Source organism: Falseniella ignava (genome assembly GCF_002847645.1).
Taxonomy (GTDB): Bacteria; Bacillota; Bacilli; order Lactobacillales; family Aerococcaceae; genus Falseniella; species Falseniella ignava.
On record NZ_PKHE01000003.1, the window covers coordinates 57,672 to 115,342 of the forward strand.

At 40.5% G+C, this 57,671-nt stretch carries 55 protein-coding genes and 1 riboswitch (2 of these 56 cut by a window edge); of the genes, 52 read left to right on the plus strand and 3 right to left on the minus strand.

Annotation, left to right across the window (positions count from 1 at the left end; all coding sequences use genetic code 11):
• The 35 genes from pknB to frr all read left to right on the plus strand — a co-directional run.
• Positions 1–1,576 carry the 3' portion of a Stk1 family PASTA domain-containing Ser/Thr kinase gene (gene pknB, locus CYJ57_RS01880; RefSeq protein WP_006701137.1) on the plus strand. 431 nt of this gene lie to the left of the window's left edge, so the window shows 1,576 of its 2,007 coding nt (coding positions 432–2,007); its start codon lies beyond the left edge, outside the window; its stop codon occupies positions 1,574–1,576.
• 23 nt (positions 1,577–1,599) lie between these two features.
• Entirely contained in the window at positions 1,600–2,523 is a 924-nt protein-coding gene (gene rsgA, locus CYJ57_RS01885; protein ID WP_101953850.1) for a ribosome small subunit-dependent GTPase A, read from the plus strand.
• Positions 2,524–2,539: 16 nt separating this feature from the next.
• Positions 2,540–3,178 (plus strand): ribulose-phosphate 3-epimerase, encoded by a 639-nt coding sequence (gene rpe, locus CYJ57_RS01890; protein WP_101953851.1) that lies wholly within the window; start codon positions 2,540–2,542, stop codon positions 3,176–3,178.
• A 10-nt stretch (positions 3,179–3,188) separates the two neighbouring features.
• On the plus strand, positions 3,189–3,869 hold the full coding sequence (locus CYJ57_RS01895; RefSeq protein ID WP_101953852.1) for a thiamine diphosphokinase: 681 nt from the start codon (positions 3,189–3,191) through the stop codon (positions 3,867–3,869).
• A gap of 86 nt (positions 3,870–3,955) precedes the next feature.
• A complete protein-coding gene (gene rpmB / locus CYJ57_RS01900) occupies positions 3,956–4,144 on the plus strand; it encodes a 50S ribosomal protein L28 (protein WP_101953853.1) in 189 nt (62 codons plus the stop codon).
• 114 nt (positions 4,145–4,258) lie between these two features.
• Positions 4,259–4,615 carry an Asp23/Gls24 family envelope stress response protein gene (locus tag CYJ57_RS01905; RefSeq protein WP_006701143.1) on the plus strand — a complete coding sequence of 119 codons (357 nt, stop codon included), beginning with the start codon at positions 4,259–4,261 and terminating at the stop codon, positions 4,613–4,615.
• Between the two features lie 29 nt (positions 4,616–4,644).
• On the plus strand, positions 4,645–6,345 hold the full coding sequence (locus CYJ57_RS01910; RefSeq protein ID WP_101953854.1) for a DAK2 domain-containing protein: 1,701 nt from the start codon (positions 4,645–4,647) through the stop codon (positions 6,343–6,345).
• Between the two features lie 65 nt (positions 6,346–6,410).
• Entirely contained in the window at positions 6,411–8,432 is a 2,022-nt protein-coding gene (recG, locus tag CYJ57_RS01915) for an ATP-dependent DNA helicase RecG (RefSeq protein WP_244896568.1), read from the plus strand.
• 13 nt (positions 8,433–8,445) lie between these two features.
• The gene (gene plsX, locus CYJ57_RS01920; RefSeq protein ID WP_101953856.1) at positions 8,446–9,441 is read left to right on the plus strand and encodes a phosphate acyltransferase PlsX; all 996 of its coding nucleotides are present in this window, start codon (positions 8,446–8,448) and stop codon (positions 9,439–9,441) included.
• A 153-nt stretch (positions 9,442–9,594) separates the two neighbouring features.
• Entirely contained in the window at positions 9,595–9,840 is a 246-nt protein-coding gene (acpP, locus tag CYJ57_RS01925) for an acyl carrier protein (protein WP_101953857.1), read from the plus strand.
• A gap of 39 nt (positions 9,841–9,879) precedes the next feature.
• On the plus strand, positions 9,880–10,887 hold the full coding sequence (locus CYJ57_RS01930; protein ID WP_006701148.1) for an ABC transporter ATP-binding protein: 1,008 nt from the start codon (positions 9,880–9,882) through the stop codon (positions 10,885–10,887).
• Between the two features lie 3 nt (positions 10,888–10,890).
• The gene (locus tag CYJ57_RS01935; RefSeq protein ID WP_101953858.1) at positions 10,891–11,850 is read left to right on the plus strand and encodes an ATP-binding cassette domain-containing protein; all 960 of its coding nucleotides are present in this window, start codon (positions 10,891–10,893) and stop codon (positions 11,848–11,850) included.
• A gap of 3 nt (positions 11,851–11,853) precedes the next feature.
• Positions 11,854–12,816 carry an oligopeptide ABC transporter permease gene (gene opp4B / locus CYJ57_RS01940; RefSeq protein ID WP_101953859.1) on the plus strand — a complete coding sequence of 321 codons (963 nt, stop codon included), beginning with the start codon at positions 11,854–11,856 and terminating at the stop codon, positions 12,814–12,816.
• A 16-nt stretch (positions 12,817–12,832) separates the two neighbouring features.
• Complete coding sequence (locus tag CYJ57_RS01945) at positions 12,833–13,762, plus strand: ABC transporter permease (protein WP_101953860.1); 930 nt, start codon at positions 12,833–12,835, stop codon at positions 13,760–13,762.
• 174 nt (positions 13,763–13,936) lie between these two features.
• Positions 13,937–15,700: an oligopeptide ABC transporter substrate-binding protein gene (locus CYJ57_RS01950; RefSeq protein ID WP_101953861.1), complete on the plus strand. Its 1,764-nt coding sequence runs from the start codon at positions 13,937–13,939 to the stop codon at positions 15,698–15,700.
• A 318-nt stretch (positions 15,701–16,018) separates the two neighbouring features.
• Positions 16,019–17,794: an oligopeptide ABC transporter substrate-binding protein gene (locus CYJ57_RS01955; RefSeq protein ID WP_101953862.1), complete on the plus strand. Its 1,776-nt coding sequence runs from the start codon at positions 16,019–16,021 to the stop codon at positions 17,792–17,794.
• Positions 17,795–17,915: 121 nt separating this feature from the next.
• Positions 17,916–18,602 (plus strand): ribonuclease III, encoded by a 687-nt coding sequence (rnc, locus tag CYJ57_RS01960; RefSeq protein ID WP_101953863.1) that lies wholly within the window; start codon positions 17,916–17,918, stop codon positions 18,600–18,602.
• A 16-nt stretch (positions 18,603–18,618) separates the two neighbouring features.
• The gene (smc, locus tag CYJ57_RS01965; RefSeq protein WP_101953864.1) at positions 18,619–22,179 is read left to right on the plus strand and encodes a chromosome segregation protein SMC; all 3,561 of its coding nucleotides are present in this window, start codon (positions 18,619–18,621) and stop codon (positions 22,177–22,179) included.
• 196 nt (positions 22,180–22,375) lie between these two features.
• On the plus strand, positions 22,376–23,185 hold the full coding sequence (locus CYJ57_RS01970; protein ID WP_101953865.1) for a Cof-type HAD-IIB family hydrolase: 810 nt from the start codon (positions 22,376–22,378) through the stop codon (positions 23,183–23,185).
• A 12-nt stretch (positions 23,186–23,197) separates the two neighbouring features.
• Positions 23,198–24,223 (plus strand): signal recognition particle-docking protein FtsY, encoded by a 1,026-nt coding sequence (gene ftsY, locus CYJ57_RS01975; protein ID WP_101953866.1) that lies wholly within the window; start codon positions 23,198–23,200, stop codon positions 24,221–24,223.
• A 21-nt stretch (positions 24,224–24,244) separates the two neighbouring features.
• Positions 24,245–24,568 carry a YlxM family DNA-binding protein gene (gene ylxM / locus CYJ57_RS01980; RefSeq protein ID WP_101953867.1) on the plus strand — a complete coding sequence of 108 codons (324 nt, stop codon included), beginning with the start codon at positions 24,245–24,247 and terminating at the stop codon, positions 24,566–24,568.
• Between the two features lie 15 nt (positions 24,569–24,583).
• A complete protein-coding gene (gene ffh, locus CYJ57_RS01985) occupies positions 24,584–26,074 on the plus strand; it encodes a signal recognition particle protein (protein WP_101953868.1) in 1,491 nt (496 codons plus the stop codon).
• A gap of 88 nt (positions 26,075–26,162) precedes the next feature.
• Positions 26,163–26,435 carry a 30S ribosomal protein S16 gene (gene rpsP / locus CYJ57_RS01990; RefSeq protein WP_006701160.1) on the plus strand — a complete coding sequence of 91 codons (273 nt, stop codon included), beginning with the start codon at positions 26,163–26,165 and terminating at the stop codon, positions 26,433–26,435.
• A 25-nt stretch (positions 26,436–26,460) separates the two neighbouring features.
• Complete coding sequence (locus CYJ57_RS01995) at positions 26,461–26,727, plus strand: KH domain-containing protein (RefSeq protein ID WP_101953869.1); 267 nt, start codon at positions 26,461–26,463, stop codon at positions 26,725–26,727.
• A 57-nt stretch (positions 26,728–26,784) separates the two neighbouring features.
• On the plus strand, positions 26,785–27,309 hold the full coding sequence (rimM, locus tag CYJ57_RS02000; protein WP_006701162.1) for a ribosome maturation factor RimM: 525 nt from the start codon (positions 26,785–26,787) through the stop codon (positions 27,307–27,309).
• Positions 27,299–28,018, plus strand: a complete 720-nt coding sequence (trmD, locus tag CYJ57_RS02005) for a tRNA (guanosine(37)-N1)-methyltransferase TrmD (RefSeq protein ID WP_101953870.1) — start codon at positions 27,299–27,301, stop codon at positions 28,016–28,018. The genes rimM and trmD overlap by 11 nt, the downstream gene beginning before the upstream one ends.
• Positions 28,019–28,148: 130 nt before the next feature.
• Positions 28,149–28,499 (plus strand): 50S ribosomal protein L19, encoded by a 351-nt coding sequence (gene rplS, locus CYJ57_RS02010; RefSeq protein ID WP_006701164.1) that lies wholly within the window; start codon positions 28,149–28,151, stop codon positions 28,497–28,499.
• 132 nt (positions 28,500–28,631) lie between these two features.
• Positions 28,632–29,078 (plus strand): hypothetical protein, encoded by a 447-nt coding sequence (locus CYJ57_RS02015; RefSeq protein WP_101953871.1) that lies wholly within the window; start codon positions 28,632–28,634, stop codon positions 29,076–29,078.
• A 20-nt stretch (positions 29,079–29,098) separates the two neighbouring features.
• Positions 29,099–30,055 carry a YitT family protein gene (locus CYJ57_RS02020; RefSeq protein WP_101953872.1) on the plus strand — a complete coding sequence of 319 codons (957 nt, stop codon included), beginning with the start codon at positions 29,099–29,101 and terminating at the stop codon, positions 30,053–30,055.
• A 149-nt stretch (positions 30,056–30,204) separates the two neighbouring features.
• Positions 30,205–32,796, plus strand: coding sequence for an ATP-dependent chaperone ClpB (gene clpB / locus CYJ57_RS02025; RefSeq protein ID WP_101953873.1), 2,592 nt, complete (start codon positions 30,205–30,207; stop codon positions 32,794–32,796).
• A 108-nt stretch (positions 32,797–32,904) separates the two neighbouring features.
• Entirely contained in the window at positions 32,905–34,134 is a 1,230-nt protein-coding gene (locus tag CYJ57_RS02030; protein ID WP_101953874.1) for an AI-2E family transporter, read from the plus strand.
• Positions 34,135–34,301: 167 nt separating this feature from the next.
• Positions 34,302–35,102, plus strand: a complete 801-nt coding sequence (rpsB, locus tag CYJ57_RS02035) for a 30S ribosomal protein S2 (RefSeq protein ID WP_101953875.1) — start codon at positions 34,302–34,304, stop codon at positions 35,100–35,102.
• A gap of 111 nt (positions 35,103–35,213) precedes the next feature.
• On the plus strand, positions 35,214–36,095 hold the full coding sequence (tsf, locus tag CYJ57_RS02040) for a translation elongation factor Ts (protein WP_006701170.1): 882 nt from the start codon (positions 35,214–35,216) through the stop codon (positions 36,093–36,095).
• A gap of 61 nt (positions 36,096–36,156) precedes the next feature.
• The gene (gene pyrH, locus CYJ57_RS02045; protein WP_006701171.1) at positions 36,157–36,885 is read left to right on the plus strand and encodes a UMP kinase; all 729 of its coding nucleotides are present in this window, start codon (positions 36,157–36,159) and stop codon (positions 36,883–36,885) included.
• A 37-nt stretch (positions 36,886–36,922) separates the two neighbouring features.
• Positions 36,923–37,483, plus strand: a complete 561-nt coding sequence (frr, locus tag CYJ57_RS02050; protein ID WP_101953876.1) for a ribosome recycling factor — start codon at positions 36,923–36,925, stop codon at positions 37,481–37,483.
• A gap of 62 nt (positions 37,484–37,545) precedes the next feature.
• On the opposite strand, the gene CYJ57_RS02055 is transcribed toward frr, so the two are convergent.
• Positions 37,546–38,055: a hypothetical protein gene (locus CYJ57_RS02055; RefSeq protein ID WP_244896566.1), complete on the minus strand. Its 510-nt coding sequence runs from the start codon at positions 38,053–38,055 to the stop codon at positions 37,546–37,548.
• Positions 38,056–38,412: 357 nt separating this feature from the next.
• Positions 38,413–38,507: riboswitch (THF riboswitch) on the plus strand.
• A 75-nt stretch (positions 38,508–38,582) separates the two neighbouring features.
• On the opposite strand from CYJ57_RS02055, the gene folP reads away from it, so the two are divergent.
• The 10 genes from folP to CYJ57_RS02105 all read left to right on the plus strand — a co-directional run bounded on the left by folP (position 38,583) and on the right by CYJ57_RS02105 (position 50,150).
• On the plus strand, positions 38,583–39,572 hold the full coding sequence (gene folP, locus CYJ57_RS02060; protein WP_101953878.1) for a dihydropteroate synthase: 990 nt from the start codon (positions 38,583–38,585) through the stop codon (positions 39,570–39,572).
• A gap of 9 nt (positions 39,573–39,581) precedes the next feature.
• Entirely contained in the window at positions 39,582–39,932 is a 351-nt protein-coding gene (folB, locus tag CYJ57_RS02065; RefSeq protein WP_101953879.1) for a dihydroneopterin aldolase, read from the plus strand.
• Between the two features lie 3 nt (positions 39,933–39,935).
• Positions 39,936–40,421, plus strand: coding sequence for a 2-amino-4-hydroxy-6-hydroxymethyldihydropteridine diphosphokinase (folK, locus tag CYJ57_RS08085; protein ID WP_101953880.1), 486 nt, complete (start codon positions 39,936–39,938; stop codon positions 40,419–40,421).
• Positions 40,422–41,003 (plus strand): GTP cyclohydrolase I FolE, encoded by a 582-nt coding sequence (gene folE / locus CYJ57_RS08090; protein ID WP_101953881.1) that lies wholly within the window; start codon positions 40,422–40,424, stop codon positions 41,001–41,003. It begins immediately after the preceding gene.
• A complete protein-coding gene (locus CYJ57_RS02080) occupies positions 41,003–42,280 on the plus strand; it encodes a bifunctional folylpolyglutamate synthase/dihydrofolate synthase (protein WP_180764353.1) in 1,278 nt (425 codons plus the stop codon). Before folE ends, CYJ57_RS02080 begins: the two co-directional genes overlap by 1 nt.
• The gene (locus CYJ57_RS02085) at positions 42,270–42,806 is read left to right on the plus strand and encodes an NUDIX hydrolase (protein WP_101953883.1); all 537 of its coding nucleotides are present in this window, start codon (positions 42,270–42,272) and stop codon (positions 42,804–42,806) included. The genes CYJ57_RS02080 and CYJ57_RS02085 overlap by 11 nt, the downstream gene beginning before the upstream one ends.
• Before the next feature lie 146 nt (positions 42,807–42,952).
• On the plus strand, positions 42,953–43,672 hold the full coding sequence (locus CYJ57_RS02090) for an undecaprenyl pyrophosphate synthase (RefSeq protein WP_280522412.1): 720 nt from the start codon (positions 42,953–42,955) through the stop codon (positions 43,670–43,672).
• A 21-nt stretch (positions 43,673–43,693) separates the two neighbouring features.
• Positions 43,694–44,488, plus strand: coding sequence for a phosphatidate cytidylyltransferase (locus tag CYJ57_RS02095; protein ID WP_101953885.1), 795 nt, complete (start codon positions 43,694–43,696; stop codon positions 44,486–44,488).
• Positions 44,489–44,511: 23 nt separating this feature from the next.
• The gene (rseP, locus tag CYJ57_RS02100) at positions 44,512–45,768 is read left to right on the plus strand and encodes an RIP metalloprotease RseP (RefSeq protein WP_101953902.1); all 1,257 of its coding nucleotides are present in this window, start codon (positions 44,512–44,514) and stop codon (positions 45,766–45,768) included.
• A gap of 74 nt (positions 45,769–45,842) precedes the next feature.
• Entirely contained in the window at positions 45,843–50,150 is a 4,308-nt protein-coding gene (locus CYJ57_RS02105; protein WP_101953886.1) for a PolC-type DNA polymerase III, read from the plus strand.
• A 171-nt stretch (positions 50,151–50,321) separates the two neighbouring features.
• Here the strand turns inward: CYJ57_RS02105 and CYJ57_RS07740 are convergent, their stop codons facing one another.
• Positions 50,322–50,552, minus strand: coding sequence for a hypothetical protein (locus tag CYJ57_RS07740; RefSeq protein ID WP_143826734.1), 231 nt, complete (start codon positions 50,550–50,552; stop codon positions 50,322–50,324).
• Entirely contained in the window at positions 50,549–50,905 is a 357-nt protein-coding gene (locus tag CYJ57_RS02110) for a hypothetical protein (protein ID WP_101953887.1), read from the minus strand. Before CYJ57_RS02110 ends, CYJ57_RS07740 begins: the two co-directional genes overlap by 4 nt.
• A 126-nt stretch (positions 50,906–51,031) precedes the next feature.
• Here CYJ57_RS02110 and CYJ57_RS02115 point away from each other — a divergent pair, with 126 nt between their 5' ends.
• The 7 genes from CYJ57_RS02115 to rbfA form a co-directional block, all read left to right on the plus strand.
• Positions 51,032–51,967 carry an NERD domain-containing protein gene (locus CYJ57_RS02115; protein WP_101953888.1) on the plus strand — a complete coding sequence of 312 codons (936 nt, stop codon included), beginning with the start codon at positions 51,032–51,034 and terminating at the stop codon, positions 51,965–51,967.
• Positions 51,968–52,846: 879 nt separating this feature from the next.
• Positions 52,847–53,320 (plus strand): ribosome maturation factor RimP, encoded by a 474-nt coding sequence (gene rimP, locus CYJ57_RS02120; RefSeq protein WP_101953889.1) that lies wholly within the window; start codon positions 52,847–52,849, stop codon positions 53,318–53,320.
• A gap of 15 nt (positions 53,321–53,335) precedes the next feature.
• Complete coding sequence (gene nusA, locus CYJ57_RS02125; RefSeq protein WP_101953890.1) at positions 53,336–54,658, plus strand: transcription termination factor NusA; 1,323 nt, start codon at positions 53,336–53,338, stop codon at positions 54,656–54,658.
• Positions 54,659–54,705: 47 nt separating this feature from the next.
• Positions 54,706–55,005: an RNase P modulator RnpM gene (gene rnpM, locus CYJ57_RS02130; RefSeq protein ID WP_006701189.1), complete on the plus strand. Its 300-nt coding sequence runs from the start codon at positions 54,706–54,708 to the stop codon at positions 55,003–55,005.
• The gene (locus CYJ57_RS02135; protein ID WP_101953891.1) at positions 55,005–55,328 is read left to right on the plus strand and encodes a L7Ae/L30e/S12e/Gadd45 family ribosomal protein; all 324 of its coding nucleotides are present in this window, start codon (positions 55,005–55,007) and stop codon (positions 55,326–55,328) included. The genes rnpM and CYJ57_RS02135 overlap by 1 nt, the downstream gene beginning before the upstream one ends.
• Before the next feature lie 16 nt (positions 55,329–55,344).
• Entirely contained in the window at positions 55,345–57,624 is a 2,280-nt protein-coding gene (gene infB / locus CYJ57_RS02140) for a translation initiation factor IF-2 (protein ID WP_101953892.1), read from the plus strand.
• 32 nt (positions 57,625–57,656) lie between these two features.
• Positions 57,657–57,671, plus strand: partial view of a 30S ribosome-binding factor RbfA gene (rbfA, locus tag CYJ57_RS02145; RefSeq protein WP_101953893.1) — the 5' end (the start) only. The gene runs 342 nt beyond the window's last position; only the first 15 of its 357 coding nucleotides appear in the window; it begins with the start codon at positions 57,657–57,659; its stop codon lies off the right edge, out of view.

Below are 57,671 nucleotides of genomic sequence, written 5' to 3' on the forward strand. Positions count from 1 at the left end.
AGATGATAACGAAGTGAAGATTACTGACTTTGGTATTGCAATCGCGTTATCGGACACATCATTAACTCAAACAAATACCTTGCTAGGCTCTGTTCATTACTTATCACCAGAACAAGCTCGCGGCAGCTCTGCGACGGTAAAATCTGATATTTATGCCATCGGTGCTGTCTTGTATGAATTAATTACAGGAGAAGTTCCTTTTGATGGCGAGTCAGCAGTGTCAATTGCATTGAAACATTTCCAAGAGGATTTCCCAAGAATTCGAGACAAGATGGACTATGTGCCGCAAAGTTTAGAAAATGTCATCCTGCGAGCAACTGCGAAAGATCCAGCTAAACGCTATAACTCGGTTCATGAAATGTTAATGGATTTAAGTACGAGTTTGAGTGTGATTCGCATGAATGAGTCGCCATTTGACCCCGACCGTAATTTGGCTGATCCGGAGTCGTTAGTAATTACACCGATCCGACCCGTACGCGATGCAGAGATGGCGTTGAATCAGGCTGAAAAGGAAAAAGAAGTGGTGCCGGAAGAAGAGTCTATTGTTAATTACGATGAGATTCCTGAACCGAAGCCGCCAAAATTCCGTCGTTGGATGATTCGGTTTGCATCCGTCGTTTTGGCACTTGTCGTACTCTTTGGACTATATACGGTTGTTAGCAGCCAACTGGGGTCGACGACCGTCCCGAATCTAGCAGAATTATCGCTTGAAGAAGCAAAAGATAAGTTAGCTAAGGAAAATTTAATGTTGGGTGAAGTCAAACAAGACTGGGACCACGAAATTCCTTCAGGTTATGTTATCGGAACAGATCCAAAGGCCAAAACTTCGGTGAAGAAAAATACAGCGATTGACTTAATTGTTAGTAGCGGTCGTGAGCAAGTAGAATTAGGCGACTATATTGGCCAAAACTATGAACAAGTTCGTCAAAAATTAATTCAGGCAGGCTTTATTGTCGAACGTCATGATTTATATACAAATAATCAAGAGGAAGCGGATGTAATCCTAGCGCAAAGTATCCAAGCTGGTAGCCGCGTTGTACCAGAAGCTACATCCATTACGCTAACTGTCGGAAGTTATTCCCAATCGAGTGTGATGCAAGAATTTTATAACTTATCATTGAAAATGGTTGAAAACTTCGCAGACAATTATGGATTAAATGTTGAAGTTGATTATCAATACCATGATTTCATACCAAAAGATCAAGTAATTCGTCAAAGTCCTAATAGTGGTACGCCTTTACAACCTGGTGATACCATTTCGGTCGTCGTTTCGTTAGGACAAGAAGAAACAGAAATTGTTCCCGTTCGGATTCCAATTTCAATCGAGTACGTTCCAAGATATTCTGAGAGTGACCTAAATCAATCTCACCCATTGGCAAATGTGATCGAAGTCTTTATAGGGGATTCAAAAAATAATATTAATCAAGTAGCTGAAAAATTCGAAATTAAAGAATCCAAAGAAATTCAAATTACGCTTTATATTCCGTCAAATGGTGTAGGGCAATATCGGATTATGCGTGACGGGGATGTTGTTGAGGAAAGTCCGGAAGTATATCCTCAAGAACCTAGCGAGTAGTTAGCGTAGGAAAAGGAGGCTGTATGCGAACACAAACAGGTATAATATTCCAAGCGAAAAGTGGTTTCTATTCGATTTGGTCGAATGGCGAGACATATATTTCGAAGCCGAAAGGTCTATTCCGTCATCATCAACAATCTCCATTAGTAGGGGATATCGTCACGTTTGAATACGATGAGAAACATCCTGAATCTGAAAGTCGTTTAATTGAGATTAAAGAGCGAGCGAATGAATTTATTCGTCCGAGTATTGCAAATGTGGACGAAGCATTGATTGTCATGTCACTTGTTGAACCTGATTTTAGTGAAATTTTATTAGATTACTATCTCGTTAATGCGGAGCAATATGGTGTGAAGTGTCAAATTATTTTAAGTAAATACGATTTATTAATCGATCGAGTTGGCCAGTTGGCTGCACAGGCACAAGTTGAACACATTCAATCAGTATATACACAAATCGGTTATCCAGTCGAAGTGTTCGATAACAGTCAACAAACCGCACAGCGAATTCGAGCAAATATTCACGAAGGTCTTTATGTTGTGATGGGACAATCAGGTGTTGGGAAATCAACGTTATTGAATGCTTTAATTCCAACAGCACAAATTGATACCCGACCGATTAGTGATGCCTTGAATCGTGGACGGCATACGACACGAGAAGTTACCTTATATCCGATTAACCAGGGATTAATTGCTGACACACCAGGATTTAGTGCAATTGATTTTGATCAAATTGAGGTAGAATCGTTAGCCCATTACTTCCCAGAGATTGATGAAGCCGCATTGCATTGTAAGTTTCGCAGTTGTCTTCATCTCAAAGAACCTGGTTGTTATGTAAAAGAACAAGTTGAAAATCAGAAAATATCGAAATCAAGATATGAAAGTTATTTAAGTATCGCGCAACGTATTATGCAACGTAAACCAAAATATTTAAGAAAAAACAAATAAGTTAGGAGAATTGAAGATGATCATCGCGCCTTCTATTTTAAGTGCAGATTTTAGTCGATTGGGTGATTCGTTAAAAGAAACGGTCGATGCTGGAGCAGATTGGTTACATATTGATATGATGGACGGCACATTTGTCCCGAATATTTCATTTGGACCAATGGTTATGGCTGCGGTTCGCCCTCTAGTCGATTGTGTGTTTGATTGTCATTTGATGATTGACCAACCTGAACGGTATATTCAAGCGGTCGTGGATGCGGGTGCAGATTATGTTACGTTTCATGTTGAAGCTACAGCACATCCACATCGGGCAATTCAAATGATTAAACAGGCGGGTGTAAAAGCTGGCGTCGTCATAAATCCCGGGACACCAGTAAGTGCCATTGAACCTTTGTTAGCGGACTGTGATTTAGTCTTAGTAATGTCTGTAAATCCAGGGTTTGGCGGACAAAAATTCATTCCGAACGCTGTAGATAAAGTGGCACAGTTAGCTCACATACGTCAAGAAAAAGGCTATGATTACTTAATTGAAGTCGATGGTGGCATAAATGAGCAGACGGGTGCACAATGTAAAGTCGCTGGAGCAGATGTACTCGTAGCAGGTTCATACGTATATAAACACGCTAATATGCGCCAAGCGATTGACTCGTTAAGATAGGATTGTCAACATGGGAGTCACAGTTATTATTTGTGCTGGCGCACCGCATCCTGCACTTGAGTTGATTCCAACTTATTTAGATTCTGCTGATCAAGTCTACTTTATCGGGGTAGACCGTGGGGCTTATCACTTGATGCAGCAAGGCTATCCGGTTGATTGGGCGATGGGTGATTTTGATTCAGTTACTGCTTCAGAATATGAAGAATTACAAGCGTATTGCCAGCAAATTGAACGCGTGTCTTCCCATAAAGATGATACAGATTTGGAATTGGCTCTCGCATACGTCAGTCAGATGCCTAATATGACAGCTTGTTATATCTTTGGAGCGCTAGGTTCTTCAGGTGGACGCTTAGATCATTTAATCTTAAATCTATGGCTCGCACACCAACCACGTTTTTCGTCGTTAATTCCGCGCTGTTTGATGATTGAATCGGATACGGTAGTACAATTTTTCAACCCTGGTGTTTATCAAATTCAACCGGGAACCAATCCTCAATATTTATCAATTATTACAATGTCACCGGTTAAAGGGCTTAGCATCCAACAAGCAGAATATGATTTGTCACCGACGGATTTCGATTATCCTAAAGCGTATATTAGTAATGAATTTATTGACACTTCCACTCCGATTCAACTTGAATTTCACTCAGGGATGGTCTGTGTGATGTGGGTGAAAGAGTGCGAAAAATAGCTTGCTAAATGCATTTAAATATGATATCTTATTCGAGTACGCATAATAGAAATCAAACATCTGTGATAAAAAGGAGGTAATGAACGATGGCAAAAGAATGTTTTTACACAGGTAGAAGAACTCGCACAGGACATAAACGTTCACACGCATTAAACGCATCGAAACGTACATTCAAACCTAACTTACAAAAAGTTCGTGTATTAGTAGATGGTGAGCCGAAGAAAGTATGGGTTTCAACTCGTGCTTTAAAATCAGGTTTAGTTGAACGTGCCTAATACGATATAAAAGTCAATTTGTATCTTACAAATTGACTTTTTTTATTTTTATTATTATCTTATATCCAAATGTGGTAAAATGAAGAGGAATAAATGAAAGAAAGGATCAATACAATGGCAGTTCAAATTTCAACAAAAGATGGCCAAGTCTCCATTAACTTGAATGCAATCGCCACCGTCATTGGAGCTTCAGTAACGGATAACTATGGCGTAGTCGGAATGGTGAGCAAAAATCTGATTCGAGATAATTTCATTGAAGTCTTAAAAAATGAAAATTACGCAAAAGGGATTGTTTTAAAACAAAATGGTAATTTGATTTCAGTGGATGTCTATATATTAGTATCCTACGGAACAAAGATTTCAGTTATTTGTCGTAATATTCAAGAAACAGTAAAATACAATGTTGAACGTTTGCTTGGTTTTTCACTAGATTATGTAAATGTTCATGTACAAGGAGTAAAGGTTGATTAATTCAACTGATATGAGGAGGACATGTCATCGTGGAAATTAAGCAATTTTCAGCGAAAGATTTTCGTAAAATGATTCAAAGTGGCGCGAATAATTTAACGCGTAATAAAGATTTAGTCGATTCGTTAAATGTATTCCCTGTTCCAGATGGGGATACTGGAACGAACATGAATATGACGTTCACGTCTGGAAATGAAAAGTTAACCCAAACAGTGAGCGATCATGTGGGTGAGTTAGCTCAATCTCTAGCAAAAGGGCTTCTAATGGGAGCGCGTGGTAACTCTGGGGTAATTCTATCACAAATTTTCCGTGGGTTTAGTAAAGCAATTGAGCATCTTGAAACATTAGATGCTGAAGGTTTTGTGAGTGCCTTCTCGGGAGGGGTAGAGTCAGCGTATAAAGCGGTGATGAAACCTGTAGAGGGAACAATTTTAACGGTTGCCCGTGAATCAGCTATGGCTGGAGAGCATGCGGTACAATCTACCGATAATATTGTTGAGATTATGGAAGCGATTGTTGAAGGAGCACGCCGTTCTTTAGACAACACGCCGAATCTATTGCCTGTTCTAAAACAAGTTGGTGTGGTTGATAGTGGTGGGAAAGGTTTATTATGTATTTATGAAGGCTTCCTAGAGAGCTTGACTGGTGAGTCACTCCAAGATGAATCAGAGGAAGCTCATGAAACGGTAGCATCTCAACATACGCATGCAATTTTTAATAATGAGGAAGAGCATCCACTTTCGATGGATGATATTACCTATGGATTCTGTACGGAGATTATGGTACGCATTGACCCAGATTTTGCTACTACGGATCAAACATTTGATACGGAACAGTTTCGTGAAACATTAAATACTCGTGGAGATTCGTTATTAGTCGTTGCGGATGATGAGATTATTAAAGTCCATATTCATACTGAGAATCCTGGAGAAATTATGCAACTCGGACAGCAGTTCGGTGAGTTAATTAAAATTAAAGTGGACAATATGCGTGAGCAAGTCCGAGAGATTGATCGTCAGCACCAAGCAAGTCGTCCAGACCAACCGACCGTAGATGATCAAGCGATGATTTTAAGTAAATCAACGGCAGTAATTACGGTAGCGGCTGGTGAAGGAATGCATCAATTATTTGAGTCGATTGGAGCGGACGTCGTCTTATCTGGAGGACAGACCATGAATCCTTCGACGGAAGATTTTGTTAAGGCGATTGAGACGGTGAAAGCCGATAAATATATTATTTTGCCAAACAATAAAAATATCATTATGGCAGCCGAGCAAGTCTCAGAGTTGATTGATCAACCTGTTGTGGTCATTCCAACACGTAGTATTCCTCAAGCAGTCAGTGCCATGTTAGTTTATAACGAAGAAGCAACCTTAGAAGATAATCAGGAAATGATGCTTGAAATGATGGGGCAAGTGAAGACCGGTCAGATTACTTATTCGATTCGTGACACGCAAATTAATGATATTGATATTCATAAAGACGATTATATGGGCTTAATTGATGATCAAATTGAGTTGGTTGATCAGGACTTAACGGAAGCACTCTATCATACGTTAGATCAAATGATCGATACATTTAGTTCGATTGTGACGATTTACATTGGTGAAGAGGGCGATGAAAACGAAGTTAATGATGTAATTCAACGCTTAAGCCAACAATACTCAGATATTGAATTTGAAGTAGTTGAAGGCAATCAGCCAGTTTATAATTATATTATGTCAGTAGAGTAGTCATTTTATGAGGGGCCTCGCGCCCCTTTTTTTCATAGGATAAGGAGGATGATAGTGTGGATTGGATGGACTCCATTGAGCAACTTAAAGGGATCGGCCCTGCGTCTTTGGCACGGTTTAAACAATTAAATATTGAATCGATTCAAGACCTACTATTCCATTTTCCATTTCGTTATGAAAATATTCAAGAGCGAGATATCGAGACGATTCTCGACCAAGAGAAAGTAGTTCTTAAAGGAAAGATTATTTCTGATCCTGTTGTAAGCTACTATGGACGTCGCAAAAGTCGTCTATCATGTAGGTTAGCCGTTGACTCACAAACCTTAATTACGGTTGTGTTCTTTAATCAACCTTATTTAGTGAAACAACTTGAAGTGGGGAATCAAGTGGCCATTCTAGGGAAGTGGCAACAAAGCCGTCAGACTTTAATGGGAATGAAAATCATTCAACGCAGCCATACGAACGATTTAGAACCGATATATTCAACGGTCAAAGGATTAAGCCAGTCTTTAATTTCAAAGTCAGTCTATCAAGCGTTCGAGCTGTATGGTAAAGATATTCCAGAAATATTACCGGAATCTTTAAATCTTGCTTATCGCCTAATGCCACTGAATCAAGCGCTATATCGAATGCATTTTCCTAAGAGTGCTGAGCATTATCATCAAGCGGAACGCAAGATCATCTATCAAGAATTCTTCTTGTATCAATGGCGTTTGATGAATCAGGCTGAACAATGGGAGAAATATCCAAGTGTTCAATATTTAGATCGAACAGATCGTAGGCACCAAATTCAAGCATCCTTACCTTTCGAACTAACTTCATCTCAGCAGCAAGCTTTGGATGAAATTATGCATGATTTGTATCAACCTTATCCAATGCGTCGAATGCTGCAAGGGGATGTAGGTAGTGGAAAGACGATTGTTGCATTCTTGGCGATGATTGAGACCTTATCGAATGACTTACAAGCGGCTTTGATGGTTCCTACAGAAATTTTAGCGCGTCAACATGTGGAAAGCTTTAATCAATTATTCCAATCCTTTGGATTTCAGGCAAAACTTCTTGTGAGCTCGATGGAACGTTCAGAAAAAGAACGCGTAATACAAGCGATAGCTTCAGGAGAGTGTCAAATTGTTATAGGGACCCATGCATTAATTCAAGATAGTGTTCAATTTAAACGACTTGGGTTAGCAATAATCGATGAGCAACACCGTTTTGGCGTTAATCAACGTCATGCACTGATGGCTAAAGGACCTGAAGAAGTGACGATCAATATTTTACAGATGACGGCTACACCCATACCACGAACGTTAGCTCAAGCTATCTATCAAGGGATGGCGGTGTCTACGATTGATCAAATGCCACATGGTCGCTTACCCATTCAGACTGAATGGATTCAAGAAAACCAAATTAATCGTGTTTATCAGCGAATTCATGAACAGTTATCTAAAGGGCACCAAGTCTATTATGTACTGCCGCTAATTAATCCCTCTGATGCGTTAGAAGAGGTGGAGAGCGTTCAGTCCGTTGCACAACGGTTGGCTGACCAATATCCTCAATATCGAATCGGCTATTTACATGGGCAATTAGATAAGGAAAGCCAGCGGGAAACAATGGAAGGTTTTGTAAGTCATCACATAGATATCCTCATTGCAACGACAATGGTAGAAGTCGGTGTGAGTGTAAGTAATGCTACTGTGATGGTCGTTCAATCTGCTGAGCGATTTGGTCTCAGTCAGTTACACCAGTTAAGGGGAAGGGTCGGCCGAGGGCAATGGCAAAGTTATTGTTATCTGATTGCCAACCCTAAGACAGACGCTGGTAAACAACGAATGCAAATTATGGCAGAACAATCTGATGGATTTTTGATCAGTGAAGCGGATATGGCTTTACGAGGGATGGGAGATGTCCTCGGAATATCCCAAAGTGGGTTACCAGATTTTCACTATGCTAACTTAATTGAAGACCAACATATCTACCGAGTAGCGAAAGAAGATGTTGAACAAATTTTATCCGGTCAACAACCAATCACTCCACAGGCAAGAGGGCGATTAGATCGGTTAGTTGAAGCAAATGAAATGAAATTATAGAAAGGAAGATACGATGATAACAATTGCAATTGATGCGATGGGTGGAGACCATGCGCCACAAGTTCCAATTCAAGCAGTAAACCAAGCCATCGATAAATATCCACAAGTACAATTTAAAGTGTATGGAGATCAAACAAAGATCACACCGCTCATTCGAACGGATCAACGAATCGAGGTAATTCACTGCGATGGAATAATTGATAACGAAGATGATCCTGTACGGGCAGTACGAACGAAAAAAGAATCCTCAATGGTTAAAGCAGCCCGTGCGGTAAAAGATGGCGAAGCGGATGTATTACTGTCTGCTGGCAGTACAGGAGCGCTATTGACTGCCGGATTACTAATTGTAGGTCGTATTCCGGGAATTGATCGTCCTGGTTTGATGCCGGTCATTCCAACGATCAGTTCGGAGCATCCTCACCTAATCTTAATGGATGCGGGAGCCAATGCAGATACAAAACCAATTAATATTCAACAATTTGCAGTGATGGCAAATGTTTATGCACGCCGAGTGTTAAATATAGAACGTCCACGTGTAGGGCTTATTAACAATGGAACGGAAGCATCAAAAGGGAGTCAATTATCAAAAGAAGCCTATACATTACTGAGTGAACTCGATTCGATCCACTTTGTTGGCAATATCGAAGCTAAAAACTTATTAAGCGGCGAAATTGATATTGCTGTAACTGACGGTTTTACGGGTAATGCCATTCTCAAAACTTTAGAAGGGACGGTCAAATCACTTGTTTCATTGTTGAAAAGCACTTTCAAATCCGGGAATTTATCGACAAAAATCGGCGCTTTTTTAATTAAAAATCCATTAAAAAATACTCTTGAAAACTTAGATGATTCTAAGCAAGGAGGAGCCGTTCTCTTAGGAGTAAAAGCACCCGTTATAAAAGCACATGGATCCGCCGACGAAGAAGCATACATTAACGCAATTCGTCAATCTATTCATGTCATTGAAAGCCAAGCTGTGGTGCAAATTACGAATTATTTCTCAGATTAAATAAAGATTAGAAAAAATAGGAGCATTGAGCATAACGTGTGAAACGCTTTCTGAACGGGAAACTTGCCCAAATTTGTTATAGACAAATGAGAGATTAATTTGTATTATATAAGATACATGTTGCAAAATAATTCAATAAACGGAGGTGAGCAAGTGAACGAAAATTCAGAAACCTATACGGTTGTTCGGGATATAATCGTTGAGCGTTTTGGTGTCGAAGAGAAAAAAGTCGCTCCGTCAATGACATTTGATGATTTAGGCGCAGACTCTTTGGATGTCGTTGAACTTGTGATGGATATTGAAGATCGATTTGACATTCAGTTTGATGATGATCGAATTGGGGAGTTGAACAATATCGCAGATGCCATTGATTATATTGAAGAGCTCAAAGGAGCATAGTGCAAACGGAAAACTCTAAATGACATCGGAGGCTAAAAAATGGAGAAAAAGGATATTCTATTAGAAGTGAAAGACCTACATACAGGTTTCCGTATTAAAGATAGTTACTTTAATGCGGTCGATGGTGTTTCCTTCGAATTACGTCGGAATGAAAAGCTAGCAATTGTTGGGGAGTCTGGGTGCGGCAAGAGTACTTTAGCAACGTCAATTGTGGGCTTACACGACCCTAAAAATACACGTCAATCGGGCGAAATTATTTATAAAGGACAAAATCTTTTAGACTTTACTGAGCAAGATTTCCTTAAGATTCGTGGGGATGAAATTGGAATGATCTTCCAAGACCCATTGGCATCATTAAACCCGTTAATGACAATTGAAGACCAAATTGCTGAGCCTATGATTTATCATACAAAATTAAATGCTCAACAACGTTCACAACGCGTATTGGAATTGTTAGACCAAGTAGGGATTGCGAATCCAAAACGAATGGCAAAACAATACCCACATGAGTTGTCTGGAGGGATGAGACAACGTGTTATTATTGCGATTGCCCTAGCATGTAAACCTGATATTATTATTGCTGATGAGCCGACTACGGCTTTAGACGTAACGATTCAAGCTCAAATTCTTGACTTATTAAATGAAATTCAAGAAGAAACAGAATCTGGTATTATTTTAATTACACATGACCTTGGGGTAGTTGCTGAAACTGCAGACCGTGTTGGAGTAATGTATGCAGGCCAATTCGTTGAAATTGCACCCGTACACGAACTGTTTAATAATCCAAAACACCCATACACGCGCTCACTCTTAAGATCAATTCCACAATCAAATGACTTAGTGGATGAAAAAGGTCACTTGCACGTAATTCAAGGGGTAGTTCCTTCAATTACGAACTTACCAAGAGAAGGATGTCGTTTCGCACATCGTATTCCTTGGATTCCAGCAGAAGCGCATGAAGCTAATCCAGTACTTCATCAAGTTGGAGAAGATCATTGGGTACGTTGTACATGTCATGAGCATTTCTACTTCCCAGAGGAGGCATAATAAATGAGTGGATTAATAGAAGTAAAAGATTTAAAAGTTCACTATCCAATCCGTAGTGGATTCTTCAACCGCATTACAGACTACGTCTATGCGGTGGATGGGGTGAGCATGAGTTTTGAACGTGGTAAGACCTATGGGCTTGTTGGTGAGTCTGGTTCTGGTAAATCAACCATCGGTAAAGCAATTATTGGTTTAGAGAAAATAACGGACGGTCAAATTTTCTATAACGGAAAAGATGTATCGAAAGAAGCACGTCAACGTCGTTCAGATTACCGTAAAAACGTTCAAATGATTTTCCAAGATGCGATGTCAAGTTTTAACCCTAAAAAACGTATCTTGGACGTGATGGCAGAGCCTTTACGTAACTTTACCAATATGACACCTGAGGAAGAACGTCGTAAGATTGTTGAGTTGCTTGAGATTGTAGGATTAACTGAAGATGTTCTGTTAAAATATCCACACCAATTCTCTGGGGGACAACGTCAACGGATTGGGGTTGCTCGAGCAGTAGCCTTAAACCCAGAACTAGTGATTGCCGATGAGCCGGTATCAGCGCTAGACTTATCCGTACAAGCTCAAGTATTGAACTTTATGAAGACGATTCAAGAAGAATATAACATCAGTTATTTATTCATCTCGCATGACTTAGGGGTCGTTAAACATATGTGTGACGATATCGCCATTATGTATCGTGGCCGCTTCACTGAGTTAGGTAAAGCAGATGAGATTTACAAAAACCCTCAACACATTTACACGAAACGCTTGCTTTCAGCAATTCCACAGATGGATCCAAACCATCGTGAAGAGCACAAAATTGAGCGGATTCGCGTTGAAAAAGAATACCAACAAAATAACGCGAAGTATTTCGATGAAAATGGCCGAGTGTTCGATCTTAAGCCAATTAACGATCATCACTCCGTAGCGTTGAGAGATGTCTCTCAAATAGTAGAAGGAGGGTTATAATCCATGTGGAAAACAATTCTTAGACGTTTAGTTTTAATGATTCCCCAAATTGTTATTTTAAGTATTTTAGTATTCTTACTTGCAGACTTAATGCCAGGGGATGCGCTGACAGGGTTGATTGACCCAACGATTTCAGCAGAACAGATTGAAGCCATGCGTGAGAAATTAGGTTTGAATAAACCAGTTCACGAGCGCTACCTAGACTGGGCAGGTAAAATTTTACACGGAGATTTCGGTCGAAGCTGGAACCATAAAATGCCAGTTACTCAAATCATTGGGATTCGTATTTGGCCAACACTTTGGTTATCACTATTAACCGTTATTATCTCATACTCAATTGCCTTACCAATGGGGTTATATGCTGGGCGTTACCAAAATACCGCATTTGACCGCTTTGTAAACTTATATAACTTTATTACATATTCAGTGCCTGTATTCGTTTTAGGTCTATTATTCTTATGGGCATTTGGATACTCATTAGGTTGGTTCCCAACTCGAGGAACAATTTCTGCGGGTGTTACACCAGGTACGTTCGAAGCAGCCTTATCGAGATTCTACCATATGATTCTTCCGGCCTTCACGATGGGGGTACTAAGTACAACGGGTACCGTTCAATATCTACGTACATCGGTTATTGATGCGAAGACACAAGACTATGTTCGTACAGCCCGTTCTAAAGGGGTACCAATGGATAAGATTTATTCCCGTCATATTTTCCGTAACTCAATCTTACCGATTGCACAAGGAATGGGATATACCATTACTGGATTGATTTCTGGTTCAGTTATTACTGAGACCATCTTTACTTATCAAGGAATGGGACAATTATTCATCACATCAATTAATACGCGTGACTTTACCGTTATGACAGCGTTAGTTCTATTATTTGGTACAATGACCTTATTAGGGACTCTATTGTCAGACATTATTATGATCTTCGTAGACCCACGAATTAGAATTAACTAGAAGGAGGAGATAGATCATGGCAGAAATTAATCAAGGATTACCAACTGAAGAAAAAGTTCTAGAACAAGTTGACAAAGAAGCTATTCCTCCGATGGGGTTTGAGGTCATTAAACGTGAATTTGCGAAAGATAAAGTCGCAATTACTGCTTTAATTGTCTTTATTACGGTCTTGCTCGTTGCGTTTGTAGGTGCCCTCGTGGTAGACCATGATGCAGCAACTCGAGTGGATGTGTTCGAACGTTTTACACCACCAGGACAAAATGGCTATATTTTAGGGGCTGATGATGGTGGTCGTGATATTTTATCACTACTAATTATCGGAACCCGTAACTCAGTATTTATTGGTTTCTCAGTAACCATTATTACAACAACCATTTCGATTATTTTAGGAATTATGGCTGGTTACTATGGTGGCTGGGTAGAAGATATTATGATGCGTATTGTTGACTTCATCATTATCTTACCGCCAATTATTTTAATCATTGTTATTACTCAAATTATTCGTCGATTTGACGCAATTTCATTAATTTTAATCTTGTCTTCCATTTATTGGGCAGGCGGGGTGCGTCTCTTCCGTACCGTTACCTTAAGTGAAGCCTCATTAGATTACGTAAGTGCTTCTAAAACAATGGGAACTCCGGACTGGAAGATTATGTTTGGTGAAGTGATGCCTAACTTAAGTTCGATTATTATTACAAACTTAGTGTTAGGTTTATCAGGGAATATCGGGATTGAGACAGGACTTTCTTTCTTAGGATTCGGTCTTCCAGCAGCAACACCATCATTAGGTACGTTGATCGCAGCTGCAAACAACCCAGACGTTATTCAAAATAAAACATGGGTATGGTTACCAGCAGTATTAGTTATCTTAGTTCTAATGTTAAGTATTAACTATATGGGACAAGCATTCCAACGTGCAGCTGACTCACGTCAACGTCGTGGATAATTGATTTTAACAAGAGGCAGAAATGTCTCTTGATTTTTTATTCTATGCGATTCATTATTTTTTATAGTATTTGAAAAAATGTAGACTAAAGTATGAAAAAATGTAAAGAAAAGGCTTGCAATTTCTACTGATAACGATTACAATGAATGTATCATAAATAAATGGAGGAAGAATATGAAGAAATCATTGAAGAAAGCTTTATCAATGTTCACAGTTGGTTTTGCGATTTCAGCTGCAATCGGTGGGACGGTAGCACAAGTTGCTAACGCTCAGACTGTTGAATTCCCACAAGTTATCGAAAATGAAGGAGAGCCAATCGAAGGCGGTACGCTTAAATTTGCGTTCGTATCTGATACTCCTTGGGCTGGTTTACTTAATAATATGTTATGGACCAACTCTTCAGACGCGGCGGTTGTAGACTTTATCAACCCAGGTCTTTACGGATTCGATGAGAACTATACGATTGACAACTCTGGTTTTGCGGATGTAGAGTTCAACCAAGAAGAGAAGACTGTTAAGATCACAATTCCTGAAGGTCACGTATGGCATGATGGTGAGCCGATTACGATTGATGATGCAATCTTCCCTTACTATGTTATCGGTCATCCTGATTATACAGGTATTCGTTATGGAGATTACTTCACAAACGTTATTGGTATGGAAGAGTATCACAATGGCGATGCAGAAGAGATTGAAGGTCTTGAGCGTGTCGATGATTACACGATGGTCATCCACTATAAAGAGTTCAGTAACTCAATGCTTCAAGCAGGTGGGGCAGTATGTAACTATATTGAACCAAAACATATCTTAGAAGATATTCCTGTTGCTGACCTTGAAGACTCAGATGCAGTTCGTCAAAATCCAGTTGGATTTGGCCCATTCAAAGTTAAATCAATCACTCCTGGTGAAGCGGTAGTATACGAAGCATTCGATGAGTATTACCGTGGACGTCCAGCAATCGATGAGATTCTTCTTGAGCGTGTGAGCCCAACTAACGTGGTTGCAGAACTTAAAGCAGGTAATTACGATATCGCGTCATTACCAGCTAACCAATGGGAACAATACCAAGATCCTACAAACTTCCAAATTGCTGGTAGTGTAGACAACTGGTATTCATACACTGGTTTCCAAATGGGTACTTGGAATGCAGAAACATCTGAAGTAGAATATGATGAAACACGTGTTGTATCGAATAAAGCAATTCGTCAAGCGATGGCTTATGCGATTGATAACGTAGCAGTATCTGAACGATTCTTCTATGGATTACGTCAACCAGCGAACTCACATATTCCACCATTCTTCAAGGATTATCATAACTTCGATCAAGAAGGATACTCTTATAACCCAGAGAAAGCTAAAGAAATCTTAGCTGAAGCTGGATTTGAAGATAAAGATGGTGACGGATTTGTTGAGGACTTAGATGGAAATCCATTCACATTAAAATATGCCTTCATGTCTGGTGGGGAAATTGCTGAGCCATTATCTCAATACCACTTACAATGCTGGGCAGATGTGGGTATCCATGTTGAGTTAGTTGATGGTCAATTATTAGACATGAATAACTTCTACGATCGTCTTGAAGCTGACGACCCAGATATTGACGTCTTCGCAGCGAGCTGGATTACAGGTGGGGATCCAAACCCAACTCAATTCTATGGTCCAAATGCTGGATTCAATATGTATCGCTGGAGAACGGAAGAGCATGATCAGCTGTTAGCAGCAATCAACTCTCCAGATGCTTTCGATCCAGAAGTTCGTCAAAAAGCTTTCTATGACTGGCAAGCATATATGATTGAAGAAATCCCTTGCTTCCCAACATTCTATAGCTACAGCTTGACTGCTGTTAATAACCGCGTAAGTAACTGGGATACTACAGTTGGTAACGACTTAGAATGGTCAGAAATTAAACTATTAGCTGACTCCCCAGTAGCTGAATAATCACTTCATTTAACACCCTCATATCGAGGGTGTTTTTGTATACCTCTTTTTAAATACTGAATATAATAAAATGTTAGCGAAATGGCGATACGATGAATAAAATGAATGGTATTTGAAATTAAAGTGAGATTTTTAAGATTAAAATTAAAAAATGAGGTTGATTTCTAATTTTTAAGATGTTACAATGGCTATAACGTTTAAGAGATAGGATAATCACGCGCATTCGCGATTGATTATGTCTCATAAACTGTTAATAAATGTTGGTTGAGTAAAAGATATTGTCTTATTTCATACCAAAATAAAAATGGAGGTTATCTAATGAGAAAGTCATTTAAAAAAGTATTTGGTTTAGCAAGTACAGCAGCTGTATTATCTACGGTATTCGCACAACCTGTTGCGCACGTTGTTACAGCAGAGGAGACTGAAGAGGGAGTATTAAGCTTCGAGAGTGAAGTGATCCGTGAAGGAGAGCCAATCGAAGGTGGCGAATTAAAAGTTGCAATGGTAGGGACACCATTCGAAGGTGTGTTAAATAACATGCTTTATTCAAACAACTCTGATGCTTCCTTAATTAGTTACTTTAACCCAGGAATTTTAGGTTATGATGAAAACTTCACCATCGATAACTCAGGTTTTGCAGACGTTGAGTTTGACCCAGAAGCAAAAACTGTAAAATTAACGATTCCTGAAGGACAAACATGGCATGACGGTGAGCCAATTACCATTGATGACGTTATCTTCCCATACTATGTCATTGGACACCCAGATTATACAGGCGTTCGTTACGGTGAAGACTATATGAACGTTGTCGGTATGGAAGAGTACCATGCAGGAGATGCAGAGGAAATTTCTGGTCTTGAGCGTGTTGATGACTATACATTAATTGTTCACTATAAGAGTGTATCAAACTCAATGTTACAAGCTGGTGGTGGAATCTCAGGTTATATGGAGCCTGAACATATTTTAGGTGAAATTCCTGTCGGCGAATTAGAAGATAGTGAATATGTACGTAGCACACCGGTTGGTTTCGGTCCATTCAAAGTTGACCGTGTAGTGCCTGGTGAAGCGGTAACTTATTCTGCATTTGATGACTGGTATGAAGGTCGTCCAAACATTGATAACCTTACGGTTGAAGTTGTAGCTGCAACGAACGTTATTCAAGAAATTAAAGCAGGTAACTACGATATCGCGTCACTTCCTGCAGATCAATATGAAACTTATAAAGACGCAACCAACATCGATATTTTAGGTACCATTGATAACGCATTTACCTATATCGGATTCAAGCAAGGTACTTGGGATGATGAAGCGGGTGAAGTGAAGTACGACGAAACACTTCCACTTTCTAACAAAGCAATCCGTCAAGCAATGGCTCACGCAATTGACAACAACGCAATTGCTACACGTTTCTACCATGGCTTACGTCAAGCTGCTAACTCATTCATTACACCAAACTTCACGGCTTACTGGAATCAAGATATTGAAGTGCCAGAATATAATCCTGAATTAGCGAAACAAATCTTAGAAGAAGCCGGATTCGTTGACGTAGATGGTGACGGATTCGTTGAGACGCCAGAAGGAGAACCATTAAAATTAACCTTCGCTTCGATGTCTGGAGCTGAAGTTTCAGAACCAATCGCAACATACTATATCCAATCATGGAGAGATATCGGTATTGATATCGAGTTGCTTGATGGTCAATTACACGATATGAACGCATTCTATGATCGTGTAGAAAGTGATGATCCTGAAATTATGGTGTATCAAGCAGCATTTGGTATAGGTGGAGACCCTAACCCAGCTGGATTATGGGGACGTAAAGCAAAATTCAATATGCTACGTTGGGCAACGGAAGAGAACGACAAATTATTAGCAGATATTGCTTCTGATAAGTCATTCGACGAAGAATTCCGTACTGAAGCATTCCATAACTGGCAAGAATATATGATGGAAGAGTTACCAGCAATTCCAACATTATTCCGTTATAACTTAACAGCTGTTAACAAACGTGTATCTCATTGGGATGTTCAAATCGGTAGTGATTTGAAGTGGAGTGAAATCTACTTACTATCTGATGAGCGTGTAGCTGAATAATTTAATCTCCATTTTTTATGACAGGCTCGAAAGAGCCTGTTTTTTGTGCTGTTTTTTAAAGTGAAATTCTAGGAAATATCCGCATCTATGCTATAATGATGAGACGGAAAGGAGGGATAGAATGAATCCATTAATTAACAATCTTAACTCAAAATTAGCAATAACCATTCGTCAAGCGAAACTGTTTGATCAAGCGATGCAACATACGTCATTTGTTAATGAACATCGTAGTAGGAAGTTAGCTTCCAATGAGCGATTGGAGTTTTTAGGCGATGCAGTGCTTGAAATTATTGTCAGTGAGTTCTTATATCAACAATACCCTAATTTGGCTGAGGGAGAGTTATCTAGAATGCGAGCCCAACTCGTTCGAGAACCGAGTTTAGCACGACTGGCTCGTCAACTCAATTTACCAGATTATTTAAAGTTAGGGCGCGGAGAACTCAAAAGTGGTGGCTTGGAGCGCGATTCGATACTATCGGATGCCTTAGAAGCATTATTAGGTGCACTCTACCTAGATCAAGGGTTAGAGGTCGTTCGTGATTTTTTGCATCGAGAATTATTGAAAGACCATGTAAATTGGCTGAAGCTGATCAATAAAGATTATAAGACATTGCTGCAAGAGCGTTTGCAACAACAAGGAACTGTCTTAATCGAATATCGTGAGTTAGCTAAGTCTGGTCCAGCACATCATCAACAATTTACGATGGGACTGTATATTAATCAAGAATTAGTAGCCGAAGGTACCGGTCTTAGCAAGAAAAAAGCAGAAATGGCAGCGGCTCAAGCTGCACTGGCCAAGTTAGATTAAAATAAGGAGGTGAATTATGTATTTAAGTCGAGTTGAAATGACAGGATTCAAGTCTTTTGCAGATAAAACCATTATTGAATTTGATCAAGGATTAACTGCGGTCGTCGGCCCGAATGGAAGTGGAAAAAGTAACTTTACGGAAGCTGTTCGCTGGGTTCTTGGGGAACAATCGATTAAAAGTTTACGCGGGAATCGAATGGAAGATGTTATTTTCAATGGTACTGCTGATCGAAAGCCCGTTAATATTGCAAAAGTAACTGTAGTTTTAAATAATGAAGATCGTTATTTGGATTATGATTTTAGTGAGATTAGTTTAACGCGAAGTTATAATCGAAATGGAGATAGTTTCTATTATATTAATCAAGAACGGGTACGATTAAAAGATATTGTCGATTTGTTACTTGATTCAGGACTTGGGAAAAACAGCTTTTCTATTATTTCCCAGGGACAAGTCGAACAAATCTTCTTAAGTAAACCCGAAGAACGACGCGTTATCTTTGAAGAAGCGGCTGGCGTCCAAAAATATCAATATCGAAAGCAAGAAGCAGAGCGTAAATTAGTAAAGTCCGAGGATAACTTAAGTCGATTGAAAGACATTATCCATGAGATTGAACAGCAACTTGTGCCACTGGAATCTCAGCGCAAAAATGCGTTAAAATACCTTGCAACGGCAGAACAATTAAAACAATGGGAAGTCACCTTACTTACTCAACAAATTGAACAGAGTGAGCAGCGCTCTGAAGAATTAACGAAACGATTAGTAGAAATCCAACATGAAATTGACAACCATTCGCAAAAAGATGAGTCACTGTTATCATCAATTCAAGGCATCAAACAACAAATGAACGAAGATGAAACAGCGGTAGATGCAATCAATCTGACTCAGCGACGTCATTGGCAAGAGATGGAACAATATCGCTCAGACGAACGATTATTGCAACGTGATTTATCGTATTCGATCGAGCAATTGGAACTTAATCTATCGTCCGTTCAACAAAATCAAACCAACTTGGAAGTATTAGCGGAACAATTAAAAGAAGCTAAAGCTGAAAAAGAAACAAAGCAACAACAATGCCAAGAAGTACAAGCTCAATTGGATCAAGTGACAGAGCGATTAGAACAATTCCAATCGTTAAGTCAACATCAAAGTGAAGATATTCGTGAAGAAATATTAGCGCTTTTTCAAGATCAAGCACAAGCTAAAAATATTGTGAATCAAAATCAATTGACAATTGAACGCTTGACACAACGTCTACCACAAGTAATAGATCAAATTGACGCAATCCAACTTGAAATTGACAAGATCAATTCGCAAAAGAAAGATTACGAATCAGATGCAAAGCGTATCGAGCAGCAACAATCTGAGATTCAATCGAACCAGACAGATATCGATCAACAAGTGACGAAATTACATTGGCAACAAGAGCAATTAACCAAGCAGCTGCAAGAAGCGGAAAATCTTCGTTATCGCAAAGAACAACAGTATCAACATGCACTCGATCAACAGCACAATTATGCTGGGTATTACGGAGGCGTTCGCGCTGTGATGAATGAGCGCCATGTACTTACTGGGATCGAGGGGACGGTTGCGGACTTAATACGAGTAGCTGAGCAATTTGACCTGGCTATTTCGACAGCATTGGGAAGTAGTATGCAAAGTATTGTCGTGCAAGACAATCGTGCTGCACGGAAAGCGATTCAATATTTAACCCAACAAAAAGCCGGACGCGCAACGTTCTTGCCGCGTACAAATATTAAGCCCAAATACGTCTCTAAATCACATTTGGCTCAAATTGAAAACCAACCAGGTTATATCGGCATTGCTAGTGAGCTAATTCATGTAGAGCCTGCAAATCGAATCATTGCAGAGCATCTACTTGGTGGGACGGTGATTGCTAACTCACTTAAAGAAGCGCAAAAATTAGCGCAATCGACCCGTCATCAAGTAAAAATAGTGACCTTAGACGGAGATGTACTGATGCCGGGTGGTTCGGTAACAGGAGGGAAATCTCAACGTCAGAGTGAATCGATGTTATCGCGGCAAAACCAAATTGACAAGCTAGCTAAAGAATTAGCGGGACTTGAAGAGAATGTGGTGAAGTTAAATCAACAGAAGCACACACTCTCCAAGAAGTATCAGCAATCGATGACGCAACAATCAGAGTATCAATTGAAGAATCGACAGATTGTGGAACAATCTAATGAAGTTCACAGATTGATTAAGGAACAAGAAACAATGTTACTTCAAAAACAAAATCAATTGGCGATTCAACAAGATTTACGTCAAGATATTGAAGAAGAATTAGTGACCTATCAAGAAGAAGTTACAAAAGCACAAGGACAATTAGAACAAGTCGAACAAACATTGGAATCACAGCAAGCATTGTTAAAGCAACTTCAATTCGATGAAGGTGAAAAACAAGCGCACCTTAAACAACTGAATCAACAGAGTCAATCGTTACATACAAAATTAGCTGTCTTAGAAGTTGAAGTAAAGCAGTTAGTAGAACGTATTAAAACAATGCAATTGCAACAGGCAGAAGGACATGCAAATAAAGAAGCGAGTGTCAAACAGCAACAAGTACACCGCAATCAGCAATCGGATTATGCCGAACAGATTGAACAACTGCAAACAAAAATTCAGCAACTGGATGCACTACTTAAAGAAGATGAGCAACAACTTGAAAAATATAAGCAACAAAAAGTGGATCAACAAGCACAATTAGAAACCCTAGAAGTGGAACGGGAAGAGGTTGTAAAAATACAACAAAAAATGTTCCAAAAGCAAGTTCAAGTTGAAACTCAAATTGAACAGCATCAAACGACCATCGATCAACACTTAAATCATTTGAATGAAGAATACCAATTAACCTATGAAATGGCGAAAGAGCTTATTGAGGAACAAGTTGTGAATATTCCAGAAGATTTAAGTGATCAAGTGAAACGATTACGTCAACAAATTCATCGTTTAGGCCCGATTAATTTGCAAGCAATTGATGATTGGGATGAATTAAGTGCTCGTTATAATAATTTAACGCATCAACGTGATGACTTATTAATGGCGATGGAGCAATTGACCCAAACGATGCAAGAAATGGACCATGAGGTCGTGACGCGTTTTGCTCAATCTTTTGAAGAGATAGATCGACAATTTCAAAAGACGTTCCAAAAGCTATTCGCAGGTGGGCATGCTTCACTTCAATTGACACAACCAGATGATTTACTCACCACGGGTGTCGATATTATTGCCCAGCCCCCTGGTAAGAAGAAACAAAGTTTAGCTTTACTTTCAGGTGGGGAACGCGCATTAACCGCGATTGCTTTGTTATTTGCAATCTTAGAAGTAAAACCTGTGCCATTTGTTATTTTAGATGAGGTGGAGGCTGCTTTAGATGATGCGAACGTCGTACGTTACGGAAGCTATATTCGTGAATTTACTCACGATACACAATTTATTGTCGTTACGCATCGACAAGGAACGATGGAAAGTGCCGACCGACTCTATGGTGTTACGATGGAAAAATCCGGTGTCTCCAAGTTAGCAACGGTTACCTTAGATCATCGAGATAGTGAATAATCATATTCATCGTCAAAATTTAATCATTAGCGGCTTGGCGGGAGACTGCCAAGCTTTTTTATTTCACCAGAATGAAATAACTCACTGAAATACCATTGTTTATGAATGCTTTGAAAAGCAAGTGCGTTGTTATAAGATGGAAGAAAGAGCAAACATTTGTTATAATAAATTCATTGCAAAAGATAGGATTGAAAAAATGATTAGACTAATCGCAATTGATATTGATGGAACTTTAGTGAATGATTACGGGCATATTCCCGAGGAAAATTTAAAAGCTATCCAATGGGCGCAAAGTCAAGGTGTACAAATCGTTATTTGTACAGGACGGCCGTATCAATCCGCCCGGACGATTATCGAGCAACTTCCGATTCAATCGAATGATGTGATGATTAATTTTAATGGTGGACAGATTCGCAATGCTCAATCGGGCCAATTACTTTATGATTACCCCTTGAGTTATGATGATGTTCAACGTTGGATTGTTGAAGGAGAGCGTCTCGCTTTACCAGTCAATCTTATCGATAACGAGTGGGTTTATGAACCTTTAAAATATCCGGACGGTTATCCGAGTTGGTATACTACCAAAGTAACGACGGCACCGGTTACGACATTGGATTACGAGAAGATTTTACCGGATCATCAATTTAACAAAGTGGTTATTGCGACTGATGAAGCCCACTTAGCACGTCAGCTGAAACAACTTGATCCGCAACTTGCTCGAGATTACCAAATTATTCAAGGATACCCTTTTCAAATAGAAATTATTCTCAAAGGGATAAATAAAGGGTCAGCGCTTCAAGTATTAAGTAAAGATTTAAATATACCTCAAACTGCGATGATGGGCATCGGTGACCAACTTAACGATGTGCCGATGTTTGAATCGTGTGGTGTGCGTATCGCAATGGAAAATGCTGTTCCCGCGGTGAAAGAGATGAGCACCTGGGTAACAACCAATAATAATGCCAGCGGTGTCGCGCACGCAATTTACCGCTATATCAAAAAATAAGGAGATGAGCTTATGTCATTATTCGATCGAATTCGTCGTGCATTTACCGGTGAAGATAAAGTTGTTCGCGAACAAGCTGAAACAAAAGAGCAACAAATTGTATTTGACACGTATGATAAAGGGCTTGAAGCAACCCGTAAAAATTTTACGCAACGTTTAACGGAATTATTTACTAGTTTTGACGGGGTTGACGATGAGTTTTATGATCAGTTAGAAGAAGCCTTTATTAGTGCGGATGTTGGTTTTAATATGACAATTGCTTTAACGGATGCGATCCGAGATCGAATTGAATCACAACAATTATCAAATCTTGAAGATGTGAAGCAAGCGATTGTCAGTGAAATGGTACGCATCTATGAGAAAGATGATACGCAAACGGTCTTATTAAATGAGAACTCCGATGGTCCGACAGTGATTCTTTTTGTCGGCGTAAATGGAGTGGGCAAGACAACTTCGGTAGGAAAGATTGGCTATCAATTACAACAACAAGGCCACAAAGTGTTGATGGCTGCTGGTGACACTTTCCGTGCAGGAGCAGTCGAGCAGCTCAATGTTTGGGGAGAACGTTTAAATATTCCAGTAATTCAAGGGGTTGCGCAAGCTGATCCGGCTTCCGTCGTCTATGAAGCGGTGCAAGCAGCAAAAGAAGGACAATATGATTATCTCTTAGTTGATACTGCTGGAAGACTTCAAACAAAGGCGAATTTGATGGAAGAGTTAGCAAAGATGAAGCGAATTATTGAACGCGAAAATCCAAATGGCGTTCAAGAAGTCTTATTAGTTCTAGATGCGACAACCGGTCAAAATGCATTGACCCAAGCCAAACAATTCAATGAAGCAACCGAGATTACTGGACTGGTTCTAACGAAATTAGACGGAACCGCTAAAGGAGGAGTCATTTTATCAATTCGTTATGAATTAGATATTCCAGTGAAATATGTCGGATTGGGAGAACAAGCAAAAGACCTACAAGTCTTCGATCCAGAACAATATATGTATAGCTTAATTAGTGATGTCTTAATGACATTATCAGATTAACCTTTCAGTGAGGAGTAGGCAATGTTTCTAGAAAATATGGTCTTAATGGGGCAATTATTTCCCATTTATAAGCAGTTACTTACAGACAGGCAGCGAGATGTGATGGCCATGTATTATGAAGAAGACTTCTCTTTAGCTGAAATTGCTGAACAACTCAATATTACACGCCAAGGAGTGCGCGATAATTTAAAGCGAGCTGAAAATGCATTGCTTCATTATGAAGAGACTTTAAAAGTTAATCAAAAACGCTTAAAACGACTCGATTATTATCGAGAATTATTACCCTACGTTACTGACTCCGATGGGCGTGAATTGATTCAACGATTAATACAACAAGAAGAATAATTTAGGAGGAAATCCATGGCATTTGAAGGATTATCAGAACGACTCCAAGGCGCAGTGAGTTCGCTAGGAGCCGGTGGAAAGATTACGGAAGCTGACTTAAAACAGATGATGCGTGAAATTCGTCTCGCTTTACTGGAAGCAGACGTAAACTTCCAAGTCGTCAAAACCTTTGTGAAGCGAGTTAATGAACGTGCTTTAGGATCGGATGTTTTAGAGTCACTTTCCCCGGCACAACAAGTCGTTAAAATTGTTAACGAAGAATTGACGGATTTAATGGGAGGCGAACAAGCGCCTTTAAATATTTCCAAGCAACCGCCAACGGTTATTATGATGGCGGGGCTTCAAGGGGCAGGTAAGACGACAACAGTTGGGAAGTTAACGAATTATTTATCGAAGCATCACCAACTTAAACGTCCGCTCTTAGTTGCTGCAGACGTCTATCGTCCGGCAGCGATTGACCAACTTCAGACGATTGGTCAACAGATTGGTGCGGAAGTCTTTGCACAAGGGACGGATGTCAATCCGGTTCAACTCGCAACAGATGCATTAGCTCATGCTAAATTACAAGGAAACGATGTAGTCATCATTGACACGGCAGGACGACTGCATGTTAATGAAGAGTTAATGAATGAATTACGCAATATTAAATCCGCCGTTCATCCTGATGAAATCTTACTAACGGTTGATGCGATGACCGGACAAGATGCGACGAATGTGGCTGAAGCATTTAATGATGCCTTAGATATTACAGGGGTTATTATAACTAAGCTCGATGGGGACACGCGTGGAGGAGCTGCGCTATCAATTCGAGCGATTACAGAGAAGCCAATTAAGTTTACCGGTCAAGGTGAGCAACTGGATGCCTTAGAACCGTTCCACCCGGATCGAATGGCTGGGCGTATTCTCGGAATGGGGGATATGCTCACCCTGATTGAGAAAGCCCAACAAGACTTTGATGAAGCCGAAGCCGAACGTATGGCAGAAAAAATTAAAGATGCCAGCTTTGACTTCAATGATTTTATCCAACAAATGGATCAAGTGACCAAGATGGGACCCCTTAAAGATCTGATGAAATTAATCCCACGTGTTAATAAAATTCCAGGATTCGATCAATTTGATGTTTCAGATAAAGATATGGCCCGTCTTAAAGGAATCGTGATGTCGATGACGCCGGAAGAACGAGAAAATCCGGATATTATTTCTCAAAGTCGTCGCCGTCGGATCGCGCGTGGATCTGGTCGTGAATTGAATGAAGTGAATCAACTTATTAAACAATTCAATCAGACACGAAAAATGATGAGTCAAATGTCCCAAGGTAAGAATGGTTCCATGCGTAAAATGATGAAACAAATGAAAAATCTTCCGAAAGGACAAGGAATGCCGGATATGGGAGATTTATCAAACTTGATGGGAGGTGCAGGTGAACCTCTATCACCAGAAGCTCTAGAAGCTCAACGTAAACAAAAAATGATCCAACGTAAACTTCGAAAAATGAAACGAAAATAAAATTTACCCTGTAAAGTAAAAAGACTTTACAGGGGTAAAATAATCTGTTATATTATTCCTTGTGATATTGATTTGAGGAGGTGACGACATGGCAGTAAAAATTCGTATGAAACGTTTAGGTTCTAAAAGAAACCCATTCTACCGTATTGTAGTGGCAGACTCACGTTCACCACGTGATGGTCGAATTATCGAGCAAATTGGTTTTTATAACCCAGTTTCTGAACCAAAAGAATTGAAAATCGACGAAGAATTAGCATTGAAATGGTTAGGTAATGGTGCGCAACCATCCGATACTGTTCGTAATTTATTCTCTAAAGAAGGAATTATGCAAAAATTCCACGATTCTAAAACAAAAAAATAATCTGACTCATAAAGGGTGATAAAACATGTTAGATATTAAAGCCTTAATTCAAACGATGATTGAACCATTGATTGAGTTTCCAGAGGATTTTGAAATTAAAGTAGTTGAAGGTGAAGAATTTACCGAGTATCATTTACACTTAAATCCAGAAGATATTGGGCGTGTTATTGGGCGTCGCGGACGAGTTATTCGTTCGATTCGTACGATTGTTTATAGCATTCGTCAACGCGGGCAAAAACGCTCCAAAATTATCGTTCAAGATGATGCAACCGACCAACTAGAAGATGAATAATATTACGACTGCCGAGGCTTTTGTTTTGGCAGTTTTTTGATGAAAAAGGAGCTGGAAATGACATATTATAAAATTGGACGCCTAGTGAATACCTTTGGTATTCGAGGAGAAGTTAAAGTCATCGTTGACAGTGATTTTCCAGAGGAGCGCTTAGCTCAAGGCGCAACACTTTATATTTTAAAAGATGATCAACCGATTGCTGTCACGGTTCAGTCAGCCCGGCAACATAAAGGCAGTTATATCGTTGCTTTTGAAGAATACCAAGATATTAATCAAGTCGAGTGCTATAAGGGGAGTTGGTTAGCGATCGAAGCCTCTCAACAGCAGGCCCTTGAAGAGGATCACTACTATTATCACCAAATTGAAGGCTTGAAAGTCTATACAGTCGGTGGTGAACATTTAGGTCAAATTAAAGAGATTCTTGCCTTAGGATCGAATGATGTCTGGGTAGTTAAACCGGCTCAAGCTGGCCGGCGTGATATTCTCTTACCTTATATCGGAGATGTAGTGAAAGAAGTTGACTTAACCAATCAGCGGGTAACAGTAGAATTGATGGAAGGACTTATTGACGATGCGAATTGATGTTCTCACACTTTTTCCAGAGATGTTTGCACCGTTAGAGCATTCAATGATGAAACTTGCACGTGAACGTGAGATTTTAGATTTTCATTTACATAATTTTAGAGAGTATGCAGTCAATAAGCACGGTCATGTGGATGATTATCCTTATGGCGGCGGGGCAGGAATGTTACTCCGGGTAGAACCGATTGTGCAGGCACTCGAACAGATTGAAAATTACTCACATGCTCGGGTGATCCTGACGGATCCAGCGGGAGAGCCTTTTAATCAAGCCAAGGCTCAAGCATGGTCAAAAGAAGACCACTTAATCTTTATTTGCGGGCACTATGAAGGATTTGATCACCGCATTCGAGATTATATTACCGATGAAGTGTCTATGGGAGATTATGTGTTAACCAATGGGGAAATACCCACTATGGCAATGATTGATGCCACGGTCCGATTGATTCCAGAAGCCATTGGCAATCATCAGTCCATTCAAGAGGAATCCCATCAATCTTCTTTATTAGAGTATCCGCAGTACACTCGTCCAGCTAATTTTAGAGGCAAAGAAGTGCCAGAAGTCTTATTAAGTGGACACCACCAGCGGATTGAAGCATGGCGTCGTCAAGAAGCCTTACGTCGAACCTATTTGAATCGACCTGATTTACTCGAAACGGCCAAATTAACGGAAGAAGAGAAAAAATGGCTAGAAAGTCTGTCTGCTCACTAATTTACCCTTTACATTAAAAGAAAATTCTGTATAATAAACTAAGTAGTCTAAAGGACTATGCTATCACGATAATCCGCTAAATTATGATTGAATTAATTTATGATTGTTTGTCGGAAGGAGAAGAAAATATATGAGTATCAATCCAATTATTGCTAAAATCTCTGAAGGACAATTACGTTCTGATATTCCAGAATTCCGTCCTGGAGATAACGTGCGTGTTCACGCATTAATCGTTGAAGGTGAGCGCGAGCGTGTGCAAATCTTCGAAGGTTTAGTCATTAAACGTCGTGGACATGGTATTAGTGAAACTTACACTGTTCGTAAGATTTCTAACGGTGTAGGTGTTGAACGTACTTTCCCAGTACATACACCACGCGTTGCAAAGATTGAAGTAACACGTCGTGGTAAAGTACGTCGTGCTAAGTTATACTACATTCGTAACTTATCAGGTCGTTCTGCACGTATTGCTGAGCGTCGTTAATCAAATCAATCAACATCCCAGGAAACTGGGATGTTTTTTGTTGTTGGATTCTCATCTGTTTGTTATGAAATGGATACACTTGCTTTGAATTTAATGGTATACTGAAATCACTATTATTATTGGAGGCTGAATATGTCTATAATTCATGAGCATTTCGAAGAAAAATTAAATGAGCTTGATATTCCTTTTAATTCGATGGAAATTGAAGAAGGGCATCGACTATATCGGGTGACCTATCGACTGACAAAAGAACGTGTACTTGTCGCAGAAATTATTATTCAACAGGCAGACATGCCATACGTTGATAGTCAAATTATTTTCCGCCATGTTCACTTACTCACAGAACGTAGTAAGGAAGCGACCGCACTCACCACAATTAATCAATTAAATGAAATGAAAACAGGTTATTATGCACTACATTTAGCAGGTGATGGGGAAATCTTCTTGCGTACGTTGATGCGAGTGGGAGAAGATATTGAACCATTATACCAAACTTTAGTAATGGGATCGCAAATTGCGAAAGGATTGCAAAAAGATTTAATCGCGAACCTGGGCGAATCAGGTTCAATTACAAATTAGAGTAGAGGATTAAAAGACAAATGTTAGGAAGAATTACGAATAAGTATCCATTCGTGGAAAATATTGTCGCATTACTGGTCGTGTTGTTTTCTTCAATCGTTTATTCAATTGCCATGAATAAATTTCTATTACCAGGGCATATTTATTCCGGAGGATTAATGGGGTTTGCCCAAATTTTAAGTTATTTTATTAATCATTACACGCCTTGGGCGAATATGATTTTACCTGGTCAATTGAACTTAATACTGAACATTCCAATTATTACCTTAGCGTTTATAAAATTAGGTAAACGATTCACCTTTTTAACGCTTTGTGTGGTGTTCGGGATTTCATTTTTCTCATCCATTATTCCAGTGACGCAAGTTTCTGAAAATCCATTACTTAATGGGATTATGGGGGGCGTTCTCGGAGGTATTGCAGTGGGGACGGCCGTTCGTTTTGGTCTTTCAGCTGGGGGAACGGATATTATTTCAGTGGTAGTATTCCGCGCAACTGGGGTCAACGTCGGATCGGTAAACTTATTAATTAACTTAATTATTATCTCTTTTGCTGGAAATATTTATAGTTGGGAATATGCACTTTATACCTTAATTTCCATGTATGCGTCAGCACGCTGTATTAACTTCATTCATACCAATGAGAAGCGCTTAACGGTCTTTATTGTGACCGATCATGTGGACGCCGTACTCGACAGCATCTTTGCCCGACTTCGCCGTGGGGTGACCATTCTTGATGGGCGCGGAGGCTATAGTCGAGAACCTAATAGCACCTTAATGATTGTAGTTAACCAGTATGAGTTATATGATTTACAGATGGCGATTGCGCAAGGAGATCCAGAAGCATTTGTTAATATCATTCAATCTACTCGAGTCATCGGTAACTTCTTGAATAAACAACAACAAGATAAGCATCGCTTTGAACTCAAATATTACCAACAACTTGAAGCGGAGCGCAAACTTAAGCGACATCATCATTAATCATTACAGACTGCAGGATACGTCCTGCAGTTTTTTTAACCATAAAAATAAAGGTCAAATAAAGTCAAAATATTATTGACCAATCTTGACCTTTTTGGTATACTAAGGTCAGTCGATGAACGACAGAAAAAAATAAGGTGGTGAACAGGATGGAACAATATACGACACTGGTGCAACAAACAATAGCGGATGCGCAACAAATTGCCCAGACACGTCATCATCAAGCGATTGATATTGCGCATGTGTGGCGCGTACTCATGCAAAGTGATCATTATGCATATCAACTCTACCAAGATTTACAAGTTCCGATGGATGGATTAAAACAAGTCGTCGAGCAAGAGTTAGATAAAATAGCCGTAGTCACCGGCAGCAATATTCAATACGGACAGACTATTTCACAAAATTTAAATCGATTATTACAAGATGCAAACCAAATTGCAACGGAAAAAGGAGATACCTATCTCTCGATAGACGTCCTGTTATTGGCTTTGTATCGTCAACCAAATCAACCAATTACGCAATATTTAGTAGAACATGGTATTACGGAAGAAATTTTAAATGAAAAAATTGAAACATTGAGAGGAGGGGAGTCTGTGAACTCACCAAACCAAGAAGCAACTTATGATGCCTTAAAACAATATGCAATTAACTTAAATGAAGCGATGAAATCGAACAAGAGCGATCCGATTATCGGACGGGACGAAGAGATTCGAGATGTGATTCGAATTCTCTCAAGAAAAACTAAAAATAATCCAATCTTAATCGGGGATCCGGGGGTTGGTAAGACCGCGATTATCGAAGGCTTAGCTCAACGGATTATTCGAAACGATGTGCCAGAGAATTTAAAAGGCAAAGTAATCTATAGCTTGGATATGGGGGCTTTGATTGCGGGCGCCAAATATCGCGGCGAATTTGAAGAGCGTTTGAAAGCTGTCTTAAAAGAAGTGAAAAATGCGGATGGTGAAATCATTCTCTTTATTGATGAGATCCATACCATTGTTGGAGCTGGTAAGACAGAAGGTTCGATGGATGCAGGGAACTTACTTAAACCAATGCTCGCTCGTGGAGAATTGCATTGTATCGGAGCCACAACCATTGAAGAATATCGCCAAAACTTTGAAAAAGACAAAGCTTTGGAACGTCGTTTCCAACGCGTGATGGTGAAAGAACCGAATGTTGAAGATACGATCTCTATCTTGAGAGGATTGAAAGAACGTTTTGAAATTCATCATGGGGTTAATATTCATGACAATGCGTTAGTCGGAGCAGCCGTCTTATCCGATCGCTATATTACCGATCGTTTCTTACCTGACAAAGCGATTGACCTAGTAGATGAAGCGTGTGCGACCATCCGAATGGAATTAAACTCTGTGCCAACAGAAATTGACCAAGTCAATCGTCGTCTGATGACGTTAGAAATTGAAGAAGCTGCTTTGAAGAAAGAATCAGATAAAGCAAGTATGAAACGTCTGGAAGACCTTAAAGAAGAGATTGCAAACTTACGCGAAGAAGCAAGCCAACTCAAAGCACGTTGGGAAGTTGAGAAAGCAGCAACTAATCAAGTCCGTGATAAACGGGAAGAACTTGATGAAGCACGTCGTGAATTAGAAAATGCCCAAGCTCAATATGATTTAGAGCGGGCAGCGCAACTGCAACATGGTGTCATTCCAGGACTTGAAAAAGAATTAGCGGATTTAGAAGAACATCAAGCTGAAGAATACGTTGATTCACGCTTAACCCAAGAATCGGTTACAGAAGAAGAAATTGCAAAAGTTGTTGGTCGGATTACCGGGATTCCTGTCAATAAAATTGTTGAAGGGGAACGAGCTAAATTGCTAACACTCGATGAAACTTTAAAAGAACGAGTAATCGGACAAGATGAAGCGGTGAATAAAGTCTATGAAGCCGTCTTAAGATCGCGAGCAGGCATCCAAGATCCACGGAAACCGATTGGCTCCTTCCTATTCTTAGGACCTACTGGAGTTGGTAAGACGGAATTAGCAAAAGCATTGGCTGAAGCACTCTTTAATTCAGAAGATCATATGATCCGAATTGATATGAGTGAGTATATGGAAAAACATACCGTATCACGCTTAGTGGGAGCACCTCCAGGCTATGTAGGACATGAAGAAGGAGGACAATTAACCGAAGCAGTACGTCGTAGCCCATATACGATTGTACTTCTTGATGAGATTGAAAAAGCTCACCCAGATGTCTTTAATATTTTATTACAAGTACTGGATGATGGTCGATTAACCGATTCGAAAGGGCATTTAGTTGACTTTAAAAATACGGTCATCATTATGACAAGTAACATCGGTAGTCATTTGCTCTTAGATGGATTGAATGAAGATGGGACCATCGAAGAAAGTGCACAAAATGCGGTTCAAGCTGAACTTAAAGCACACTTTAAACCTGAATTTTTAAATCGTATCGATGATACCGTGCTATTCAAACCATTAACAAGAGAAGATATGACAGGCATTGTCCATAAGATGATTAACCAATTGACCTTACGTCTTGAAGGACAAGATATTCATCTTCAAATGGAGCCGTCTGCGATTGATTGGATCGCTGATAATGGTTATGACCCAATTTACGGAGCACGTCCGCTTGAGCGCTTTATTACACGAGAATTGGAGACGCCGCTTGCTAAACGCATTATTGCTGGCGAGGTTCCTCCACATGCGACGGTGGATGTCGAACTTAGTGAACATCAGTTAGATTTTAAATTAATCTAATAGAATGACTCAGACTGGTAGTTTTTCTGCCAGTCTGTTGTTTTTTTGATTGAAATTTATGTTTTTTTCAGTTAGTTTATACATATTAGAATAGAAAGGAGGAATCAGATGTCATTCTTTCGTGAACCAGAAAAGACAGAAAAATCTATTATTAAAATTATTTTATTCAGTGGCTTGTTGTTTCTTTTAATCCGTTATTTTGGTAACGTCCTAGCGACATTTAATCATTTAATTGCGGTATTAATGCCAATTATTATTGGCGCCGCGATGGCTTATATTTTAAATATTCCGATGACTAAGATTGAGGAAATTTATTTCCCGGACCGTGAGGATACTTGGGTAAAACGAACACGGCGACCTGTAAGTATTGCAACGTCGATCATTGTTATTTTACTCTTTATCTTTTTAGTATTTTACTTAGTTATTCCCCAATTAATTGGGGTTATCTCAATGATTATTAATACTTTACCGAATTTCATCATGAGCATACGGGATTGGGGAATGTCGCTTGAAGAACGTTTCCCACAATTACAAGAAGTATTGGGACAGCTAAACTTCAATTGGAATAGTATTACACAAAATGCAATCAGTTTCTTGAACTCCATCACTAGTAACGTCATCGATGGAACCATTTCAACGATTGGGAATACGGTAGGTTTTATTTTCAATTTCTTTTTATCCTTTGTTTTAAGTATTTTTATGCTTTCGAATAAAGAGAAGTTACAATATCAACTCGTATTATTATCCGAGACTTATCTGCCTTCACGTTTACATAATCAAATTATGTATGTAGCACGTATTTTAAATGATTCATTCAAAGGCTTCTTTGTTGGAACACTTACTTCCGCAACGATTGAAGGGGTTATGGTTGCTGTAGGTTTATTCCTACTGCGCTTCCCATACCCGGCAATGCTTGGGGTCCTAACCGGAGTTACAGCACTCATCCCTTATATTGGGGCATTTATTGCAACAGGAATTGGTTTCATGTTGATTTTTGTCCAATCGCCGATTCAAGCGTTAGGATACGTAGTCTTTATGATTATGGTGAACCAGATCGAAGGAAATTTACTTTATCCACGTGTCGTGGGAGATTCGATTGGCCTCCCTGCGCTATGGGTTATTGTTGCCGTGACCATTGGTGGGGGATTATTCGGAATTCCGGGGATGATTCTTTTTGTTCCATTGTTCTCGGCTCTATCTGCGATTATCCACCGCGACATAGCCTATCGTCGTGATCGTGGCGCTTCAATTTCGCCCGAACAAGAATTATCCGAAGTCATGAAGAACAGTTCGGAACTTTATCGTGAAAAAGAAGTCAAAAACGATGAAAAAAATTAACAAACACCTTGATAAGGCTTGTAATCCACGTCTATTTAAGGTATGATTACTAACGGTGTTAAAACACCAAATTCACACGAATAAGGATGATTTACTGGGTACTCTCACGAGTCAGTGAATGAGATGAATTATTCGGAGGAAAATAAAAACCAAAAAGGAGAAATATTATGGCAGTTATTTCAATGAAACAATTGTTAGAAGCCGGTGTTCATTTCGGACACCAAACACGTCGTTGGGATCCAAAAATGAAACCTTACATCTTTACAGAGCGTAATGGTATCTACATTATCGATTTACAACAAACCGTGAAATTAGTTGACAAAGCATACAACTTTGTACGTGATGAAGTCTCAAATGGTGGAATTGTATTATTCGTAGGAACGAAGAAACAAGCAGCTCAATCCATTGAAGAGCAAGCGAAACGTTCAGGACAATATTACATCAACCATCGTTGGTTAGGTGGATTGTTAACGAACTGGGAAACCATCCAACAAAGTATTAAACGTCTAAAACGCATTGAAGAAATGGAACAAGACGGAACTTTCGATGTATTACCTAAGAAAGAAGTTCAAGAATTACGTAAAGAATTAGATCGTTTAGAGCAAAACTTAGGCGGAATTAAAGATATGCCACGCTTACCAGACGTGATCTACATTGTAGACCCACGTAAAGAGCAAATTGCAGTGAAAGAAGCACGCAAATTAAATATTCCACTTGTAGGAATGGTTGACACAAACTGTGACCCTGAAGAAGTGGATTATGTGATTCCATCTAACGATGATGCAATTCGTGCTATCAAATTAATTACAACAGCAATCGCTGATGCAGTGGTTGAAGGTAATCAAGGTGTAAGCCATGAAGAAGGTAGCGAAGAGTCTTCAGATAAAGATTTCTTTGATAACTTATTCGAATCAGAAGAATCAACAGAAGAAACAAATGAAGAGTCGACTGAGGAATCAGCAGAATAATTTATAAGTAACGAAGATACTGTCTTAATTCAGGACGCATGCACAGGTAGAGGTACCTAGCCCTGTGTTAAGACAGTTTTTATTAAGATAAAATTTATAGGAGGAACTCAAATGGCAAAAATTACAGCGCAATTAGTTAAAGAGTTACGTGATTTAACCGGTGTAGGTATGATGGATGCGAAGAAAGCTCTCGTTGAAGTAGAAGGCGACATCGAGAAAGCAATCGACCACCTACGTGAAAAAGGACTAGCAAAGGCTGCTAAGAAAGCAGACCGTATTGCGGCTGAAGGTTTATCTGCGATGGCAATTGATGGAAATCACGCAGCAATCGTTGAAATCAACTCAGAAACAGACTTCGTTTCTAAGAACGAAAAATTCGTTAAATTAGTTGATGATATTGCTCAAGCTTTAGTTAAAGCGCAACCTGCTGATTTAGATGCTGCTTTAGCGGTTGAAATCGATGGTAAGAGCATTGCAGATTTAATTACGGATGCGACAAACACAATTGGTGAGAAAATCTCATTCCGTCGTTTCGATTTATTAACGAAAGAAGATGGCGACTCATTTGGTGCATACAGCCATAACAATGGTCAAATCTCTGTTATTACTTTAATTAAAGGCTTAGCAGACGAAGATGTAGCACGTGACGTATCAATGCACGTTGCAGCGATGAAACCTCGTTACACTTCACCAGATGAAGTTCCAGCTGATGTTGTAGAACATGAGAAGAAAATCCAAACTGAAATTGCCCTAAATGAAGGTAAACCAGCAAACATCGTTGAAAAAATGATCGACGGACGTATGCATAAATTCTTAGGCGAAATCAGCTTAACTGAGCAACCATTCGTTAAAGATAACGATGTAACGGTTGGTAAGTATGTTGGAGATAAAGGTGGAACCATCGAAACATTCATCCGCTACACAGTTGGAGAAGGCATGGAAAAACGCCAAGACAACTTCGCTGAAGAAGTCGCTCAACAAATGAAACAATAATTAATCGATCCAGTCCCAGTTCGCTGGGACTTTTTTCAAAGACAAGAAAGGATGTAATGAGATGAGTGAAACACCGAAGTATCATCGGGTCGTACTGAAGTTAAGTGGCGAAGCCATGGCAGGTGAACAAGGATTTGGGATTCATCCACCAACCTTAAAATTAATGGCTGAAGAGTTTAAATCTGTTCACGATTTGGGCGTTGAAATTGCGGTCGTTGTAGGCGGAGGTAATATTTGGCGTGGAAAAATCGGTGAAGAAATGGGCATGGAACGCTCGCAAGCTGATTACATGGGGATGTTAGCCACAGTAATGAATGCTCTAGCTTTACAAGATGTGTTGGAAAACGAAGGAGTTCCGACCCGCGTCCAAACTTCAATCGAAATGCGTGAAGTTGCCGAACTCTATATTCGTCGTCGTGCGATCCGTCACCTAGAAAAAGGGCGTGTTGTCATCTTTGCTGGGGGAACGGGGAATCCATTCTTTACGACAGATACAACAGCTGCGCTTCGTGCAGCTGAAATGAATGCGGATGTCATCTTAATGGCAAAAAATAATGTAGACGGTGTCTACGATTCAGATCCACGCTTTAACGAACAAGCTCAAAAATATGAGAATTTAACACATCTAGATGTGATTAATAAAGGATTGAAAGTGATGGATGCTACAGCTAGCTCATTAAGTATGGATAATGACATCCCATTAGTTGTTTTCAATCTTAACGAACCTGGTAATATTCGCCGTGCGGTGATGGGCGAAAACATTGGAACTACAGTCAGCCGTAATATATAATTAACTTATTAAGATACAACTTATTCAGGAGGAAATTATGAACTCAAGTGAATTATTAAAAACAACACGTGAGCGTATGAGTAAATCAATTGAATCATTCCAACGTGAACTTGGAACGATTCGTGCTGGACGCGCTAATGCGTCAATTTTAGACCGAGTGCAAGTCCAATATTATGGAGCGCCTACGCCATTGAACCAATTAGCAAGTATCGCAAGCCCAGAAGCGCGCATGCTCGTGATTACACCTTATGACAAATCAAGTCTAGGCGAAATCGAAAAAGCGATTCTTCAAAGTGATGTCGGTATCACCCCTTCAAACGATGGGAATGTGATTCGTCTGATTATTCCTGCGCTAACAAAAGAGCGTCGTCAAGAATTATCCAAAGTTGTTGGTAAAGAACAAGAAAATGCGAAAATCGCAGTTCGTAATATTCGTCGTGATAGTATCGATGAAGCGAAAAAAGCTGAAAAGAACAAAGAATTAACCGAAGACGAATTACGTAACTACGAAGAAGAAATTCAAAAAATTACTGACCAATCAACCAAAGAAATCGATAAATTGGCCGAAGAAAAAATCGACGAAATTATGAACGACTAATCTTTTATCATACAAACAGCACGCTGATGGTTCAGCGTGCTGTCTTTTATTTTGTAAGAATTTTATTCCGTCGGAACGTCAATTCGTTTGAAAGTAATTTGTGATTCCGTGTCTTCTAAGTCTCCGTCTTCGTTAAGTTGAAGTAAGAGCGAAGCATGATTCTGGTTAAGTTTAATCTTAAATTTTTCAGTGGATTTTGAAATAAAGTAGTCGGGTTCCGCTTCTATGCGGGTGAGATAGTCGGTTTCAAAAGTAAATTCTTTCGCAGACTCATCATCATATGGAAGGCATTCGATTGTGACTTCAGGTGAATCTTGCTGATCCGTTGGATCAACATAGGAAGATAAATGTGGATTAACGATCAAATTGTAAATCGCTTCTAGTAATAAGTGATAAGGATCCTTCGATTCAACCGCACCAAATGGGTTATATTCGTTAGAATATAATATGACAGCATCTTCAGTGATTTCCAGATATTGTAACTGTGAATCTTTATCAACTTGATAGGTGCCAATAAAATCGGCGTAATTGATTTCTTTCGCCTCAACAGAATCGATATGCCAACTTATCATAACAACGCTCATCAGTAGTAAACAAAACTTTATCCATCGCTTTTTCATCTACTTCATTCCTTTCTAATAAACCTTGCAAAATTGTAAAGCTATAAATATTTAGCTTTATAATATCATACCACACAAAAAAACGGTTTCAATCATGAATTTCATATTATCAATTAGTGCATGAAGAATAAAATGATAATTAGGAGTAATCAATGGTACAACGCATTGAATTTTTTTCACAATCTTTGATAGTGCTATCATAATTATGCCGATGTATCAAAAAGGCCGATGTATCCGACAAATAACCTTGATTTAGCTAGCCTTTATGTTTGTAATACGGTGACAAAACGTCTACAATGAAGAAGTAAGAACAGAGTAAATGGTCTACGTTAAGTGCCACTGGATGGGATGTTGCCAGTGGACGAAGTGCTTCGTGCGCGCGGTCGGCCATTGCCTCCGCTGTTATCGGTTGCGGGGGCACCTTAGTATAACTAAGGTGCTCTTTTTCTGATGAATTCATAAGAATTTGAGGGATATAGATGAAAATAAAAGATAAAGTTCAAGACTTTTACTTTAAAGATTCGGTGATTCGTCATGGCGATTCTACGATGATTTGTGGTATCGTCAATGTCACACCGGATTCTTTCTCCGATGGTGGCCAATGGTTTGGCGTAGAGAAGGCAGTTAACCGCGCTATGGAATTAATCGAAGCTGGATGTCAGATGATTGATATTGGCGGGGAGTCGACTCGGCCAGGGTCAACCTATGTCGAAATCGAAGAAGAAATTAATCGCGTCGTTCCTGTGATTCGCCAATTACGTGAACAATCCGATGTGATTATTTCAATAGATACTTGGAAAGCACCCGTAGCTAAAGCTGCGATTGAAGCCGGGGCGGATATCATTAATGATATTACCGGACTACTTGGAGACCCCAACATGGCGCAAGTGATTGCTTCTTCAAATGTCGGTTGTATTGCGATGTTTAATCCGGTGATTGTTAGACCCGATCATCCGTCCGCGAAGATTTTTCCGCAGTTTGGTGCTGAAGGGATTTTTTCGGCCAAGGAGTTAGAAGACTTTGCGACATTAGATGACTTAGCTTTAATGGAAATTTATTTCGATAAAACGTTAGAAATCGCCCAAAATTCGGGGCTCTCATCGGACCGTCTGATGTTAGATCCAGGCATTGGTTTTGGCTTAACCAAACGAGAAAACTATCATCTGGTTAAAGAAGTCGGACAAATTCACCGTTGGGGCTATCCATGCTTTTTAGGTGTTTCGCGCAAACGATTTATTCAAAATACGTTAGCTGAAGCGGGCTATAATGTCGATACTGAAACGGAAGAAGGATTTAAACTGCGTGATGAAGCTTCTGCCTCCTTAACGGCGATTGCTGCTTATATGGGGGTCGAAGTCGTTCGGGTGCATGTCGCGCAAGAGCACGTTATTGCTAGTCTAATTGGGTCGAATATTCGCTTAGCCGATCAATTAGAGGATCAAAACTTTGGAGCTTATCAGAAAAAGTAAGGAGAGACTATGTTTAAAATAAAATTAAATAATATGCTATTTCACTCGCATATTGGGGTGTTTCCAGAAGAGAAAGTGTTGGGACAACGGATTGCGATTGATTTAACTGTAACGATTAAAAATGAAATTCAACAAGACCAATTAGATGAGACAGTCTCTTATGCGCATTTCTATGATATTATTGCGGCTTATATTGAAGAAACTCGAGCTGACCTGATTGAGACGCTGGCATTTGATATTGTGAAGCTAATCAAAAAAGCTAGTCCAGATAAAATTGAGAAAGTGAAAGTCAATGTCCGCAAACTTCAACTGCCGATTGAAGGAATTTTGGACAGTGCCGAGATTGAATTGGAGGCGTAAGCAATGCATCAAGTATATTTAAGTTTAGGTTCGAATATGGGTGATCGGCAAGGGAACTTGCAAAAAGCTCAAACATTACTCGAACAACACCCACAAATTAACGTCATCAAAGTATCTGGCGATTATCAAACTTCACCGGTGGGAGGCGTAATACAAGATGACTTTATTAATCAAGCGATGCATATTGAGACGTCACTCGATCCGTATGAATTGCTCGAGTATATCCATCAAGTTGAATCTCAATTACATCGTAAACGCCTAATTCATTGGGGGCCTCGTACGATCGATATCGATATTTTATTCTTCGATAAAGTATTGATGCCCGATCCAAAATTAACGATTCCCCATGCAGAAGTGTTTAACCGTTTATTTGTATTAGTACCGTTAGTAGAAATTATCGATGCGGACTTTTACCAATTTGAGAAAGTCCAACAAGCCATCGAACACTTAGAATCAAATACAGATCAAAGCATAGAAAGAGTGAAGTAAATGACAGAAATGAATTTAACGAAAATTGAGGAGTTAGTGCGTGAGATTTTGATTGAGATTGGAGAAGATCCAGATCGTGAAGGGTTAGTCGAAACACCAAAACGAGTAGCCAAAGCATTAGACTTTATTACGGGTTCCACTCGTTTAAGTGAATTTACTGAAGGGAAAATGTTCCCTACAGAATTTTGTGAAGATAATGAAATGGTCTCGGTCAATAATATTCCATTTTACTCAATGTGTGAGCACCATATGTTACCTTTCTTTGGTACCGTATCAGTAGCTTATTTACCGGCTGAGGGACAAATTATTGGCTTATCCAAAATCCCACGTCTAGTGGATTACGTCTCACGAAAATTGAACGTTCAAGAAAATATTACCCGTGATGTCGGTCAAATTCTAATGGATATTACCAAAGCGCGTGGTGTAGCAGTGATCGTAGATGCACGCCATATGTGTGTCGAGATGCGCGGAGTTCAAAAAGTGAATTCAACGACTCGAACGACTTTCTATGCTGGTGAATTCAAGAATAATGCGCAATTACGTAATGAATTCTTACAATCAATTCCGAGGGTGGGTCAATAATGTCTGATTTATCTGAACAGATTCCTGCCATGCTTTATGGTCAGGGAGACCGTTTGGCACCCCTTCGCCAAGTGATTCAAGCTTTAGGCAATCCTGACCAAAAAGTTAAGATCGTCCATTTAGCTGGAACGAATGGGAAAGGGTCTACATCGACTATGATTGCCCAACTTCTAAGAAGTCACGGAATGCGGGTCGGGTTATTTACAAGTCCGCATTTATATAGCGAACGTGAGTCGGTTCAAGTAGATGGACAACTTATAGATGCGTCAACATTTCAAGTCTTGCTCAATAAAATTTCGCAAGTTGAGTCTGGGTTAAATCTTCCGGACGAGCAGCGATTATCCCAGTTTGAATTAACCTTTGTCGTTGCGCTGTGTTACTTTGCGCAAGAAGCGTGTGATTGGGTTGTGCTAGAATGTGGCTTAGGCGGCGAATTGGACGCCACCAATGCGATTGGGCGAAGTGAGTATAGCATTTTCACAAAGATTGGGCTTGATCATGTGAACTTACTAGGGGACACCATTGAAGAGATTGCTCAGACAAAAGCCGGAATTATGCGTCCGAATCAGACCGTGATTATTGCACCTAACCAGCAGCCAGAGGTTGTTAAGGCGTTGATTGAGCGAGCCGACGAATTCGATAATTCGTGGATTTATTTAGCAAAGCCTTTAACAAAATTGCAAGAGGGATCGACTTATCAAGTCGCACTACCAAACGTGGAACCTTTTAAGATGCAATTAGGCTTGCGCGGGAATTTTCAAGCTGAGAATTTAACTACGGCGATGTTGTTCTATCAAGCTTGGTTAACAGCGCAAGGATATGTATTGGATCCGGATCATTTAAAAACAGTGTTAAAAGAGATTTCACTCCCTGGTCGATATGAACGTGTAAGCTCTGAGCCGACGATCATTTTGGATGCGTGCCATAATTTGGATGCTGTTGCTGCAACGGTTGAAACATTGCAACGTGAATTTAAGGGACAACGCCTACACGTTATCTGTGGTTTTCTCAAGGATAAAGATGTAACTGCGATGGTGCATTTGTTGGATCAACTTGATGCAGATTTTATCTTGACGCAACCGGATTTCCCAGAGCGAACATTACCAGTTGATGAATTAGCAAAAATATTTAAAGCAGAAGGCATTGAAGCGCCAACCTTTACGGATCCACGAGAGGCTGTAACTGATGCGTTAGACCGACAACACGATCCGATTATTATATTGGGGTCATTCCACCTTATTAAATGCGTCAGAAGGATGTGGCGTGATGAATATTAAAGAAGCTGCGAAAGTAGCAATCGAACAAGTAAAAGAACAAGCTTATCCTTGGGTGGATCAAGCACAATTAATGGCGATGGCGGAGCAAATTGAACAACTTTCCGCTGAATCATTGATTGACCGTTCAACGAAGCTACACTTTACTGCGTCAGCTTTTGTTTGTCAACATGGTCGTGCATTCTTTATTGAACATCCTTATTTGCACCGATTGTTATTACCCGCAGGTCATGTCGAAGTGGGCGAGACCTTTGAGGAGGCCGCTCGTCGTGAGTTTCATGAGGAGACAGGTTATCGCTTGAATCCATCCATTTCAGGTCAGTTGATTGATATTAATCAACATTCAATTCCCGCTAATCCTGCCAAAGCCGAAGGTGTCCATCACCATATTGATTTTCGCTTTTTATTTAGTTGGAATGGTGAAACTTCAAAGGATTCAGCAGAATTGGTTGTCCATCGCTTAACGGTAGAACAGGCGCCGGAAGAATTCCGTCCTTATTACCGATTCGATCAATATGACGCGAAATAAGTTATTTATAAATGATTATCCCTTCGTTTTTGAAGGGTTTTTTTATTGCGAATCAAGAAATGAATCGAATGAATTCGTTTAATGTTTCTCACATAGCGAATAGTTTGCTATAATTAGATAGAATTCGATAAAGCAAACGAGAAAACATTCAGAAAGATGATATTATGAATCCAAACAAGGTCCCTCAGCACGTTGCGATGATCATGGATGGCAATGGTCGCTGGGCAAAAAAACGCTGGATGCCACGGAACGTTGGTCATCGAGAAGGTGCTAAAAATATTCGTACGATAGCGGCTATAGCAAGTCAGAAGGGCATCGAAGTTCTAACGCTTTATGCTTTTTCAACGGAAAACTGGAATCGACCGGAAGCAGAAGTTAACTATTTAATGGAATTGCCTTTTGAGTTTTTTGAAAAATTTGTTCCTGAAGCGATTGAAAATAACATTCAAATTCAAGCAATCGGTGCTCTCGAGCAGCTGCCGGATAAGACCCAATCAGCCATCGAAGAGGCACGTCAGCGGACAGCGCATTGTGATGGCATGATTTTGAATTTTGCGATTAACTATGGGGCACGTTATGATATTGTCCATGCGGTCAACCAATATATAGAGGAAGGTGCTACGCAGCCACTAACTGAAGAGCGATTGAGTCGAAATTTAGCGACTGCAAAGTTAGGGGAATTACAATGTCCTGATTTAATTATTCGAACGAGTGGTGAATTACGTCTAAGTAACTTTTTGCTATGGGAAGCAGCATATAGTGAATTTTATTTTACCGACGTTTATTGGCCTGATTTTAAAGAGAAAGAATTTGAACTAGCTTTAGCAAGTTACGCTGAACGCCATCGTCGTTATGGGAAGCTTTAGTCTAGAAGAGGAGGGTCTCATATGAAAGTGCGCGTGATTAGCGCCATTGCGGCGCTATGCGTGTTTGTTCCTTTCATACTATTGGGGGGAACGTACTTTATGTTATTTATTTGGTTATTAGGCTTAATTGGCATGCAAGAATTTTGTTCGATGATGAAGCTGAATTACCAAAGTTATATCGGCTTTATCTCTTCGCTTGGTTTGACAGCCGTTTTAATTCCGCACTATTATTGGCCAAGCTGGGTTACAACAGGGATGACACAGAATGTTCTCTATATCTCAATGGTTGCTTTAATGACAATCACGGTGTTTGATCCAGAACGATTTAATATTGAAAAAGCAGCTGTTCTCGTCTTAGCGATGTTTTATCTCGGCCTTGGCTTTCAGACGTTAATTAGAATGCGAGATGCGGGATTATCTTCGTTAATGTTTTTATTCGCGATTGTTTGGGCGACGGATATTGGCGCTTACTGTGTTGGGCGAGCGATTGGTAAGCAAGCGTTAGCGCCAAAGATTAGTCCAAATAAGACGATTGAAGGAGCGTTTGGAGGAACCGTTATTGCATTAATTGTAGGGATTATCTATCTCTATACGGTTCAGCCTCCCATCGCAATTAATCAGACCAACTGGTTCTTAATTGTTGCAGTCTCATTTATTGGACAATTTGGTGACTTAGTAGAGTCTGCGATGAAGCGTCATTTCCAAGTGAAAGATTCGGGACGATTGATTCCCGGTCATGGAGGTATTTTAGACCGGTTTGATAGTACATTGTTTGCGAGTATTATCTTAATGTTATGGGTAAATTTTACAAGATAGGTTAGGTGTCGGATTTGAAAACAATGATTGTATTTTTAGTGATATTTTCGATTATCGTGATTATTCATGAATTAGGTCACTTCTTAATGGCGCGTAAGCGTGGGATTCAAGCGCGTGAGTTTGCGATTGGGATGGGTCCGAAACTTTTCTCAACGCAAGATGATCAAGGAACGACTTATACCTTACGGATGTTGCCGCTTGGGGGGTATGTGCGTCTAGCTGGACTCTATGAAGAGGAAGAGATTCAGCCGGGTATGGAAGTGAGTTTGACTTTAGATGAGGCAGGGATTGTCCAAGCGATTGATCTACGTCAACATGTGTCGGACGAAAGTTTACCGATTCGGGTGAATGATTTTGATTTAGTTCATCAAATGACGATTGAAGGGCTCCCGGTGGGGCAAGAGGAAATGCAAGTTTATTCAGTTTCCCCAGATTGTCGGATTATTCAGCCCGACGGTACGAGCTTGCGGGTAGCGCCTTACGAGCAACGCTATGAGGCGGCTTCAGTATCAAGTAAAATTTTAACCAATGTGATGGGTCCTGTGAATAATTTTTTATTATCGATTGTTTGCTTTACGTTATTTGCCTTTTTGGTTGGGGGAATTCCAAGTAATGAGAATACGGTTGGAGACGTTGTTGCAGGTTCGCCTGCTGAAGCGGCCGGCTTAGTCGCTGGAGACCGGATTGTATCAATCAATGACCAATCGGTGAATAATTGGCAAGAACTAATTAGTCAAATTAAACAATTACCGGGTGAGACAGTGCCGATTAGCTATGAACGGGACGGTGCAACCCATGAAGAAATGATTACAATTAACAAAGTGATCGATGAAGCAACCGAGCAATCCTACGGTCAAATTGGTATTCATGTATCGCGCAAGACCGGCTTTTTAGATAAACTAGCCTATGGGTTTAGTGAGACATGGCAAGTTGCTACCGGCGTATTGGCGATGATTGGCGGCATGTTTGTCCGAGGATTTAACTTAAATAATCTTGGGGGTCCAGTCGCGATTGCTCAAATGACCGGTCAAGTCGTTCAATCAGGCTTCAGTACGATGGTATGGTTCTTAGCGATGCTATCAGCGAATATTGGGGCAGTCAACTTATTCCCAATTCCAGCGCTGGATGGCGGTAAGATTGTCTTAAACTTAATTGAACTCGTTCGAGGCAAGCCACTTTCCCAATCGAAAGAAGGTATAATCACCTTGATTGGTGCGGTCATTATGATTATTTTAATGATTGCCGTTACTTGGAATGATATTATGAGAGCATTTTTCTAGTCAAATATTATCAGGCATCTCGCTGAAACGAAATGCCTGTTTTCATTTGAACTTAGCGAATAGGAGGGGGATTTATGTCGAAAAATCGGCACTTATTTGAATTATTATTAGATCACTTAAAGATTAATGATTCAGACTTGCTGGAAACTTTATCTCGAACAGAATTAACAAAAGTTGAGATGTTAGTTCAGTCTCGGACTTGGCATTTTCATTTTTTAACACCGAATCAAGTACCCGTCGATCAGTTTGTGTATTTTGAACAAGTGATGCGGGAATATTTCCAACAAATGGGTTCGGTTGAAATTTGGTGGGAATACCAAGAAACGCCAACGTCTCAGTCGTTAGCTGCGTATGCTCAAGCAATTATGCACTCTTGTGCCAGTGATTTACCGTTATTAAGAACCATGTTACACCAAAGTGCTTTAATGGTTGACCCCTCAATGATCCGGCTGGGTGTACCAAGTGCTCAATATATTCAAACTTTCCAGACGCATTACGAACCACTATTATTAGCAAGGTTTAAACAAGCGGGGCTAGCTGATTATACTTTTGAAGTCTATTTGGATGAGACGCGCTATGAACAAATGTCGCAAAAAACATTGCAACGTTTGAATGAAGAAGACGAAGCCAATCGAATTGCTGCGCTTGAAATTGAAAAAGCACGTGAACAACAAGCGCCGCACAAAGAAGCGCCACAAGATGAAGATTTATTGATTGGGCGTGAACCTTCGAATAAGTTAGCGATTCCGCTTGTTGAATTAGATCAACCGCAAAATAACGTGGTCATTGAAGGACGTATCTTTAGTATTGACTTACGTGCACTTCGTTCGGGGTCGCACCTGTTAATGATGAATCTAACGGATTATACAAGTTCGATTACGTTGAAGATGTTCTCCAATCGACGCAATCCATTAGAAAAGTTAGAGCAGTTTAAGGAAGGAGAATGGATTCGAGCGGAAGGGGACGTAACCATTGACCGTTTCTCGAATGAATTAACCTTTGCCCCGCGCAGTATTCGTAAAATTATAAAAGCCTCGCGTCAAGATCAAGCGCCTGAAGATTGTCGTCGGATTGAGTTGCATGCCCATACGCAAATGAGTCAACTTGATGCGACCAACTCTGCCAAAGATTTAATTAAACAGGCTGCTGCTTGGGGACACAAAGCGATTGCGATCACGGATCACGGTGGGGTTCAAGCGTTCCCCGAAGCATATGTGGCAGGTAAAGACGCCGGTATTAAAGTGATTTATGGGCTTGAAGCCAATATTGTGAACGATGGAGCGGAAGTGGCTTATGAGAGTGCACCGATCGAATTAGCGGAGGCTACCTATGTGGTCTTCGATATTGAAACGACCGGACTTTCTGCTATTTATGACGATATCATTGAAATTGGGGCCGTCAAGATGCAAGGCGGGCAAGTGATTGATCGCTTTGAGACGTTTGTCAACCCTGGTTACCCGATTCCAGCGAATATTACCCAACTGACCAGTATTACCGACCATGACGTGAAGGATGCACCAAAATTAGCCGACGTCTTAGGGAAGTTTCAAGCTTTTGCTCAAGGAAGTATTCTAGTCGCACACAATGCGAAATTTGATATTAATTTTATTATGAAATCTTACGATAAAATCGGACTTGATGCGACACCTCAGCCAGCCATCGATACGCTGGAATTATCGCGTCTCGTGAATCCGAATTTCGGTTCGCACGGGTTAGGTCAATTGGTCAAGCGCTACAATATTCACTTAGAGCACCATCACCGAGCGGTCTACGACTCGGAAGCGACAGGCTATTTGCTCTATAAATTATTGGAACAGGCTCAAGAGCAATTCCAAATGACCCAACACGATCAATTAAATAATCAGTTAGGACAAGGGGATGCCTATAAACAAGGCCGTCCGTTTCACGCCATTTTGTTGGTTAAAAACAATGCGGGCTTGAAGGACTTATTTAAGCTCGTTTCACATTCGAATGTGGATTATTTCTATCGTGTTCCACGAATTCCACGCAGTTTATTGAATCAATATCGCGAGGACTTATTAATCGGAACGGCTTGCGCCTCAGGTGAAGTCTTCACCGCCATGATGCAAGAAGGGTATGACGAAGCAAAGGAACTCGCTGAATATTACGACTATGTTGAAATTCAGCCACCGAGTGTCTATGAACCATTGGTTAAAGACGGTCTAATTCGTCATCAAGAAGATGTTTATCATATTTTAGAAAATATGATTCGACTAGGAGAAGAACTGGATAAGCCGGTCGTAGTTACTGGAAACGTTCATTATTTGAATCCTGAAGATGCGATTTACCGTGAAGTTTTACAGGGGTCGATGAAAGCGAACTTGAACCGTGAAATCCACTTGCCGCCAGTTCATTTCCGAACGACTGATGAGATGTTAGCGGAGTTTGATTTTATTTCGGAAGAGAAAGCCCAACAAATTGTGGTCGATACAACCCATCACATTGCGGACTTAATCGAAGAGGTGGAAGTCATCCATTCGGAACTATATCCACCAGTGATTGAGGGAGCTGACGAAGAAATTCGTGAGTTAACTTATAATAAAGCCTACGAGCTCTATGGCAATCCACTGCCGGAAATTGTAGAAGCGCGAATTCAAAAAGAACTCGATAGTATTATTAAACACGGTTTTGCGGTAATTTATTTAATCTCACAAAAATTAGTGAAGAAAAGTAATGATGACGGCTACTTAGTCGGTTCGAGGGGATCGGTTGGATCGAGTTTGGTGGCGACTTTAACGGGAATTACCGAGGTCAATCCTTTAGCGCCGCACTACTACTGTCCATCGTGTCAATTTAGCGAGTTCTTTACCGATGGTTCTTCAGCCAAATCCGGCTATGATTTGCCCGATAAACAATGTCCAAAATGTGGTGAAAAACTATGTAAAGAAGGGCAAGATATTCCGTTTGAGACGTTCCTTGGATTTTACGGGGATAAAGTTCCCGATATCGACTTGAACTTCTCAGGGGAATATCAAAGTCAAGCCCACGCCTATACTAAAGACCTTTTCGGGGTAGATTATGTCTACCGTGCTGGGACCATCGGAACGGTTGCTAATAAGACCGCTCACGGTTATATTAACGGCTATTTGGAGAAGCATGCAATGTACTTGCCGCAAGCAGAGCGGGAGCGAATTGCGAAGGGAATTGAAGGCGTCAAGCGGACGACGGGCCAGCATCCGGGCGGGATTATTGTTATTCCACATTATAAGGATGTGTTTGATTTTACGCCGATTCAATATCCGGCTGATGCGACCGGATCCGAGTGGCGTACGACTCACTTTGACTTCCATTCAATTCACGACAACGTCTTGAAACTCGATATACTCGGTCACGATGATCCGACGATGATTCGGATGTTACAGGACTTGAGCGGCATCGATCCAATCTCAATTCCAGCGGTCGATACTGAAGTGATGAAGATTTTCCAAGGTACTGAAGTGCTTGGTGTGACACCAGAACAGATTGGTTCTGAAACGGGTACGCTCGGCATTCCAGAATTTGGGACAGCCTTTGTACGTGGGATGCTATCTGAGACACGCCCAAGTACTTTTGCCGAGTTGCTACAAATTTCTGGACTGTCTCACGGGACGGATGTTTGGTTAGGAAATGCGCAAGATTTGATCAATCAAAATATTGTCCCACTCTCGGAAGTCATCGGCTGTCGGGATGATATTATGGTTGTTCTGATGCAACAAGGATTGGAAGACAGTGTGGCTTTCAAGATTATGGAAAGTGTCCGGAAGGGGCGCGGTCTGACCGACGAGTGGCTCGCCGAGATGCGCGCCCACAATGTGCCAGAATGGTACATCGATTCCTGCTTGAAGATTAAATATATGTTCCCGAAAGCCCATGCGGCTGCTTATGTCTTAATGGCACTGCGAGTCGCTTACTTTAAGGTTTACTACCCGATGTACTACTACTGTGCTTACTTTAGTGTCCGGGCGAAAGACTTTGACCTCGCAGCCATGTATCAAGGCAAGGAAATGGTCAAGCAGCGTATCCAAGAAATTAACGAAAAAGGCTTCGCGGCTTCACAAAAAGAAAAAGACTTATTGACTGAGCTGGAGATTGCTAATGAAATGCTCGAGCGCGGCTACCACTTTAAGATGGTAGACATCGACCGTTCACAAGCGCATAACTTTGTAATCGACGGAGATAGCTTGATCCCACCGTTTCGCGCTGTGCCTGGGCTAGGAGCCAACGTGGCCGAGCAAATCGTCCAAGCCCGCGAAGAAGCCCCATTCTTATCGAAAGAAGACTTGCAAAAACGCGGTAAGGCCTCAAAGTCAATCATCGAATACTTAGACGCCCACCAAGTCCTCTCTCACCTACCCGACGAAGACCAGCTTAGCCTGTTCTAAACCAAAAACTCCACTGTTTTTATGGGAAACAGTGGAGTTTTTTGTGTGCAGACTAGGGTGGGGGCGGTGAACTAAAAAGATTTGGGATTAGTCTGGCTCTGGGTGCGCTGGACCAAAGTAGCTTGGTGATTGGTCTGGCATCGGGTTTGCCAAACCAAAGTAGCGCGATAATTAGTTTGGCACTGAGCTCACCAAACCAAAGTAGAGCGTTAATTGGTCTGGCAGCGAGCTCGCCAAACTAAAGTAGCTTGTTGATTGGTCCGGTACAGAGCTCACCAAACCAAAACCACCCAATAATTGGTCTGGTACCGTGTTCACCAAACCAAAGTAGCTTGTTGATTGGTCTGGCACTGGGATCACCAAACCAAAGTGGCTTGTTGATTGGTCCGGTACTGGGCTCACCAAACCAAAGTGTGCGTTAATTGGTCTGGCTCAGCAGTTGCCAAACCAAAGAAACGCGATAATTGGTCTGGCACTGAGCTCACCAAACCAAAGTAGCTTGATGATTGGTCTGGCACTGAGCTCACCAAACCAAAGTAGCTTGATATTTGGTCTGGCACTGGGATCACCAAACCAAAGTGGCTTGTTGATTGGTCTGGTATTGGGCTCACCAAACCAAAGTAGCTTGATAATTGGTCTGGCAGCGAGCCCGCCAAACCAAAGTAGAGCGTTAATTGGTCTGGTATTGGATTCACGAAACCAAAGTAGCTTGGGGATTGGTCTAGCTTCGGGTGAGCTGAACCAATATCAATCAAATTTTAGTCTCGCTCCACACTCACCAAACCAACCCCACTCCAACAAATAAACTTTTTAACCAAAAAGATAAAATAAAAAAGTATTTGGACTCCTTTCAGTGTACTTATTGTTAAGGAGGAATTTCTATGCAAAAAATGAATATGTACCTTTCTCGTTTTTTTCGAGGAGAGGACACTTATAAATTAGCAAATTTAGTCGCTGGTTATTATGGGGAACAAGATTTTTATCGCATCGCTGAAAATTTTAAACCTTACAACTCAATTTTAGTTAAGAATTTTATTTTTGAATTCCCATCTTTTGTTCAAATCGATGCGCTATTAATCACGGAGCACGAGATCCATTTGTACGAAGTAAAAAATTACGACGCGCACTGCTCAATCAATGATGGACGGATTTTCTATGATAAAAAACGTCTAAATCACAACCCGTTGTTTCAAATTACTCGTGCTGTTGAGGGTTTTAAAAATATATTGCATCAAGAAAAAATTATGTTGGAAGTTAAACCACATTTAGTTTTTATGCATCCCTTTGGCAGTTTTGAAACGGACGGGACTCACGTAGTTTCGCTGATGACACGTAACCAACTTCGGGAGCATTTTCGACAAATGGTTAATTCGCCAGGAGGAGATTCTGCATATTCGCCGAAGAGCCTTCATGAAATTTTAAAAGCGTATCAGATTGCAGATTGGCACAGTCCTCATGATACAAATCCAGTCGACTTTAATAAGTTGAAACGTGGAGTTTACTGTCTGAATTGTGGGAGCTTTCGTGTGAAATCAATGCAGCACACGATTAAATGTTTGCATTGTGGGCATACTATTTCGAAAAAACTGGCAATCAATTACCTAATTGCAGAATGTAGCGCGCTCTATCCGAATGAAACGCTTCGTCCACAGGATGTTTTTCGGTTTTCAGATGGACTACTCGATAGAGGTTGGATTTACAAGATTCTTGCTAAAACTTTAGAACGAGAAAAGAGAGGCTATTATTTTAAATTGGAAAAGAATCCTTATACCGACCAGATGCTCGAACTATACAGCAAATTGAAGAGTAGAAAATAAAAGGAGGAAGGGGATCAAAATTAAGCCAAACCACTTGATGATTGGTCTGGTACTGAGTTCACCAAACTAAAGTAGCCGGCATATTGGTCTGGCTCTGAGCTCACCAAACTAAATCTATCCAATAATTAGTCTGGCCCCGGGCTCACCAAACCAAAGTAGCTTGGTGATTAGTCTGGCAGAGAGCTCACCAAACCAAAGTAGCGCGATAATTAGTCTGGCAGCGAGCCCACCAAACCAAAGTAGCTTGGTGATTAGTCTGGCATCGAGCTCACCAAACCAAAGTTACCCGATAATTAGTCTGGCCCCGAGCCCACCAAACCAAAGCAGCTTGATAATTGGTCTTGCTCTGAGCTCACCAAACTAAATCTATCCAATAATTAGTCTGGCCCCGGGCTCACCAAACCAAAGTAGCTTGGTGATTAGTCTGGCAGAGAGCTCACCAAACCAAAGTAGCTCGATGATTGGTCTGGCTCTGGGTTCACCAAACCAAAGTAGCTTGATAATTGGTCTGGCACTGGGTTCACCAAACCAAAGCTACCCAATAATTAGTCTGGCAGCGAGCCCACCAAACCAAAGTAGCGCGATAATTAGCCTGGCCCCGGGCTCACTAAATCAAAGTAGTTTGCTAATTGGTCTGGCCCCGGGTTCACCAAACCAATCACGCCCATCAATTAGTCTAGCCCCACCCCCACCAAACCAATCAGAGGTGCAACCCCCGGTGCATCCCGATCTACAATCCGCGATGAATCCACGGCAAGCCTTAGTGTTGATTATTCATATCAGGCGTGGTACAATTGTTTTAAGAAATAGTCGTTGGGAGGAGTGAGCGGTGACGCTTGCTCTTTTTCATGTTTTAGAATAAGAAGGATGAGGTGAAGAATGAGTTCAATCGTTGATAAAGTGAAGCCGGTCGTCGAACCGATTATTGAAGCGGCGGATTGTTATTTAGTAGATATGGAGTATGTCAAGGAAGGACCTAACTGGTACTTGCGAGTTTATGCGGATAAAGCTGGGGGTATTGATATTTCGGATTGTGCCGAAATCAGTGAACAAATTAGTGTGGCGCTAGATCAGATTCAGCCTGACCCATTTCCAAAAGCTTATTTTCTAGAAGTGTCGTCTCCAGGCGCAGAGCGTCCACTTAAAACGGAGCAAGATATCCAAAATGCAATCGGAGAATATGTCCATCTGGACTATTACGTTCCGCAGTATGGTGAGAAATTTCATGAAGGTGTCTTGTTAGCCGTGACCGATGAACTGTATCGAATCGAGACGCGAATTAAGACGCGCACGAAAGAATTGGAATTAAAGAGATCGGATGTCTCGAATATTCGCTTAGCGATTAAGTTTTAATATTGAGGTGAATTAATGAGTAAAGATGTAGTCCAAGCAATGGATTTGCTTGAAGCTGAAAAAGGTATTTCGCGTGAAGTTATTAAAGAAGCAATTGAAGCAGCTTTAGTGCACGCTTATAAGAAAAATTATGAGAACGCGCAAAATGTGGAAGTGTTATTTAATATTGAAACGGGCGATATCAAAGTCTTCTCGGTTAAAGAAGTCGTAGAAACGAACTATGACCCAACGATTGAGATAAGTTTAGAAGAAGCCCATCAAATTCATCAAGCGTATGAAATTGGTGACACGATTAAGATTGAAGTGACGCCACAAGATTTTGGTCGAATTGCGACCCAAACGGCGAAGCATGTGGTGATGCAGAAACTCCGCGAAGCCGAACGTGAGATTATTTATAACGAGTTTATTGATTATGAAGATGAAATCTTAACTGGTGTGGTGGAACGAACCGATGCACGCTTTGTCTATGTAAATATTGGTAAAGTTGAAGCGGTGATGCCGGTTCGCGAACAAATCCCTGGGGAAGAGTTTGACTTCAACGATCGGATTAAAGTTTATGTTGTGTCGGTCGATAAGACGACCAAAGGGCCGCAAGTGATTGTCAGTCGGGCGCATGTGAACTTCTTAAAGCGTCTCTTTGAACAAGAAGTGCCAGAGATTTACGATGGCATTGTGGAGATTCGCGCGTTGGCTCGTGAAGCGGGTGATCGTTCGAAAGTGGCGGTCTATTCTCGCGATGAGCAAATCGATCCGGTCGGCACTTGTGTCGGTCAACGCGGTAGCCGCGTTCAACTGATTGTTGATGAGTTGCACGGTGAAAATATGGATATTGTGAAGTACGATGAGGATCCAGCGGTTTTCATTAAAAATGCGATGAGTCCGGCACACGTGCTTGATGTGGTCTTTTTGGATGAAAATGTCTGTATCGTGGTCGTACCGGATGATCAACTGTCACTAGCCATTGGTAAACGCGGTCAAAATGCGCGTCTTGCCGCTAAATTAACAGGCTATAAGATTGATATTAAATCTGAATCTGAGTTCGATCCGGATGACTATATTCAAGCAACTGAGGATGAACTAGAACCAAATGACGAAGAGCTTGATCTAATTGAAGACTCGGAAGCGAACTCAAATGCTGAAGAAATCGAACCGTCACTTGAAGAAATCGAGCAAGTCGAATCAACCCATTATTCCGACGAATTAATGGAAGAGTGGGATGTTGATGAGCAAAATGTTACGCCAGAACAAGCTGAGCAAGAAATTGCTGAAGTGGAAGATGACGGCGAACAAGATTACGAAGAACTTTTGGATGAATTTCAGACGGAACAGACTGAATAATCATTCCAAAACCCATGCTTAAAATATGGAATTAAAGGAGAGGTTAAATGGCGAAACAAACAAAACCGCGCAAAATTCCAATGAGACGCTGTGTCGTCTCGCATGAGATGTACCCAAAGAAAGAATTAGTCCGCATAGTGAAGAATAAACAAAATGAAGTGGCCATCGACCCAACTGGTCGATTGAATGGGCGCGGTGCTTATATCGCCTTGATCCCAGAATTGGCCTACAAAGCGAAAGAAAAGCGAATTTTTAATGCGGAATTTGGGATTGATATTGATGAAGCTTTTTATGACGAGCTAATTGCTTATGTCGAACATCAAAAAGCGAGACAAGAGATATTATAATGAGCCAGAATAAACAATTAAATATGTTGGGATTGGCGTTACGTGCCGGGCAACTAATTCATGGAGATGAACAAGTTGAAGCGGGCGTAAAAAATAATCAGGCACGCGTTGTCATTCTCGCTTCGGATGCGAGTGAAGCAACCATTCAACGCTATCAAGAATTATGCCAACGCCAAAATATCCCACTTAATTTAACGTATGACCGCTATCAAATTAGTCATGCAGTCGGCAAAGCGCGAAGTGTCGTCGCGGTGACGAATCAAGGGATGGCGAAGAAGTTTCTATCATATGAACAAGAAAGCGAGGATTCATATGACGCATAGTTAACAGGAGGTATATATGTCCAAGAGAGTATATGAATTTGCGAAAGAAATAAATCGAACCAGTAAAGAAGTCTTGGCTGAAGCGAAAAAGTTAAACATTGACTTTGGTAGCCATATGTCAGCCATTACACCTGAACAAGAAAAGAGTATTCAACAAGCTTACAGTGGTGCAAAACAAGCTGCTCCCGCTGAAAAACCAAAAACCAAAAAAGAAACAACATCAACAAAAGCAAAATCGAACAAAAAATCTTCAGATCAAAAAGCTGTCCCATCGAAAGCAGCGAAGAAAAATGATGCGCAAGAATCATCTCACAAACGCGAGGAAAAAAAACATCGTCGAAATCGTCGAGATGAGCGCAATGAATCAGCGAACGATTCAAAACCAAAGAATCAAAAAAACAATAAACGTACGCGCAATCAGCGAGAAGATACTACTGAAGAACGCTCAGGTGGCAATCGCCGTAATCGTCGCAACCGTCGTAACCGTAATAAACAACAAAAACCTACGACAAGCGGCCTAACGGAGCGTAAACATAAAGAATTGCCTGAGAAGTTAATTTATACCGAAGGCATGAATATTCAAGATATCGCGAAGATTTTCCACCGTGACGCGACTGAAATCATTAAGAAATTAATGATGAACGGCGTGATGGTTAACCAAAACCAAGCGTTATCAAAAGACGTCATCGAGTTAATCGCGATTGATTATGGAGTTGAACCGGAAGAAAAAGTCGTTGTCGATACAAGTGACCTTGAAATTTACTTCGAGGAAGAAGATAACCCAGCTGATTTACAAGAACGTCCAGCGGTTGTTACCATTATGGGACACGTTGACCATGGTAAGACAACGTTACTTGACCAAATCCGTAAGTCCCATGTAACGGCAGGTGAAGCAGGGGGGATTACGCAACATATCGGTGCGTATCAAGTAAAAGTTAACAACAAACCAGTAACCTTCCTTGATACCCCTGGACACGAGGCGTTTACAACAATGCGTGCTCGTGGAGCGGACGTGACGGATATTGTTATTATTGTTGTGGCAGCGGATGATGGCGTGATGCCACAGACTGTTGAAGCAATTAATCATGCGAAAGCTGCCGATGTACCGATCTTAATTGCCGTTAATAAGATGGATAAACCAACTGCCAACCCAGATCGCGTTAAACAAGAATTAACTGAACACGGTATTATTCCTGAAGACTGGGGCGGCGACAATATTTTCGTAGAAATTTCAGCGCGTGAGAACTTGCATGTTGATGATTTACTTGAGATGGTTCAGTTAGTCGCTGAAGTCCAAGAACTTAAGGCGAATCCAAATAAACGTGCCATTGGGACTGTGATTGAAGCGCGTCTTGACCAAGCCCAAGGATCCACAGCCACCTTACTTGTTCAAAACGGAACGATGAAAGTCGGCGATCCAATTGTAGTAGGGAACACTTATGGACGTGTCCGTACAATGGTCAACGACCACGGTCGTCGAATCCAAAAAGCAGGACCAGCGACGCCGGTTGAAATTACCGGATTGAACGATGCACCTCAAGCAGGTGACTTATTCGCTGTCTTTGAAGATGAGAAATCAGCCCGTGCAGCGGGTGAATTACGTAAGCAACAAGCTCAAGAAAAACAACGTCAATTAACCCATAAAGTTACCTTAGATAACTTATTCGATACCTTACAAGAAGGCGAATTAAAGTCTGTTAATGTGATTATTAAAGCAGACGTTCAAGGTTCGGTTGAAGCTTTAGCATCCAGCTTGCAAAAGATTGAAGTTGAAGGTGTCAAAGTCAATGTTGTTCATAAAGCCGTTGGTGGTATTAATGAATCGGATGTGACACTTGCGTCAGCGTCAGGGGCAGTGATTATTGGATTTAACGTCCGTCCTACCCATCAAGCACGTCAATTGGCTGAGGAAGAAGAGATTGATATTCGTCTACACCGCGTTATCTATAGTGCAATTGACGAAGTAGAAACTGCGATGAAGGGGATGCTAGACCCTGAATATGTTGAAGAAATTCAAGGACAAGCGATTGTTCGCGAAACCTTCACCGTATCGAAATTAGGTACCATTGCTGGATCCTTTGTAACCGATGGTAAAGTGACGCGTTCGAGCTTAGTTCGCTTAATTCGTGACAACATTGTGATTTATGAAGGTGAATTAGCAAGCTTGAAACGATTCCAAGATGATGCGAAAGAAGTCGCTCAAGGTTATGAATGTGGGATTATGTTAGAAAACTATAACGACTTTAAAGTGGACGATATTATAGAGGCATACCATATGGTTGAAGTTAAGAAATAATTTGAAACAGACAGAAATAAAGGAGGATATGCATGAGCAATCATCGT

What these genes read in the sequence shown, in the direction of transcription:
- rsgA (WP_101953850.1), top strand. Translation starts at nt 1,600, where the DNA reads ATGCGAACACAAACAGGTATAATATTCCAAGCGAAAAGTGGTTTCTAT.
- rpe (WP_101953851.1), top strand. Translation starts at nt 2,540, where the DNA reads ATGATCATCGCGCCTTCTATTTTAAGTGCAGATTTTAGTCGATTGGGT.
- CYJ57_RS01895 (WP_101953852.1), top strand. Translation starts at nt 3,189, where the DNA reads ATGGGAGTCACAGTTATTATTTGTGCTGGCGCACCGCATCCTGCACTT.
- rpmB (WP_101953853.1), top strand. Translation starts at nt 3,956, where the DNA reads ATGGCAAAAGAATGTTTTTACACAGGTAGAAGAACTCGCACAGGACAT.
- CYJ57_RS01905 (WP_006701143.1), top strand. Translation starts at nt 4,259, where the DNA reads ATGGCAGTTCAAATTTCAACAAAAGATGGCCAAGTCTCCATTAACTTG.
- recG (WP_244896568.1), top strand. Translation starts at nt 6,411, where the DNA reads ATGGACTCCATTGAGCAACTTAAAGGGATCGGCCCTGCGTCTTTGGCA.
- plsX (WP_101953856.1), top strand. Translation starts at nt 8,446, where the DNA reads ATGATAACAATTGCAATTGATGCGATGGGTGGAGACCATGCGCCACAA.
- CYJ57_RS01930 (WP_006701148.1), top strand. Translation starts at nt 9,880, where the DNA reads ATGGAGAAAAAGGATATTCTATTAGAAGTGAAAGACCTACATACAGGT.
- CYJ57_RS01935 (WP_101953858.1), top strand. Translation starts at nt 10,891, where the DNA reads ATGAGTGGATTAATAGAAGTAAAAGATTTAAAAGTTCACTATCCAATC.
- opp4B (WP_101953859.1), top strand. Translation starts at nt 11,854, where the DNA reads ATGTGGAAAACAATTCTTAGACGTTTAGTTTTAATGATTCCCCAAATT.
- CYJ57_RS01945 (WP_101953860.1), top strand. Translation starts at nt 12,833, where the DNA reads ATGGCAGAAATTAATCAAGGATTACCAACTGAAGAAAAAGTTCTAGAA.
- CYJ57_RS01950 (WP_101953861.1), top strand. Translation starts at nt 13,937, where the DNA reads ATGAAGAAATCATTGAAGAAAGCTTTATCAATGTTCACAGTTGGTTTT.
- CYJ57_RS01955 (WP_101953862.1), top strand. Translation starts at nt 16,019, where the DNA reads ATGAGAAAGTCATTTAAAAAAGTATTTGGTTTAGCAAGTACAGCAGCT.
- rnc (WP_101953863.1), top strand. Translation starts at nt 17,916, where the DNA reads ATGAATCCATTAATTAACAATCTTAACTCAAAATTAGCAATAACCATT.
- smc (WP_101953864.1), top strand. Translation starts at nt 18,619, where the DNA reads ATGTATTTAAGTCGAGTTGAAATGACAGGATTCAAGTCTTTTGCAGAT.
- CYJ57_RS01970 (WP_101953865.1), top strand. Translation starts at nt 22,376, where the DNA reads ATGATTAGACTAATCGCAATTGATATTGATGGAACTTTAGTGAATGAT.
- ftsY (WP_101953866.1), top strand. Translation starts at nt 23,198, where the DNA reads ATGTCATTATTCGATCGAATTCGTCGTGCATTTACCGGTGAAGATAAA.
- ylxM (WP_101953867.1), top strand. Translation starts at nt 24,245, where the DNA reads ATGTTTCTAGAAAATATGGTCTTAATGGGGCAATTATTTCCCATTTAT.
- ffh (WP_101953868.1), top strand. Translation starts at nt 24,584, where the DNA reads ATGGCATTTGAAGGATTATCAGAACGACTCCAAGGCGCAGTGAGTTCG.
- rpsP (WP_006701160.1), top strand. Translation starts at nt 26,163, where the DNA reads ATGGCAGTAAAAATTCGTATGAAACGTTTAGGTTCTAAAAGAAACCCA.
- CYJ57_RS01995 (WP_101953869.1), top strand. Translation starts at nt 26,461, where the DNA reads ATGTTAGATATTAAAGCCTTAATTCAAACGATGATTGAACCATTGATT.
- rimM (WP_006701162.1), top strand. Translation starts at nt 26,785, where the DNA reads ATGACATATTATAAAATTGGACGCCTAGTGAATACCTTTGGTATTCGA.
- trmD (WP_101953870.1), top strand. Translation starts at nt 27,299, where the DNA reads ATGCGAATTGATGTTCTCACACTTTTTCCAGAGATGTTTGCACCGTTA.
- rplS (WP_006701164.1), top strand. Translation starts at nt 28,149, where the DNA reads ATGAGTATCAATCCAATTATTGCTAAAATCTCTGAAGGACAATTACGT.
- CYJ57_RS02015 (WP_101953871.1), top strand. Translation starts at nt 28,632, where the DNA reads ATGTCTATAATTCATGAGCATTTCGAAGAAAAATTAAATGAGCTTGAT.
- CYJ57_RS02020 (WP_101953872.1), top strand. Translation starts at nt 29,099, where the DNA reads ATGTTAGGAAGAATTACGAATAAGTATCCATTCGTGGAAAATATTGTC.
- clpB (WP_101953873.1), top strand. Translation starts at nt 30,205, where the DNA reads ATGGAACAATATACGACACTGGTGCAACAAACAATAGCGGATGCGCAA.
- CYJ57_RS02030 (WP_101953874.1), top strand. Translation starts at nt 32,905, where the DNA reads ATGTCATTCTTTCGTGAACCAGAAAAGACAGAAAAATCTATTATTAAA.
- rpsB (WP_101953875.1), top strand. Translation starts at nt 34,302, where the DNA reads ATGGCAGTTATTTCAATGAAACAATTGTTAGAAGCCGGTGTTCATTTC.
- tsf (WP_006701170.1), top strand. Translation starts at nt 35,214, where the DNA reads ATGGCAAAAATTACAGCGCAATTAGTTAAAGAGTTACGTGATTTAACC.
- pyrH (WP_006701171.1), top strand. Translation starts at nt 36,157, where the DNA reads ATGAGTGAAACACCGAAGTATCATCGGGTCGTACTGAAGTTAAGTGGC.
- frr (WP_101953876.1), top strand. Translation starts at nt 36,923, where the DNA reads ATGAACTCAAGTGAATTATTAAAAACAACACGTGAGCGTATGAGTAAA.
- CYJ57_RS02055 (WP_244896566.1), bottom strand. Translation starts at nt 38,055, where the DNA reads ATGATAAGTTGGCATATCGATTCTGTTGAGGCGAAAGAAATCAATTAC.
- folP (WP_101953878.1), top strand. Translation starts at nt 38,583, where the DNA reads ATGAAAATAAAAGATAAAGTTCAAGACTTTTACTTTAAAGATTCGGTG.
- folB (WP_101953879.1), top strand. Translation starts at nt 39,582, where the DNA reads ATGTTTAAAATAAAATTAAATAATATGCTATTTCACTCGCATATTGGG.
- folK (WP_101953880.1), top strand. Translation starts at nt 39,936, where the DNA reads ATGCATCAAGTATATTTAAGTTTAGGTTCGAATATGGGTGATCGGCAA.
- folE (WP_101953881.1), top strand. Translation starts at nt 40,422, where the DNA reads ATGACAGAAATGAATTTAACGAAAATTGAGGAGTTAGTGCGTGAGATT.
- CYJ57_RS02080 (WP_180764353.1), top strand. Translation starts at nt 41,003, where the DNA reads ATGTCTGATTTATCTGAACAGATTCCTGCCATGCTTTATGGTCAGGGA.
- CYJ57_RS02085 (WP_101953883.1), top strand. Translation starts at nt 42,270, where the DNA reads ATGAATATTAAAGAAGCTGCGAAAGTAGCAATCGAACAAGTAAAAGAA.
- CYJ57_RS02095 (WP_101953885.1), top strand. Translation starts at nt 43,694, where the DNA reads ATGAAAGTGCGCGTGATTAGCGCCATTGCGGCGCTATGCGTGTTTGTT.
- rseP (WP_101953902.1), top strand. Translation starts at nt 44,512, where the DNA reads ATGATTGTATTTTTAGTGATATTTTCGATTATCGTGATTATTCATGAA.
- CYJ57_RS02105 (WP_101953886.1), top strand. Translation starts at nt 45,843, where the DNA reads ATGTCGAAAAATCGGCACTTATTTGAATTATTATTAGATCACTTAAAG.
- CYJ57_RS02115 (WP_101953888.1), top strand. Translation starts at nt 51,032, where the DNA reads ATGCAAAAAATGAATATGTACCTTTCTCGTTTTTTTCGAGGAGAGGAC.
- rimP (WP_101953889.1), top strand. Translation starts at nt 52,847, where the DNA reads ATGAGTTCAATCGTTGATAAAGTGAAGCCGGTCGTCGAACCGATTATT.
- nusA (WP_101953890.1), top strand. Translation starts at nt 53,336, where the DNA reads ATGAGTAAAGATGTAGTCCAAGCAATGGATTTGCTTGAAGCTGAAAAA.
- rnpM (WP_006701189.1), top strand. Translation starts at nt 54,706, where the DNA reads ATGGCGAAACAAACAAAACCGCGCAAAATTCCAATGAGACGCTGTGTC.
- CYJ57_RS02135 (WP_101953891.1), top strand. Translation starts at nt 55,005, where the DNA reads ATGAGCCAGAATAAACAATTAAATATGTTGGGATTGGCGTTACGTGCC.
- infB (WP_101953892.1), top strand. Translation starts at nt 55,345, where the DNA reads ATGTCCAAGAGAGTATATGAATTTGCGAAAGAAATAAATCGAACCAGT.